This is a genomic window from Agromyces sp. NPDC055658 (genome assembly GCF_053618155.1).
Map to the genome: position 1 here is coordinate 1 of NZ_JBSHHD010000023.1, position 57,671 is coordinate 57,671.

Here is a 57,671-nt window from a genome sequence, read left to right on the forward strand (position 1 = left end):
GTCTCGTCGAGGCATCCGCCGTTCGTGGTCGCGGCACGTGGGCCGGGGCCGGGAGCCGGCCGGACGTCCGGCGGTGTCGGCGGCCGCTTGTAGGCTGGTGCGGTGACGGACGCAGACAAGCCCACCCTCCTCGTCGTCGATGGCCACTCGCTGGCCTTCCGAGCCTTCTACGCCCTTCCGGTCGACAGCTTCACGACGCGCGACGGTCAGCACACGAACGCCATCCACGGCTTCCTCTCGATGCTGCTGCTCCTGCTCCAGAACGAGAAGCCCACGCACCTCGCGGTCGCGTTCGACGTGTCGCGGCACTCCTTCCGCACGCGCGAGTACGCCGAGTACAAGGGCACCCGGGGCGAGACCCCGCCCGAGTTCAAGGGCCAGGTGCCGCTGCTGCAAGAGGCCTTGCAGGCGATGGGGATCCAGGTCCTCGAGAAAGAGGACTTCGAGGCCGATGACATCCTCGCGACCCTGGCGGCGCGCGGGCGCACCGAGGGCTATCGCGTGCTGCTCGTCTCGGGCGACCGCGACACCATCCAGCTGGTGAACGACGACGTCACGCTGCTCTACCCGAACGCCCAGGGCGTCTCGCAGCTCAAGCGGTACGACCCCGAGGCGGTCGTCGAGCGGTACGGCATCCGCCCCGAGCAGTACCCCGACGTCGCGGCACTCGTCGGCGAGACGAGCGACAACCTGACCGGCATCACGAAGGTGGGCGAGAAGACCGCGGTCAAGTGGCTCGGGCTCTACGGCGACCTCGACGGCATCCTCGCCCACGCCGACGAGATCAAGGGCGTCGTCGGGCAGAACCTGCGCGACGAGAAAGAGAACGCGATCCGCAATCGCAAGCTCAACCGTCTCGTCGACGACGTCGAACTCGACGTCGTGATCCCCGAGCTCGCCGCGCGTCCGATCGACATCGAAGCGGTCCGCCCGCTCTTCGAGCGGCTCGAGTTCCGCACGCTCTTCGAGCGCCTGCGCAAGCTCGCGGCGGGCGAGACGAACGGCAACGGCAACGGGGCGGCGCCCGCGGCCGAGCCGGCACCGCTCATCGCCGCGCCGACGATGCCGACCTCGCAGAGCCTCGCCGGCGCCGAACTCGCGGCGTGGCTCGAGCGCGCCGTCGCCGCAGAGCCCGCGGGGCTCGGCCTCAGCCTCGAGGTCATCGACGGCCTCGTGGTGGGTGCCGGCATTGCGACGGCGACCGAGACGGTGCACCTCGCCTGGCGATCCGGCGCGGCCGAAGCAGGGCCGTTCGAAGCGTGGCTCGCCTCCGACTCCCCGAAGATCATGACCGATGCGAAGCCGCAGCTCGAGGCACTCGCGCGATCCGGTCTCGCCCTCGACGGGCTCGTCCTCGACACGCTCGTGGCCGGCTGGCTCGTGCGACCGAACCTGGTCGAGAAGACCCTGCCCGACCTCGTCGACCGCTACCTCGGCGAGACGGTGCCGCAGGCCGATCCCGCGCAGCTCGTCCCCGAAGAGGGCACCGACGCCGGCGCGCCGGAGTACGCGTGGTTCACGGTGCGCGTGGCGCCCGCCGTTCTGCGTGCCCTGCCCGAGCGGTCGCGTCAGCTGCTCGCCGACATCGAGATGCCGCTCGTCCCCGTGCTGGCCGCGATGGAGTTGCGCGGCGTGACCGTCGACCACGCCGAGCTCGCAGCGCTGTCCGCCGAACTCGGCGAGCGGGCCGCCGGCCTCGCCGAGGCCGCGTACGCGGAGATCGGTCGCGAGGTGAACCTCGGCTCGCCGAAGCAGTTGCAGGAGGTGCTGTTCGACCAGCTCGGCATGCCGAAGACGCGCGCCACGAAGACCGGCTACACGACGGATGCGAGTGCGCTGGCCGACCTCCAGGAGTCCAGCCCGCACCCGTTCCTCGGCTACCTGCTCGAGCACCGCGATGCGACTAAGCTGCGCCAGATCGTCGATTCGCTCGACAAGTCGATCGCGGCCGACGGCCGCATCCACACGAACTACGGCCAGATCGGCGCGGCGACCGGGCGCATGTCGTCGAACGATCCGAACCTGCAGAACATCCCGATCCGTACCGAAGACGGGCGACGCATCCGAAAGGCGTTCCGCCACGGTGCCGGGTACGCAGAACTCCTGACGGCCGACTATTCGCAGATCGAGATGCGCATCATGGCGCACCTCTCCGGCGACCCCGGGCTCATCGAGGCGTTCAACGCGGGCGAAGACCTGCACCGGTTCGTGGGTGCGCGCGTGTTCGCGGTCGACCCCGCCAACGTCACGCCGCTCATGCGCACGAAGGTCAAGGCGATGTCGTACGGCCTCGCCTACGGCTTGAGCGCGTTCGGCCTCTCGAAGCAGCTGCGCATCGATCGCGCTGAGGCGCAGCAGCTCATGCGCGAGTACTTCGAGCGCTTCGGAGCGGTGCGCGACTACCTGCGCGGCGTGGTCGAGCAGGCGAAGATCGACGGCTACACGGAGACGATCTTCGGCCGGCGCCGTCCGTTCCCCGACCTCAACAGCCCGAACCGCGTGCACCGCGAGAACGCGGAGCGCGCCGCGCTCAATTCGCCGATCCAGGGTTCGGCCGCCGACATCATGAAGATCGCGATGGTCGGCGTCGAGCGCGAGATCCGCGCGCAGGGGCTCGAGAGCCGCATGCTGCTCACCGTCCACGACGAGCTCATCTTCGAGGTGGCGGGCGGCGAATCCGAGGCGCTCGAGGCGCTCGTGCGAGACAAGATGGCGAACGCGGCCGAACTCAAGGTGCCGCTCGACGTACAGGTCGGGCGGGGCAGCGACTGGGAGGACGCGGCGCACTGATCGAGGGATCCTCGACGTCGACACGGGCGGGTTCGCTGTCCTAGGTTCGGAGGATGGCATCGAGTGAGCGCACCCCGACCGACGTCGACCGCATCGCCGAAGGCTGGGTCGACACGCTGGTCGACCTCGACCCGAGCATCGGCACCTACATCGGCCGGACGAGCCACGACGACCGGCTCGCCGACTACTCGCCGGCCGGGCACGAGCGGCGGGTCGCCGCGATCCGCGAGGCGGCCGCCGCGCTTCGGACCGCCGACCCGGCCGACGACGTCGACCGCATCACGGTCGCGGACCTCGGCTCCGAGCTGGAGCTCGAGCTCGCCCGGCACGACGCCGGGCTCCACCTCCGGGACCTCAACGTGATCGCGAGCCCGACGCAGGAGATCCGCGACGTGTTCGACCTCATGCCGACCGCCGAGGTCGACGACTGGTCGCGCATCGCGAATCGCCTCGGAGCGGTCCCGGGCGCGCTCGACGGCTACATCGAGACCCTGCGCGCGGGCGTCGGGGCGGGCATCGTCCCCGCGGTCCGGCAGGTGCACGAGGTCGCGGCGCAGGCGCGGCGCATCGCGAAGGCCGACGGCTTCTTCGCGACGTTCGCCGCGAGCGCGAAGGCGGGGGAGTCCGAGCTCCCCGACGCGCTTCGGCGCGACCTCGAGGCGGGCGCCGGCACGGCGAGCGAGGCGTACGACCGGCTCGCCGAGTTCCTCGAGTCCGAGCTCGCGCCGGTAGCGGGCGACGCCGATGCCGTCGGCCGCGACATCTACGCCCTCGAGTCGCGGCGCTTCCTCGGCGCCGTGATCGACCTCGACGAGACCTACGAATGGGGCATCGAAGAACTCGCGCGCATGGTCGCCGAGCAGGAGTCGATCGCCAACGAGATCAAGCCCGGGGCATCCGTTGCCGAGGCCATCGCGTTCCTCGACGACGATCCGAGCCGCAAGCTGCACGGCACCGACGCACTCCAACGGTGGATGCAGGAGACCAGCGACCGCGCGGTCGCGGAGCTCGCCGGCACGCAGTTCGACATCCCCGCCGAGATCCGCACCCTCGAGTGCATGATCGCCCCCACCCAGGAGGGCGGCATCTACTACACGGGCCCGAGCGACGACTTCTCACGGCCAGGTCGCATGTGGTGGTCGGTGCCGGAGGGCGTCACCGAGTTCGACACCTGGCGCGAACTCACCACGGTCTACCACGAGGGGGTCCCGGGTCACCACCTCCAGATCGGCCAGGCGGTCGTCAACCGCGGCCAGCTCAACACCTGGCGCCGGCAGCTCGCCGGCACGTCGGGTCACGCCGAGGGATGGGCGCTCTACGCAGAGCGTCTGATGCAGGGGCTCGGCTACCTCGACGATCCGGCCGACCGGCTCGGCATGCTCGACGGCCAGCGCATGCGCGCCGCCCGCGTCGTGCTCGACATCGGCGTGCACCTCGGCAAGCAGCGCCCCGACGGGCAGGGAGTCTGGACGGGCGACTACGCCTTCGAGTTCCTCGGGCAGAACGTCAACATGAACGAGGGCTTCGTGCGCTTCGAGGTGCACCGCTACCTCGGCTGGCCGGGGCAGGCACCCTCGTACAAGGTGGGCCAGCGCATCTGGGAGCAGCTGCGCGACGAGGTCGCCCGCCGGGAGGGCTCCGGCTTCGACATCCGCGACTTCCACCGGCGCGCGCTGGCGCTCGGCGGCGTCGGACTCGACACACTGCGCTCCGCGCTGCTCGGCTGAGTCCCGGGCGCGACGTGGCGCGTATCGTCATCGCAGGCGCGTCCGGGTTCATCGGCGCGCACCTCGTGCACCGCTACCGCGTCGCGGGCGATTCGGTGGCGACGATCGGCCGGTCCGGCGGGGACGCCTCGTGGTCCGATCCTCACGCGATCCGCCGGCTGCTCGACGGCGCCGACGTGCTCGTCAACCTCGCCGGGCGGAGCGTGAACTGCAGGTACACGCCTGCGAACCGTGAGGCGATCATGCAGTCGCGGCTGACGACGACCGCCGAACTGCGCGAGGCGGTCGCCGACGTCGACGAGCCGCCGGCCGTCTGGTTCAACTCCTCGACCGCGACGATCTACCGGCACGCCGACGACCGGCCGATGACCGAGTCGAGCGGTGAGCTCGGCACGGGGTTCTCGGTCGCCGTCGCGAAGGCGTGGGAGCGGGAGTTCTTCGACGGGGAGCTGCCGATGACCCGGCGGGTCGCGCTGCGGATCGCGATCGTGCTCGGCGACGGCAGTGCGCTGCGCCCGCTCGCGATGCTCGCCCGGCTCGGGCTCGGCGGCGCGCACCTCGACGGCCGGTGGCCGTCGTCGCGGGCGCGCCGCGGGGCCGGCACGCAGCACGTGTTCCGCACGCCCCGCGGCCGGCAGGGCTTCAGCTGGGTGCATGTCGAGGATGTCGCGCGCGCGATCGACTTCCTCCGCGACCGCGCCGACCTCAGCGGTCCGGTGAACGTCAGCTCGCCGAACCCGAGCGATGACCGCACCCTCATGCGCACCATCCGTCGACTCGTCGGTGCGCCGGTCGGCCTGCCCACGACGCGATGGATGCTCGAGCTCGGGTCGGCGGTCATCGGCACCGAGACCGAGCTCCTGCTCAAGAGCCGGTGGGTGCTGCCGCAGCGGTTGCTCGACGCCGGCTTCGAGTTCAGGTACCCCGAGCTGGAACCGGCGCTCGCGAGCATCCTCCGACCGACGGAGGGTGCCGTCGCCGCCGGCCCGGCTCGGCTCGGATGAGCCCCGGAGCCGTGCGGTTGCCGCGCACGCAGCGGTTCCGTTAGGATGGAGCGTCACTCGTGTGACATCCCTGTCCGCATGCCCATCGCGGAAACACATAACGCTCTACCGCGCGATGGGCTCGATATTGTCCTTTACGGAGCATTCACTACATGACAACCGCAACGACCAAGGCGCCCAAGCAGGTCGCGATCAACGACATCGGATCTGCTGACGATTTCCTCGCCGCGGTCGAGAAGACTTTGAAGTTCTTCAACGACGGCGACCTCATCGAGGGCACCGTCGTGAAGATCGACCGCGACGAGGTCCTCCTCGACGTCGGCTACAAGACCGAGGGCGTCATCCCCTCGCGCGAGCTTTCCATCAAGCACGACGTCGACCCCAGCGAGGTCGTCGGCGTCGGCGACACCGTCGAGGCCCTCGTTCTCCAGAAGGAGGACAAGGAAGGCCGCCTCATCCTGTCGAAGAAGCGTGCGCAGTACGAGCGCGCGTGGGGCGACGTGGAGAAGATCAAGGAGGCCGACGGCGTCGTGACCGGTTCGGTCATCGAGGTCGTCAAGGGCGGCCTGATCGTCGACATCGGCCTCCGCGGCTTCCTCCCGGCGTCGCTCATCGAGCTCCGCCGCGTGCGCGACCTCACGCCGTACCTCGGCCAGGAGATCGAGGCGAAGATCCTCGAGCTCGACAAGAACCGCAACAACGTGGTGCTCTCGCGCCGCGCGCTGCTCGAGCAGACGCAGTCCGAGTCGCGTTCGACGTTCCTCGCGAACCTGCACCCGGGCCAGATCCGCAAGGGTGTCATCTCGTCGATCGTCAACTTCGGTGCGTTCGTCGACCTCGGCGGCGTGGACGGCCTCGTGCACGTCTCCGAGCTGTCGTGGAAGCACATCGAGCACGCCAGCGAGGTCGTCGAGGTCGGCCAGGAGGTCACCGTCGAGGTGCTCTCCGTCGAGCTCGACCGCGAGCGCGTCTCGCTGTCGCTCAAGGCGACGCAGGAGGACCCGTGGCAGGTCTTCGCCCGGACCCACGCGATCGGCCAGGTCGCTCCGGGCAAGGTCACCAAGCTCGTGCCGTTCGGTGCGTTCGTTCGCGTCGCCGACGGCATCGAGGGCCTCGTGCACATCTCGGAGCTGTCGGGCAAGCACGTCGAGCTCGCCGAGCAGGTCGTGTCGGTCGGCGAAGAGGTCTTCGTCAAGGTCATCGACATCGACCTCGAGCGTCGCCGCATCTCGCTCTCGCTGAAGCAGGCGAACGAGGGCGTCGACCCCGAGGGCACCGAGTTCGACCCGGCGCTCTACGGCATGCTCACCGAGTACGACGAGCAGGGCAACTACAAGTACCCCGAGGGCTTCGACCCCGAGACCAACGAGTGGCGCGAGGGCTTCGAGGCCCAGCGCGAGAAGTGGGAGCAGGACTACGCTGCCGCCCAGGCTCGCTGGGAGGCGCACAAGAAGCAGGTTGCTGCTTCGCTCGCCGCCCAGGCTGCCGACGACTCGTTCTCGGCCGGCGGTGCCTCCTACTCGAGCGACTCGGCCGGCACGGGCACCCTTGCCGACGACGCCTCGCTCGCGGCGCTGCGCGAGAAGCTCTCGAGCAACAACTGATCGCACCTGCGACACGACTGAAGGCCGGTTCCCTCGGGAACCGGCCTTCGGCCGTTTCAGGGCGTCGTCGCGGGATGCCTCGCGGCTGCCTCGCGGCGGGCGCGACGACGCCGCACGACGAACACGAGCGCGATCACGAGCGCCACGATGCCGAAGACCACGAGCACGGGCGCCAGCACTGCGGCGAACGCGAGCGCGAAGCTCCCGGCGTCTTCCGCGGCACTCACGACCGGGCCGCCGAATCCGAGTGTCGCTGTGTTGACGACCGGCCGGGCGGCGGCCTTCGCCACGTGTACGAGCAGCGCGAGGCCGACGCCGATCGCGACGGGAACCCAGGCGTTCGAGCTGAAGAACGACCCGGGATCGGTCACGACGGCGGTCGTCGAGTCGATCCCGGTGCCGAAGACGATTCCGCCGGCGGTCGGCCTGACGACCGTCTGCACGACATCGTTCGCCGAGTCGAGACCCGGCACCTTGTCGGCGATGAACTCGACCGCGAGCAGGAGGACCAGCACGAGCAGGACCCACTCGTTCGAGAGCCACGCCCACGCGGGCGGCAGTTCGACGAGGGTCGTGAAGCGATCGAGCGCACCGAGCACGACGAGCGGGATCCAGGCGTTGAGACCGGCCGCGAGCGCGAGCCCGGTGCCGGTGAGCAGCTCGAGCATCCGCGCCTCCTCGTGGGTCGAGTCGAGTGTCGCACGATTAGAGTGGTGTCGTGTATCTGATCGGGCTCACTGGTGGTATCGCCTCGGGGAAGTCGACCGTCGCGCGCAGGCTGTACGAACACGGGGCGGTTCACATCGATGCCGACGACCTCGCCCGGCGGGTCGTCGCACCGGGCACCCCCGGGCTCGCGGCGGTCATCGCGGAGTTCGGCGAGGGCGTCCTCCGACCCGACGGCTCACTCGACCGCGCGAAGCTCGGCGAGATCGTCTTCAAGGACGACGCCGCGCGGGCCCGCCTGAACTCCATCGTCCACCCCGCGGTGCGGGAGCTGTCGTCGCGGCTCATCGCCCGCGCCGAGGCCGATGACCCCGATGCCGTCGTCGTGTACGACGTGCCGCTCCTCGTCGAGGCATCCGTCGATCACCCGTTCGATCTCGTCGTCGTGACGAACGCGCCGCGCCGCACCCAGGTGAAGCGGCTCGTCGAGGAGCGCGGCCTCGACCTGATGCAGGCCGAGGCGCGAGTCGACGCGCAGGTCGACAACACTCGGCGGCTCGCGATCGCCGACGTGGTCATCGACACCGACGGCTCGCTCGCGCACACGATGAGCCAGACCGACGCCCTGTGGGCGCGGGTCGTGGCCGAGCGCTCCGGACGCGATGTCGGAGGCCGCTCCTAGACTTGGAGCATGCAGGCCACGCGCTCAGTTCGCCCGTTCGAGGTCATCAGCGAGTATCGACCGAGCGGTGACCAGCCGCAGGCGATCGCCGAACTCGCCGGCCGCATCAACGCGGGTGAGACCGACGTCGTGCTGCTCGGAGCGACCGGTACCGGCAAGTCGGCGACGACGGCCTGGCTCATCGAGCAGGTCCAGCGTCCGACCCTCGTGCTGGCCCACAACAAGACCCTCGCCGCGCAGCTCGCGAACGAGTTCCGCGAGCTGCTGCCGAACAACGCGGTCGAGTACTTCGTCTCCTACTACGACTACTACCAGCCAGAGGCCTACGTCCCGCAGACCGATACGTTCATCGAGAAAGACAGTTCGATCAACGCCGAGGTCGAGCGGCTGCGCCACTCGACGACGAACTCCCTGCTCAGCCGGCGCGACGTCGTCGTGGTGTCGACCGTGTCCTGCATCTACGGCCTCGGCACGCCCGAGGAGTACCTCGGGGCGATGATGCCGCTGCAGGTCGGCCAACGGGTCGACCGCGACTGGCTCATCCGCAAGTTCGTCTCGATGCAGTACCAGCGCAACGACGTCGACTTCTCGCGGGGCACGTTCCGCGTGCGCGGCGACACGATCGAGATCATCCCCGTCTACGAAGAGCTGGCGATCCGCATCGAGATGTTCGGTGACGAGATCGAGGCGCTCTACAGCCTGCATCCGCTCACGGGGCAGATCGTCCGCCAGCTCGACGCGGTTCCCGTCTTCCCGGGATCGCACTACGTCGCATCGACCGACGTGATGCAGCGCGCCATCGGAACCATCCGCGACGAGCTCGACGAGCGCCTCGCCGAGCTCGAACGCGAGGGCAAGCTGCTCGAGGCGCAGCGGCTGCGCATGCGCACGACCTTCGACCTGGAGATGATGGAGCAGATCGGGTTCTGCTCGGGCATCGAGAACTACTCGCGGCACATCGACGGGCGCGCGCCCGGCGAAGCGCCGCACTGCCTGCTCGACTACTTCGCCGACGACTTCCTCGTCGTGATCGACGAGTCGCACGTGACGGTGCCGCAGATCGGTGCCATGTACGAGGGCGACTCGTCGCGCAAGCGCACCCTCGTCGAGCACGGGTTCCGGCTGCCGAGCGCCCTCGACAACCGCCCCCTCAAGTGGGACGAGTTCAAGGCGCGCGTCGGCCAGACCGTGTACCTCTCCGCGACGCCGGGCCGATACGAGATGGGCATCGCCGACGGCGTCGTCGAGCAGATCATCCGGCCGACCGGCCTCGTCGATCCGCAGATCGTCGTGAAGCCGTCGAAGGGGCAGATCGACGACCTGCTCGAAGAGATCCGCAAGCGTGCCGAGCGCGACGAGCGGGTCCTCGTCACCACCCTCACGAAGAAGATGGCCGAAGAGCTCACCGACTTCCTCACCGAGGCCGGGGTCAGGGTGCGCTACCTGCACTCCGACGTCGACACGCTCCGGCGGGTCGAACTGCTCACCGAGCTTCGCGCAGGCGTCTACGACGTGCTCGTCGGCATCAACCTGCTGCGCGAGGGTCTCGACCTCCCCGAGGTGTCGCTCGTCGCGATCCTCGACGCCGACAAAGAGGGGTTCCTCCGGTCGTCGACCTCGCTCATCCAGACGATCGGGCGCGCCGCGCGCAACGTCTCGGGCGAGGTGCACATGTACGCCGACGTGCTCACCGACTCGATGAAGCAGGCGATCGACGAGACGACGCGTCGGCGCGACCGGCAGCTCGAGTACAACCGCGTCAACGGCATCGATCCCCAGCCACTGCGCAAGCGCATCGCCGACATCACCGAGGTGCTCGCGCGCGAAGAGGCCGACACCGCTGCGCTGCTCGCGGGCCGCGACGGCCGTAAGAAGTCGCCGGTGCCGAACCTCCGTACCGAAGGCATCGCCGCCGAGGGCGCGAACGACCTCGAAGAGCTCATCCGCGACCTCAACGACCAGATGCTCGAGGCGGCCGGCGAGCTCAAGTTCGAACTCGCCGCGCGACTGCGCGACGAGGTGTCCGAGCTCAAGCGCGAGCTCCGGCAGATGGAGAAGGCGGGGCACCTGGGCTGACGGGTACGGCGGGCGCGCTGCAGTCTCGACGGGGGCGCCCGCCGGTCCGATTCGAACATCTGTTCGCCGACAGCGCATCGGTCGAGGCATCCGTGTCGGTGGGTCTCTCTAGACTCGAAGGGTGCCAGTTTCACGTCTCGATGCCCATTCGCGCCTGAGTGTCCGCGGTGCCCGCGTGCACAACCTGCACAACGTCGACGTCGAGATCCCGCGCGACGCGATGGTCGTGTTCACAGGCCTCTCGGGTTCGGGCAAGTCGTCGCTCGCGTTCGACACGATCTTCGCCGAGGGGCAACGACGCTACGTCGAGTCGCTGTCGGCATACGCCCGGCAGTTCCTCGGGCAGGTCGACCGGCCCGACGTCGACTTCATCGAGGGCCTGAGCCCCGCCGTGTCGATCGACCAGAAGTCGACGAACCGCAACCCCCGCTCGACGGTCGGCACGATCACCGAGATCTACGACTACATGCGACTGCTGTGGGCGCGCATCGGCGTGCCGCACTGCCCGGTCTGCGGCGAGAAGATCCAGCGGCAGACGGTGCAGCAGATCGCCGACCGGCTGATGGAGCTCGAGGAGGGCACCCGGTTCCAGGTGCTGAGCCCCGTGGTGTCGAAGAAGAAGGGCGAGTTCGTCGACCTCTTCCGCGAACTGGCGGCGCAGGGCTATTCGCGTGCCGTCGTCGACGGCGAACTCATCCGCCTCGACGAGCCGCCGAAGCTCAAGAAGCAGATCAAGCACGACATCTCCGTCGTCGTCGACCGGCTCGTCGCCGGGCCCGACGTGCTGGGCCGGCTCACCGACTCGCTCGAGACGGCGCTCCGGCTCACCGACGGCCTGGTGCAGGTCAACTTCATCGACGAGTCGGGTCCCGACGTCTGGCACACCTTCTCCGAGAAGCTCTCGTGCCCGAACCAGCACCCGATCCAGCTCACCGAGATCGAGCCGCGCACCTTCTCGTTCAACGCGCCGTTCGGCGCCTGTCCCGAGTGCTCCGGCCTCGGCACGCGCATGTCGGTCGACGAAGAGCTGCTGCTCGGCGACCCGGCCCTCTCGATCACCGACGGCGTCATCCTCCCGTGGACCTCGCAGGGCAAGAGCCTCTACAACTACTACGAGAAGCTGCTCGACGGGCTCGCCCGCGACCTCGGCTTCTCCCTCGACACGCCGTGGGCCGAGCTCCCCGACGAGGCACGGCAGGCGGTCCTGCGCGGGCAGAACTTCGAGGTCAAGGTGCGCTGGCGCAACCGGTACGGCCGTGAGATGAGCTACACCTCGGGCTTCGAGGGCGTCGTGCCGTACATCGAGCGGCAGTACCTCCAGGCCGAGACCGACGTGCAGCGGGCGCGGTGGGCCGAGTACCTGCGCGAGGTGCCCTGCCCCGTGTGCGACGGCAAGCGGCTGAAGCCCGAGGTGCTGTCCGTGCTGATCCACGATCACAGCATCGCCGACGTCGGCCTGCTGAGCCTCACCGATGCGCGCGCATTCATGGACCGCCTCGAGCTCACCGATCGCGAGCAGGCCATCGGCGCCCAGGTGCTGCGCGAGATCAAGGTCCGCCTCGACTTCCTCATCCGGGTCGGCCTCAGCTACCTCGACCTCGCGCGCGCCGCCGGCACCCTCTCCGGCGGCGAGGCGCAGCGCATCCGCCTCGCCACGCAGATCGGCTCGGGCCTCACGGGCGTGCTGTACGTGCTCGACGAGCCGAGCATCGGCCTGCACCAGCGCGACAACCGGCGTCTCATCGACACCCTCGTCGCGTTGCGCGACCTGGGCAACACGCTCATCGTCGTCGAACACGACGAAGACACCATTCGCACGGCCGACTGGATCGTCGACATCGGCCCCGGGGCCGGTGTCAACGGCGGTACCGTCGTGCACTCCGGCAGCTACGACGACCTGCTGAAGAACACGCGCTCGCTCACTGGCGACTACCTGTCCGGCCGCAAAGAGATCGCGACCCCGGCGCGACGCCGGCCGATCGACCGCGACCGCATGATCTCGGTGCAGGGCGCCGCGGCGAACAACCTCCGCGGCATCGACGTCGAGTTCCCGCTCGGAACGTTCACGGCGGTGACCGGCGTGAGCGGCTCGGGCAAGTCGTCGCTCGTCAACGACATCCTCTACCGCGTTCTCGCGAACAAGCTCAACGGCGCACGCAAGGTCCCGGGCAAGCACCGCCGGGTGACCGGCCTCGAGCAGCTCGACAAGGTCGTGCACGTCGACCAGGCGCCGATCGGGCGCACACCGCGATCGAACCCCGCGACCTACACGGGCGTGTTCGACCGCATCCGCACGCTCTTCTCCGAGACGACCGAGGCCAAGGCCCGAGGCTACCTCCCGGGGCGGTTCAGCTTCAACGTCAAGGGCGGGCGCTGCGAGGCGTGCTCGGGCGACGGCACGATCAAGATCGAGATGAACTTCCTGCCCGACGTCTACGTCGCGTGCGAGGTGTGCGGCGGCAAGCGATACAACCGCGAGACGCTGCAGGTGCACTACAAGGGCAAGAACATCGCCGAGGTGCTCGAGATGCCGATCTCCGAGGCGGCCGAGTTCTTCGAGCCGATCTCGGCGATCCACCGCTATCTCAAGACGCTCGTCGACGTCGGACTCGGCTACGTGCAGCTCGGACAGAGCGCGACGACGCTCTCGGGCGGCGAGGCGCAGCGCGTGAAGCTGGCGACCGAGCTGCAGCGACGGTCGAACGGCCGCAGCGTCTACGTGCTCGACGAGCCGACGACCGGCCTGCACTTCGAAGACGTGCAGAAGCTCCTCCGGGTGCTCGGCAAGCTCGTCGAGAAGGGCAACACCGTGATCGTCATCGAGCACTCGCTCGACGTCATCAAGTCGGCCGACTGGATCATCGACCTCGGGCCGGAGGGCGGCTCGGGCGGCGGCCAGGTCGTCGCCACCGGCACTCCCGAGCATGTCGCGACGGTCGCCGAGAGCCACACGGGCTACTTCCTCCGCGAGATCTTCGACGCCGCCGCCGAGCGCGCCGACGTCGCCAGCTGAGCCGATGGTGAGCGCGCGACCGAGCTCCGACACGGTTCCGTACCGCCCGAAGCCGGGCGAGATCCCGACGAGTCCCGGCGTGTACCGCTTCCGCGACGCCGACAGGCGGGTGCTCTACGTCGGCAAGGCGAAGAACCTGCGGGCGAGGCTCTCGAACTACTTCGCTCCGCTGAGGAGCCTCCACGAGCGCACCCGGCGCATGGTCACGAGCGCCTCGTCGGTCGAGTGGACGGTCGTCGGCAGCGAGGTCGAGGCGCTCCAGCTCGAGATCACGTGGATCAACGAGTTCCATCCCCCGTTCAATGTCCGCTTCAAGGACGACAAGTCGTACCCGTACCTCGCCGTGACGATGGCCGACGAGGCGCCGCGAGCCTTCGTCACGCGCAATCGCAAGATCCGCGGCGCCCGCTACTTCGGGCCGTACCCGAAGGTGTGGGCGATCAACGAGACGCTCGAGATCCTGCTGAAGCTCTTCCCGATCCGCACGTGCAAAGACAGCGACTACCGGCGGGCGATGGCGAGCGGCAAGCCGTGCTTCGCCGGTCAGATCGGTCGCTGCTTCGGGCCGTGCTCAGGGCTCGTCACCATCGAGGAGCACCGCGAGAACGTCGACCGCTTCGTCGGGTTCATGCAGAATCAGGACCGGCGCATCGTCGGCGAGCTGACCGATCGCATGCAGGCCGCCGCCGCCGCGCAGGAGTACGAGGCAGCCGCCCGCTACCGCGACCGCCTGCAGGCGGCGAACGCCTTCTTCGAGAAGAGCGCGGTCGTGCTCGGCGACAAGGTCGACCTCGACGTCTTCGGCGTCGACCACGACGAGCTCGCCGCCGCCGTCCAGCTGTTCATCGTCCGGGGCGGTCGAGTGCGCGGCGTGCACTCGTGGACCGTCGACAAGGAGCTCGACGTGCCGCTCGGCGACCTCGTCGACTCGATCGTGCAGAACGCCTACGCCGATGGGCTGACTCCGCCGGCCGAGGTCGTCGTTCCCGAGCTCCCCGACGACGCTGCGGCGCTCGAGGACTGGCTGGGCGCGACCGCCGGACGGAAGGTGCGCCTGCGGGTGGCGCAGCGCGGCGACAAGGCCTCGCTCCTGCAGACCGCGACGCAGAACGCACGCCAGACGCTCATGCTCTACAAGACCCGTCGTAGCGCCGACTTCACGACGCGCTCGCGTGCCCTCGAAGACATCCAGGAGGCGCTCGGCATGGCCGATGCGCCGCTCCGGATCGAGTGCTACGACGTCTCGCACCTGAGCGGCACCAACATCGTGGCATCCATGGTGGTCTTCGAAGACGGCCTGCCGCGCAAAGACGAGTACCGCCGGTTCACGATCCCGCAGTCGAGCGACGACACCGACTCGATCCATCAGGTGCTCACCCGACGGTTGGCGTACCTCGCGAACGCGTACGAGGCTGCGGCCGAGCGCAAGGGAGACGCCGGCGACGCTCCCGAGCGGCGCAAGAAGTTCGCCTACCCGCCGAACCTGCTCGTCGTCGACGGCGGGCAGCCGCAGGTCGCGGCCGCGGAGCGCGCCCTGCGGGAGTCGGGAGTCCAGGGCATCTACCTCTGCGGCATCGCGAAGCGTCTCGAGGAGATCTGGACGCCCGAGAGCGACTTCCCGGTCATCCTGCCGCGCAACAGCGACGCGCTCTTCCTGTTCCAGCGGGTGCGCGACGAGGCCCATCGGTTCGCGATCACGCACCAGCGGCAGCGTCGCAAGCGCGACATCGGGTCGGTGCTCGCCGAGATCCCGGGCCTGGGCCCCGCCCGGGTGAAGGAGTTGCTGCGCCACTTCGGCTCGGTCGCGCGGTTGCGTGCGGCCGACGAGCACGCCATCGCCGAAGTGAAGGGCATCGGCCCGACGCTCGCGGCGACCGTCCACGCGCAGCTGCACGCCGATCCCGCGCCCGCACCCCGCTAGGCTGGTGTGTCGGTACGAGAAGGGGGCTGGCATGGCGGCGGGGGAGCCCGAGCGGCAGGAGATGCTCATCGTCACGGGGATGTCCGGTGCCGGACGATCGACCGTGGGCAATGCGCTCGAGGACCTCGGCTGGTACGTCGTCGACAACCTGCCGCCGCAGATGCTGCGCCCGCTCGTCGAGCTCGTCGAACGAGCCGGCACGTCGCTGCCGCGCATCGCGGCGGTCGTCGACATCCGCGGCCGTGACTTCTTCGCCGAGCTCCAGGACATCATCCAGGCGCTGCGCACCGGCGTGAACGTCCGCGTCGTCTTCCTCGACGCGAACGACGCGGTGCTCGTGCGGCGTTTCGAGGCGGTCCGCAGGCCGCACCCCCTGCAGGGCAACGGCACCCTCCTCGACGGGATCGGCGCCGAACGTGCTCGCCTCGCGACCCTTCGCGAGGCGAGCGACTTCGTCGTCGACACCTCCGACCTCAACATCCACCAACTCGCCAACCTCATCACCGAGACGTTCGCCGACGCCGACCATGCGGGCCTCCGGGTGACGATGCAGAGCTTCGGCTTCAAGTACGGTGCTCCGACCGACGCCGACCTCATCGCCGACGCCAGGTTCCTGCCCAATCCGTTCTGGAATCCCGAACTGCGACACCTCACGGGCGAAGACGCCCCGGTGCGCGACTTCGTGCTCGGCCAGCCGGGCGCCATGGAGTTCATCGACGCCTACGCCAAGGCGCTCGAACCCGTCCTCGCCGGCTACCAGCGAGAGAACAAGCGGCACGCGACGATCGCGATCGGCTGCACGGGCGGCAAGCACCGCTCGGTGGCGATGGTCCGAGAGCTGAGCGAGCGCGTCGCGAACATGCCCGGCGTCGTCGTGAGCGTGAAGCATCGCGACCTCGGTCGCGAATGACGCCGGGCCCGCAACACAGATTGGAACACAGGTGCCATTGACCGCTGATGTGAAAGAGGAGCTCGCCCGCGTCGAGGTCTCCAAGACGAGCGTACGAGTCGCGGAACTCGCGTCCGTGCTGCGCTTCGCCGGCGGACTCCACATCATCCAGAACCGCATCGCGATCGAAGCGGAGCTCGACTCGAAGACGGTCGCCAAGCGCGTCACCCGCGATCTCGGCGAGATCTACGGTGTTCGTCCCGACGTCTCGGTGATCTCGCCGTCCGGTGTCCGCCGCACCAACCAGTACCTCATCCGCGTGCTCGACGGCGGCGAGACTCTCGCCCGTCAGACGGGGCTGCTCGATGCGCGTCGCCGGCAGGTGCGCGGCCTCCCGAACAAGCTGACGACGGGTTCGCGCGACGAGATCGCCGCGGTCTGGCGCGGCGCCTTCCTCGCGCAGGGGAGCCTCACCGATCCCGGCCGCTCGGCCGCGCTCGAGATCACCTGCCCCGGCAACGAGACGGCGATGGCGCTCGTCGGGGCGGCCGGGAGACTCGGCATCTCCGCCAAGGCGCGCGAGGTGCGGGGCGTGCACCGCGTCGTCATCCGCGACGGAGAGGCGATCAGCGCGATGCTCTCGGCCATGGGGGCGACCGGCACCGTCCGCAACTGGGAGGAGCTCCGCCAGCGCCGCGAGGTGCGGGCGACGGCCAACCGGCTGGTCAACTTCGACGACGCGAACCTGCGCCGGTCGGCCCAAGCCGCAGTCGCCGCGTGCGCGCGGGTCGAGCGGGCGATGGAACTGCTCGGCGACGACATCCCCGACCACCTGCGCTACGCCGGCGAGCTCCGGCTCGCGCACCGCGATGCGAGCCTCGACGAGCTCGGCCACCACGCCGACCCGCCGATGACGAAGGACGCCGTCGCCGGACGGATCCGGCGACTGCTCGCGATGGCCGACAAGCGTGCCGCCGACCTCGGCGTCCCGGGCACCGAGGCGAGCCTGCCTGCTGATCTCGACGAGGTCTGAGCCCCAGTCGTCCTTCCTGCCGTTGCCCCGCGTGACGAGCCCCGATGGCGGCGTCGGGGTCGGGCATAGACTCGGGAGAGCGGCCGTGGAGACCCGGGTGAGACGCCCGGGTGCCCCGGCGCGTCTGACAAGGAGAAGCAATGGCTGACTACACCCTCCCCGATCTCGCCTACGACTATTCGGCGCTCGAGCCGGCGATCAGCGGCACGATCATGGAGCTGCACCACTCGAAGCACCACCAGGCGTACGTGACCGGCGCGAACACCGCGCTCGCCCAGCTCGCCGAGGCGCGCGACTCGGGCAACCTCGCGAACGTCAACAAGCTCGAGAAGGACCTCGCGTTCAACCTCGGCGGCCACGTCAACCACTCGATCTTCTGGACGAACCTGTCGCCGAACGGCGGCGACAAGCCGACCGGAGAGCTCGCCGCCGCGATCGACGACCAGTTCGGCTCGTTCGACAAGTTCCAGGCCCACTTCACCGCGACGGCGCTCGGCGTGCAGGGCTCGGGCTGGGCCGTGCTGGCGTGGGACTCGCTCGGTCAGCGCCTGATCATCGTGCAGTTCTTCGACCAGCAGGGCAACCTGCCGGCCGGGATCGTTCCGCTCCTCATGCTCGACGTCTGGGAGCACGCGTACTACCTCGACTACAAGAACGTACGCGCCGACTACGTCAAGGCGTTCTGGACGATCGTCGACTGGGAGAACGTCCAGCAGCGCTTCACCGCAGCTGGTGAGAAGACCTCAGGGCTGCTGCTACTGTCGTAAATCGGATGGTGTCCCCGGCATCGTCCGGGGACGCCGTCGTCCGATCCGTCCATCCGTGAAACGGCGCGATCCGCGCCACGTCAGGAGACATCCGTGTCTGTAAAGATCGGCATCAACGGCTTCGGCCGTATCGGCCGCAACTACTTCCGCGCGGCACTCGCCCAGGGCGCCGACCTCGAGATCGTCGCGGTGAACGACCTCACCGACAACAAGACGCTCGCCCACCTCCTGAAGTTCGACTCGGTCACGGGCCAGCTCGACGCCACCGTCGAGTACGACGACGAGCACATCATCGTCGACGGCACGCCGATCCGCGCCTTCGCGGAGCGCGACCCCGCGAACCTCCCGTGGGGCGACCTCGGCGTCGACATCGTCATCGAGTCGACGGGCTTCTTCACGAAGGCCGCCGACGCGCGCAAGCACCTCGAGGCCGGGGCGAAGAAGGTGCTGATCTCCGCACCCGCGACCGACGAGGACGCGACGTTCGTCATGGGCGTGAACGAAGACACGTACGTGCCCGAGCGCCACCACATCATCTCGAACGCCTCCTGCACCACGAACTGCCTTGCGCCGCTCGCCAAGGTGTTCAACGACGCGTTCGGCATCGAGCGCGGTCTCATGACCACGGTGCACGCCTACACCGCCGACCAGAACCTGCAGGACGGCCCGCACAAGGACCTGCGTCGCGCACGCGCCGCGGCGATCAACATCGTGCCGACCTCGACCGGCGCCGCCAAGGCGATCGGGCTCGTGCTGCCCGAGCTCGTCGGCAAGCTCGACGGCTTCGCCCTCCGCGTGCCCGTGCCGACCGGCTCGATCACCGACCTCACCGTGACGGCCTCGCGCCCCGTGACGGTCGACGAGATCAAGGCCGCCTACAGGGCCGCCGCCGAGGGGCCGCTGAAGGGCATCCTCAAGTACTCGGAGGACGAGCTCGTCTCCTCCGACATCGTCTCCGACCCGCACTCGTCGATCTTCGACGCCGGACTCGTGCGCGTGATCGGCGACCAGGTGAAGCTGTCCGCCTGGTACGACAACGAGTGGGGCTATTCCAACCGCCTCGTCGACCTGACCGAGTACGTGGCCGACCGGCTCTGAAAGCGAGAAACGTGACCCTGCGAACCATCTCCTCACTCGGCGACCTCGCGGGCAAGCGCGTCGTCGTCCGCTGCGACCTCAACGTTCCGTTGAACGACGGGGTCATCACGGACGACGGCCGCGTGCGCGCGTCCGTCCCGACGATCGACGCCCTGCGCTCGCAGGGCGCCCGTGTGATCGTCATCTCCCACCTCGGTCGCCCCGACGGCGCGCCCGACCCCAAGTACAGCCTGGCGCCCGTCGCCTCGCGGCTCGGCGAACTGCTCGGCGCCCCCGTGGCGTTCGCGACCGACACGGTCGGCGAGGATGCCTCGGCGAAGGCGGCGGCGCTCGGCGACGGCGACGTGCTCGTGCTCGAGAACCTGCGCTTCAACCCGGGGGAGACCTCGAAGAACGAGGCCGAGCGCACCGCGTTCGCCGGTGAGCTCGCGGCCTTCGCCGACGCGGTCGTCTCCGACGGCTTCGGCGTCGTGCATCGCAAGCAGGCGAGCGTGTACGAGCTCGCCGAGCTGCGCCCGAGCGCCGCGGGACTGCTGATCGCCGCCGAGCTCGACGTGCTCGACCGGCTCACCGAGAACCCCGAGCGCCCGTACACGGTCGTGCTCGGCGGTTCGAAGGTCTCCGACAAGCTCGGGGTCATCGCCCACCTGCTGCCCCGTGTCGATCGCCTCCTCATCGGTGGCGGCATGCTGTTCACGTTCCTCGCCGCCCAGGGGCACAAGGTCGCGTCGAGCCTGCTCGAGGCCGACCAGATCGACACCGTCAACGGCTACCTCGCCGAGGCCGCCGAGCGCGGGGTCGAACTCGTGCTGCCGACCGACGTCGTGGTCGCGGCATCGTTCTCGGCCGATGCGGAGCACGTCGTCACCCCGGCCGACGCGATCGAGGAGACGCCGTTCGGAGCCTCCGGGCTCGGCCTCGACATCGGTCCCGAGACGGCGGCGCGGTTCGCCGAGCTCGTGCGCGACTCGAAGACGGTGTTCTGGAACGGCCCGATGGGCGTCTTCGAACTCGCCCCGTTCGCCGCCGGCACCCGTGCGGTGGCCGAGGCGCTCACCGAGGTCGACGGCCTCAGCGTGGTCGGCGGAGGCGACTCGGCCGCTGCCGTGCGCGTGCTCGGCTTCGACGACGAACGATTCGGACACATCTCGACGGGCGGGGGCGCGAGCCTCGAATTCCTCGAGGGTAAGAAGCTCCCCGGACTGGAGGTCCTCGGATGGCAGTGAAGCGCACCCCGTTCATCGCAGGCAACTGGAAGATGAACCTCGACCACCTGCAGTCGATCGCGTTCGTGCAGAAGCTCGCGTGGGCGCTCGGCGACGCGAAGCACGACTTCGCCGACGCGGAGGTCGCGGTCTTCCCGCCGTTCACCGACCTGCGCAGCGTGCAGACGCTCGTCGCAGCCGACTCGCTGTCGATCGGCTATGGCGCGCAGGACCTGTCGAAGCACGACTCCGGCGCCTACACGGGTGAGATCTCGGGCGCGTTCCTGAAGCAGCTCGACTGCGGGTACGTCATCATCGGCCACTCCGAGCGGCGCACGCTGCACGGCGAGACCGACGACGACGTGAACGCGAAGGTCATCGCCGCCCACCGCCACGGCCTCGTGCCAGTGCTCTGCGTCGGTGAGACCGCGGACGACCTCGAGGCGCACGGTGCCAGCGCGGTGCCGGTCGCACAGCTGCGCGCGGCGCTCGAGGGCGTCGATGCGGCCAAGGGCCTCGTCATCGCCTACGAGCCGGTCTGGGCGATCGGATCGGGTCAGGCGGCGACGCCCGCCCAGGCCGAACAGGTCGCCGCCGCCCTGCGCGCGGTGCTCGCCGAGATCGCCGGCGACGAGATCGCCGCGTCGACCCGCATCCTCTACGGCGGATCGGTCAAGGCGGCCAACATCGCCGCGTTCCTGCGCGAGCCGAACGTCGACGGTGCGCTCGTGGGCGGTGCGAGCCTCGACATCGACGAGTTCTCGAGCATCGTCCGCTTCAAGAAGCACGTCGGCGCCTGACCCGCGTCGGGGGTCGGCGCGAGTCTCCGACCTCCGACGCCGCGCCCGGCTATACTCGATTGTCGGCATCGACCCCCTGCGTCGTGCCCGGAAAGGTTCACCGTGGAGATTCTCCAAGTCGTGCTCGAGGTGCTGCTCGGCCTCACGAGCCTGCTGCTGACGCTGCTCATCCTGCTGCACAAGGGTCGCGGCGGCGGTCTGTCCGACATGTTCGGCGGTGGCGTCACCTCGAGCCTGGGTGCGTCGGGCGTCGCCGAGCGCAACCTGAACCGCATCACGGTGGTGCTGGGCCTCGTCTGGATCACGTGCATCGTGATCCTCGGGCTCATCACGAAGTTCCAGACCGGCGCCTGACGAGGAGGAGACATGGCATCAGGCAACAGCGCCATCCGCGGCTCCCGCGTGGGAGCCGGACCGATGGGCGAGCAGGACCGCGGCTTCCACGCCGATCGCGTCGCGATCAGCTACTGGGACGCCCAGGGCAACGAGACCGTCCGGTACTTCGCGGCGAACCTGCCCGAAGAGGAGATCCCCGACGTCATCGACAGCCCGTCCACGGGGCTGCCGGCTGGTCGTGACCGTGAGAATCCTCCCGCGGTGACCAAGCTCGAACCGTACAAGACCCACCTCGCGTACGTGAAGGAGCGTCGTACCGAAGACGAGGCGGCCGCGCTGCTCGACGAGGCGCTCACCCAGCTCCGCACCCGGCGCGGGCAGCTTCCCAAAGACTGATTTCGCTCCCTGGGCGACGAGAACGGGGCGGGCCATCGGCCCGCCCCGTTCGTCGTGCGTGGGGTGATCCGCGTCAGTACTCCCGGGCGATGAGCGCCTCGGGCACCTCGGCCGCGGCGTCGCGGTCGACGAAGAACACGGTGCGCCGGCGTCCCTTGATGCCGGCGACCGGCACCTCGTCGCGGCTCGCGCCGGCGAGTGCGAGCCCGAGGGCGGAGGCCTTGTCGGCACCCGCGAGCACCATCCATACGCGCTGAGACGCGTTGAGCACCGGGCGGGTGAGGCTGAGGCGCTCGGGCGGCGGCTTCGGCGAATCGCGCACGGGGATGACCGTCTGGTCGGCGACCTCGATGCCCGACCGGTGCGGGAAGAGCGAGGCGATGTGTCCATCGGGTCCGACGCCGAGGAACGTGATGTCGAAGATCGGGTGCTCGGCGCCCTCGGCGGCATGGTCGGCCAGCTCGGCCGCGTACTCGACGGCGGCCTCGTCGAGCGTCAGTCCGGAGTCGGAAGCCGGGAACGGATGCACGTTCTCGTCGGGGAGGTCGAGATCGTCGAGGAGGGCGTCGCGCGACTGGCGATCGTTGCGATCGGCATCGCCGTGCGGAACCCACCGTTCGTCGCCCCACCAGAAGTGCACGCGCGACCAGTCGATCGACATGCGAGCGGGGGAGGCGGCCACGGCCTCGAGCACGGCCGAGCCCATCGACCCGCCCGTGAGCACGACGTGCACGACGGGCTGCGCGTCGAGCAGGTCGAGCGTCTTCGTGATGAATCGCGCGGCCACCGCGCCGGCGAGCGTCGCCTTGTCGGGGTGCACGAGCACCCGGCGTTCGTTCGTCACTCGATCTCCTCCGCACCGTCGTCGGCGAGGAGCCGGAGCCCCTTCGCGATGACTTCACCGTACAGCTCGTCGGGGTCGAGTCGGCGCAGCTCATCGGCGAGGCAGTCGCGAAGGCTGCGTCGGGGGAGCGCGACGTCGTGCAGCGGCTGGTCGGGCTGACGCAGCGTCGCAACTCCCGGCACGTCGCGCACGAGCTCGATGGGGCCGCTCGGGCGATCGAGCCGCACACCGTGGATGCCGTGCGACCCCTCGTCGACGCCGGTGAGCTCGACCTCGGTCGAGCAGCCGAGCTGCAGCCGCAGCCAGGCGCCGAGCAGGGTCGTCGACGGCGAGTCGATCGCGCCCGACACGTGCACCGCGGTGATCGGCTCGTAGGGCGGCTGGTCGAGCACGGCGGCGAGCTGGGCCCGCCAGAGCGTGAGCCTCGTCCACGAGAAGTCGGCGTCACCGGGGGTGTAGCTCGCCGCGAGCGCATGCAGGGCCGCCTGCGGATCGGGCTGGGTCGAGGCATCCGTGATGCGTCGCTGCGCGATGCGCCCGAGCGGTGAGCGCCCGGGCACCGCGGGCGCGGCGCCGGGCCACCACGTGACCACCGGGGCGTCGGGCAGCAGCAGGGCCATCACGAGGCTCTCCTCGTAGCGCGCGGCGTCGCCGTGCGCGCGGAGGATGATGACCTCGCTCGCACCCGCGTCGCCGCCCACCCGGATCTCGGCGTCGAGTCGGGCTTCGATCGCATCGGATTCGGTACCGGGCTCGATCGAGACCACGATGACGCGCATCGGATGCTCGCGCGAGGCGTCGTTGGCCGCCTCGATGGCCTCCTCCTCGGCGTCGGGCGTGGTGGCGATGACGAGCGTGAGCACCCGGCCGAGGGCGACGACGCCGCCGTCCTCCCGGATCTTCACGAGCGTCTTCGAGACCTGGCTCGTGGTCGTGTCGGGCAGTTCGACGATCATGGGCGTCTCCAAGTGCGTCCGTCGCGGGCGAGCAGCTCGTCGGCCGAGCTCGGCCCCCAGGTGCCGGGCCGGTACTGTTCGGGCTGACCCTGGGTCGCCCAGAACTCCTCGATCGGGTCGAGGATCTTCCAGCTGAGCTCGACCTCCTCCTGGCGGGGGAAGAGCGGCGGGTCGCCGAGCAGCACGTCGAGGATGAGCCGCTCGTACGCCTCGGGGCTCGCCTCGGTGAACGCGTGGCCGTATCCGAAGTCCATCGTGACGTCGCGCACCTGCATGCCGGCGCCCGGAACCTTCGAGCCGAACCGGATGGTGACGCCCTCGTCGGGCTGCACGCGGATGACGAGCGCGTTCTGGCCCAGCTCGGAGGTCTGGCTGTCGGCGAAGAGCTGCTGCGGCGCCCGCTTGAACACGACGGCGATCTCCGTGACGCGACGCCCGAGGCGCTTGCCGGCACGCAGGTAGAACGGTACGCCGGCCCAGCGCCGGGTTCCGATCGTGAGCTTCATCGCCGCGTAGGTCTCGGTCGTCGAGGCGGGGTTCATGCCGTCCTCCTCGAGGAAGCCGACGACGTGCTCGCCACCCTGCCAGCCGCCCGAGTACTGACCGCGCGCGGTGCCCGTCGCGAGGTCCTCGGGGATGCGCACGGCGGCAAGGATCTTCTCCTTCTCAGCGCGCAGGTCGGCGGCGTCGAACGAGATCGGCTCCTCCATCGCGGTGAGCGCGAGCAGCTGCAGCAGGTGGTTCTGGATGACGTCGCGGGCCGCGCCGATGCCGTCGTAGTAGCCGGCACGACCGCCGACCCCGATGTCCTCGGCCATCGTGATCTGCACGTGGTCGACGTAGTTGGTGTTCCAGATCGGCTCGTACAGCTGGTTGGCGAAGCGCAGGGCGAGGATGTTCTGGACCGTCTCCTTGCCGAGGTAGTGGTCGATGCGGAAGACCGAGTCGGGCGGGAACACGCTCGCCACGACGTCGTTGAGCTCGCGCGCCGACGCCAGGTCGCTGCCGAACGGCTTCTCGATCACGACCCGCCGCCACTGGCCGTCGCGCTGCTCGGTGAGGCCCGAGCGCTTGAGCTGCTCGGTGACGAGCGGGAACGACTTCGGCGGGATGGACAGGTAGAACGCGTGGTTGCCCATCGTGCCGCGTTCGCGGTCGAGCGTCGCGACGACGTCACGCAGGCGGTCGAACGCCGCGTCGTCGTCGAACGTCCCGGTGACGAACCGGATGCCTCGCGCGAGTTGCTGCCAGACGTCCTCGCGGAACTCGGTGCGGGCGTACTCCTTCACGGAGTCGTGCACGATCTGTGCGAAGTCCTCGTCCTCCCAGTCGCGGCGGGCGAACCCGACGAGCGCGAAGCCCGGGGGCAGGAGCCCGCGGTTCGCGAGGTCGTAGACCGCCGGCATCAGCTTCTTGCGCGAGAGGTCGCCCGTCACGCCGAAGATGATGAGGCTCGACGGCCCCGCGATGCGGTTGAGCCGGTAGTCCTTGGGAGATCGGAGGGGGTTGTGGTGCGCCGAGATCTCTGCCGAAACCACGTGCCGGTCCTTTCGTTCGGTCACCCGATGGCGTCGATGAGCGGGCCGAGGTTCGCGGCCGGGTCGGTGAGCGTCAGTGTGAGCACCGGGCGCCCGTGCTCGGCGAGCACGCTCGCGTCGCCGGAGGCCTGGGCTGCGATGAGCTGCCCGAAGGTGAACGGGCGCTCGGGGATGGCGAGGTCGTCGACCGGCGTCTGCGTGATCTGCAGGAACACGCCGACCGCGGGGCCGCCCTTGTGGAACTGGCCCGTCGAGTGGAGGAACCGCGGGCCCCATCCGAAGGTGACGGGGCGACCGGCTCGCGCCGCGATGAGGTCGCGCAGCTTCGCGACCTCGGGGTGGGCGACCCGGTCGACGTAGGCCTGGATCGACACGTAGCCGTTCGCCGGCAGCTCCTCCAGCAGGACGTCGACGGCCGAGACGAGGTCGCTCGCGGCGCCGATCACCTCAGGGGTGCCGCGCACCTCGATGCCGTCGGCGACGAACGCGGCGGGCTCGGGTGCCGGACGCGCGTCGAGGAGGCCGCGCGCGGCGACCTTCGCCGATTCGACGTCGGGCTGGTCGAACGGGTTGATGCCGAGGAGACGCCCCGCCACGGCGGTCGCGTACTCCCACACGAGCAACTGGGCGCCGAGCGTGCCCGACACGCGGATGTCGCCCGACCGGTCGTGGGTGAAGATCGAGTCTCCTGCGTCGTCGACGAGGCGCACGACCTGCAGGTCGGGGAGCGACTCGCCGAGCTCGGGGGCATCGGCGTCGAGCACGACGGGCAGGATGCCGGTGCCCTCCTTGCCCGTGGACTCGGCGATCAGCTGCTCGGCCCAGTCGGCGAACCCGACGATGTGGGTGCCGTCGGCGACGATCGCGAGCTTGTCGCGCAGCGGCGCGGTCGCGGCGATCGCGGCGCCGAGCACGAGTCCGGGGTTGTCGGGCGTATCGATCGCGAGCGAGAGCTCGATGGTCTCGGCCTCGTCGAGGATCTCCGCGATGTCGACGCCCGCGAGGCCCGAGGGCACGAGGCCGAAGGCCGTGAGCGCCGAGTAGCGGCCGCCGACGTTCGGGTCGGCGTTGAAGACGCGGTATCCGGCCGCGCGGGCCGACTCGTCGAGCGGCGAACCCGGGTCGGTCACGACGATGATGCGGTCGGTCGGATCGATGCCGGCGTCGCGGAACGCCTGCTCGTAGGCCCGGCGTTGGCTGTCGGTCTCGACGGTCGAGCCCGACTTCGACGAGACGACGAGGGCGGATGCCTCGAGCCGGTCGCCGAGCGCGGCGCGGACCTGCCCCGGCTCGGTGGAGTCGAGGACCGTGAGATCGACGCGTGCGGTGCGCGTGATCACCTCGGGTGCGAGCGATGAGCCGCCCATGCCGGCGAGCACGATGTGACGCACGCCGGCGGCCTCGAGTTCGTCGCGCAGGGCTTCGATCTCGGCAACGAGCGGGCGCGAGACCGCGACGGCCTCCGTCCAGCCGAGGCGCTTGCCGGCCTCGTCTTCGGCCGCGGGGCCCCAGAGCGCGGGGTCCTGCGCGGTGATGCCGCTCGCCACGAGGTCGGCGACGAGTGCCGGGACCGTGCGGCGCACCGCATCGGCGGCCGCGCCCGAGACGGAGATGCGGAAGCTCATCGGGCGGCCTCCAGCGCGGTGCGCACGGAGTCGAGCAGCTCGCCCCAGGAGACGTTGAACTTCTCGACGCCCTCGCGCTCGAGAAGTGCGGTGACGTCGTCGTAGTCGACGCCCACGGTCGCGAGCGCGTCGAGCACCTCGCCGGCGCCGGCGTAGTTGCCGGTGACGGTGTCGCCCTCGACGACGCCGTGGTCGAACGTCGCCTCGAGCGTCTTCTCGGGCATCGTGTTGACGACGCCGCGGGCGACGAGCTCGGTCACGTAGAGCGTGTCGGGCAGCGTCGGGTCCTTGACACCGGTCGAGGCCCAGAGCGGACGCTGGAGGTTCGCGCCGGCGGCGATCAGCGCCTGGGCGCGCTCGGTCGCGAACTGCTCCTCGAACAGCTCGTACGCGAGCCGGGCGTTCGCGACGCCCGCCTTGCTCTTGAGGGCCAGCGCCTCGGGCGTGCCGATGGCGACGAGCCGCTTGTCGATCTCGGTGTCGACGCGGGAGACGAAGAACGAGGCGACCGAGTGGATCTGCGACAGGTCGTGGCCCGCCGCCTTCGCCTGCTCGAGGCCGGAGAGGTAGGCCTCGATGACCTCGCGGTGGCGGTCGAGGCTGAAGATGAGCGTGACGTTGACGCTGATGCCGGCGCCGATCGTCTCGCGGATCGCGTCGAGGCCCTCGACGGTCGCGGGGATCTTGATCATCGCGTTCGGCCGGTCGACCTTCGCCCACAGGGCCTTCGCCTGGGCGACGGTGCCCTCGGTGTCGTGGGCGAGACCGGGCTCGACCTCGATCGAGACGCGGCCGTCGACGCCGCCGGTGCGGTCGTAGACGGGCCGCAGCACGTCGGCCGCCGCGCGCACGTCGTCGGTCGTGATGTCGAACACCGCGGTGTTGACGTCGGCGCCCGCGACGGCGAGCTCGTGCAGGTGCTCGGTGTAGCCGTTGCCCGCGGTGAGCGCGTTCGCGAAGATCGTGGGGTTCGTGGTGACGCCGACGACGTTGCGCTCGGCGATGAGGCGGGCGAGGTCGCCCGTCACGAGGCGCTCGCGCGAGAGGTCGTCGAGCCAGATGCTGACGCCGGCCTCCGAGAGGGCGGCGGTGGGGGAGCTGGTCATGGGGTGTCTCCTCTTCTGGCTCGCGTCAGGCCGACGCGAGCGATTCCTTCGCGGCGGCGACGACGGCCTCGGCCGTGATGCCGAACTCGCGGAACAGGGTCTTGTAGTCGGCGGACGCGCCGAAGTGCTCGATCGACACCGACCGGCCGCGGTCGCCGACGTACCGGTGCCAGGTGAGCGCGATGCCGGCCTCGACCGACACCCGTGCCGTCACCGACGCAGGCAGCACCGACTCGCGGTACGCGGCATCCTGCTCGTCGAACCACTCGAGGCTGGGGGCGGAGACGACGCGGGCGCCGATGCCCTCAGCGGCCAGCGTCTCGCGGGCGGCGAGTGCGAGCTGCACCTCGGAGCCCGTCGCGATGATGATCACGTCGGGTTCGCCCGACGCGGCGTCGGCCAGCACGTAGGCGCCCTTCGCGGTGTTCGCGGCGCTCGCGAGCACGTCGCCGGATGCCTCGCCGTCGCCCCGCTCGAACACCGGGATGTTCTGGCGGGTGAGGGCGATGCCGGCCGGTCCGCTGCGTCGCTTCAGGATCTCGAGCCACGCGTGGGCGACCTCGTTGGCGTCGGCGGGACGCACGACGTCGAGGCCCGGGATCGCGCGGAGCGTCGCGAGCTGCTCGATCGGCTGATGGGTCGGTCCGTCCTCGCCGAGGGCGACCGAGTCGTGGGTCCAGACGAAGATCGAGGGGACCTGCATGAGCGCGGCGAGCCGGACCGACGGCCGCATGTAGTCGCTGAAGATGAGGAACGTGCCGCCGAACGCACGGGTCGGGCCGTGCAGCACGATGCCGTTCACGATCGCGGCCATCGCGTGCTCGCGGATTCCGAAGTGCAGCACGCGGCCGTAGGGGTTGCCCGCCCACTCGTGCGTCGAGTGCTCCGTCGGCACGAACGAGCCGCCGCCGTTGATGGTCGTGAGGTTCGACTCGGCGAGGTCGGCCGAACCGCCCCAGAGCTCGGGCAGCTCCGCGGCGAGGGCGTTGATGACCTTGCCGGAAGCGGCACGCGTCGACACCTCGGTGCCGCCTTCGAAGACGGGCAGCGCGTCGGCGATGCCCTCGGGAAGCTCGCCCGCCTCGAGGCGATCGAGCAGCGCCTTGCGCTCGGGATTCGCCGCGGCCCACGCGTCGAACGCCTGCTGCCACTCGGCGTGCGCGGCAGCACCGCGCTCGCGCGCGGCGCGGGTGTGTGCGATCACATCCTCGGCGACGACGAAGCTCTCCTCGGGGTCGAAGCCGAGCACCTCCTTCGTCGCCGCGAGCTCGGCGCCGCCGAGGGCGGAACCGTGGATCTTGCCGGAGTTCTGCTTGCCGGGCGAGGGCCAGCCGATGATCGTCTTCAGAATGATGATCGAGGGCTTCGCCTGCTCGGCCTTCGCGGCATCGATCGCGCGGTGGAGCTCGTGGACGTCTTCGACGTACTCGCCGGTCTTCTTCCAGTCGACCGTCTGCACGTGCCAGCCGTACGACTCGTAGCGCTTCGCGACGTCCTCGGTGAAGGCGATGTTGGTGTCGTCCTCGATGGAGATCTGGTTCGAGTCGTAGATGACGACGAGGTTGCCGAGCTGCTGGTGGCCGGCGAGGCTCGACGCCTCCGAGGTGACGCCCTCCTGCAGGTCGCCGTCGCCTGCGATCACGTAGACGAAGTGGTCGAAGGGGCTCTCGCCGGCCGGGGCGTCGGGGTCGAAGAGGCCGCGCTCGTAGCGGGCGGCGTACGCGAAGCCGACGGCGGAGGCGAGGCCCTGGCCGAGCGGGCCGGTCGTGATCTCGACGCCGGCGGTGTGGCCGTACTCGGGGTGGCCGGGGGTCTTCGAGCCCCAGGTGCGGAGCGCCTTCAGGTCGTCGAGCTCGAGGCCGTCGCCGGCGAAGTAGAGCTGCACGTACTGGGTGAGCGACGAATGCCCCGCCGAGAGGATGAACCGGTCTCGGCCCAGCCAGGCGTGGTCGGCCGGGTCGCGGCGCATGACCTTCTGGAAGAGGAGGTAGGCGGCGGGGGCCAGGCTCATCGCGGTGCCGGGGTGGCCGTTGCCGACCTTCTCGACGGCGTCAGCCGCGAGCACCCGGGCGGTGTCCACCGCGCGATCGTCGATGGATTCCCAGTGCAGAGTTGCCACGAGGTGCAGTTCCTTCCGTTCGTGACGGCGACGGGGAACTCGTCCCCGACCCGCCGAGGACGTTGCGGCGCGGTACCGCCGGGCGCGTGAACCGGTTGGGATGCCTTGGGGGGAATCGTGGATCACGGCGCCAAGCGCGCATTCCTCAGTATATGGACTTCGTGACGCGCGATGACGGGGTATGACTCACACCGCGCAGTGTCTCGTGTGAGGGTTGCGGTGGCGCCGAACCGGGCCCGGCCGGCCGGATGGCCTAGAATCGTCGGGAGGCGGCGCGGCGCCCGGCACGAGCCTGCGCGCGCGCCTCGGAAGAGGAACGATGCAGGCAGCCGTAGACACCCGTGAAGCCCGACCGGCGATGACCGTTCGGCGCAAGCTCGCCGCCTATCTCGCGCTCACGAAGCCGCGCGTCATCGAGCTGCTGCTCGTCGTCACGGCGCCGACCATGATCCTCGCGCAGCAGGGGCTGCCGAGCCTGTGGCTGATGCTCGCGACCCTCATCGGCGGTGCCATGAGCGCCGGTTCCGCAGGGGCGTTCAACTGCTACATCGATCGCGACATCGACCGGGTCATGAAGCGCACCCAGGGGCGCCCGCTCGTCACCGGTGAACTCAGCGACCGCGAGGCGCTCGTCTTCGCGTACGCGCTGGGCGCGGCATCCATCGTCTGGCTGTGGGTCTTCACGAACTGGCTCGCCGCACTGCTCTCGCTCGCGGCGATCCTGCTCTACGTCGTCTTCTACAGCCTGATCCTCAAGCGCCGCACCGCGCAGAACATCGTCTGGGGCGGCATCGCGGGCTGCATGCCCGTGCTCATCGGCTGGGCGGCCGTCACCGGCAGCCTCGACTGGGCACCGTTCATCCTGTTCCTGATCATCTTCCTGTGGACCCCGCCGCACTACTGGCCGCTGTCGATGAAGTACAAGGACGACTACGCGGCGGCCGGTGTTCCGATGCTCGCCGTCGTGCGCGGTCGGGCGCAGGTCGGACTCCAGGTCATCCTCTACGCGTGGGCGACGGTCGCCTGCTCGCTCCTGCTGATCCCCATTGCCGACATGGGGCTGGTGTACTCGACCGTCGCGATCGTCACGGGCGTCTGGTTCATCTACGAGACGCACCGCCTGTACAACCTCGCGATCCGGCACGTCCAGGTCTCGCCGATGCGCGTGTTCCACGGCTCGATCGCGTACCTGTCGCTGCTGTTCCTCGCGGTCGGCGTCGACCCGCTGCTGCCCTTCTGAGTCGGGGTCTCACCTCCCTTCCGGGCGCAATTTGCGCCCGTCGCCTCTTCGGAGATCGCCACCGACTCGGAAGGGTGTCAGCCCGTGGCTCCGAAAGCTGGATTATCTCCGATCGGGCGGCGTCGGGCGTCGGGCGTCGGGCTTGGCATGCTCGATCTCGAACACACCATGCGCCGCAGCGACGGTGTCGCCCGGATGGCCAACCTCCAAGCCGCCGGACACAGCCGCCACCATCTTCGACGTGCGCTCGAGGCGGGGCGGATCGTGCGCGTGCGACGAGGGTGGGTGGCACTGCCGAACGCAGATGCGCATCTCGTCGCTGCTGCGCGCGCCGGAGTGGTAATCACCTGCGTCACCCGCGCGAGGCAGCTGGGACTCTGGGTACTCGAGGACGACGGCGCGCACGTCGCGAAGGACGCGCACGGCGCCGTGCCGCCGCTCGCCGCACGAGTCCACTGGTCGAGACCGCTTGTGCCGCGGCATCCCGACGCGCTCGTCGACCCGATCGAGAACGTCCTTGCGCTCGTGGCTCGTTCTGCTCGGCTACCACGTCATCAGGGTGGGCTCTCACCACGTCGTCCACGACTGGCCGGGAGTGCAGGACCGCATCGCGCGGGCGGTCGCGCAGGGCCTGCACCGGCGCTGACTGCTGTCTTTGTCATGGCACCCGGATCGGGAGTGCGACAGAGATCGGGGATCGCCGTGAACGCGGAGCGATCGGGCTCCAGGTGCCCGAACCTGCGCTGATCTCCGAAATGGTGGCGCGGGTCAGGCGGATGCCGCGACCGGGGTACGCGACACCTCGGCAGCGATCGGGCGCTTCAGGTGCAGGATGACGAGGGTCATCGCGGCGGCCGAGAGGGCGGCGAGCACCATGTGCACCCCGACGGCGAGCGGCGGCAGGCCGTTGCGCGCCTGGTAGAGGCCGACCGCGATCTGCACGAGTTCGACGACGAGCAGCGCGGTCGCCCAGCGGCGGGTCGGCAGGCCGTCGCGCCATGCGGCGATGACGAGCACGAGGGTGAGTACGAACAGCAGGTAGCCGGGCCACGCGTGCACGTGCTCGAGGACCTCGGAGTCGAAGCCGGTGCGACCGGCTGCCGCGTCGCCCGAGTGGGGACCCGACCCGGTCGTGAGGACGCCGAAGACGATCGAGATCGCGAGCACCGCGCTCGTCGCATGCGTGAGTCCCGCGTACCAGGCGGGAACGGCCCGCTCACGAGGGCCTGCGGGTTCGTCGAGACGGGCGAGGAAAGCTGCGGTGACGCAGACGAGCACGAGCGAGGAGACGTAGTGGAAGCCGACGATGAACGGGTTGAGGCCTGTCCAGACGGTGATGCCGCCGACGATCGCCTGCGCGACGATGCCGATGCCGACGATCAGCGAGAGCACGAACAGGTCGCGCCGCTCGCGCCGGATGCGCCAGACGAGCAGGAACACGATGAGGGCGAGGACGCCCACGACTCCGGTCATCGTCCGATTGCCGAACTCGATCAGCGAGTGGTAGCTCAGCTCCTCGGTGGGCACGAGCGACTCCGGCGTGCACGTCGGCCAGGTCGGGCATCCGAGGCCCGAACCGGTGAGGCGCACCGCGCCGCCGGTCGCGATGATCGTCACCTGCGCGACGAAGGAGGCCCAGGCGAAGAAGCGGAGTGAACGGGGCACGCGGGTCGTTCCTGATCCGGGTCGCGCTGTGACGGGGCTGGGAGTCCCAGGACCCACACGGCGGCGACCCTATAGACTTGAGTGGTTGGCGCAACTGTTGCGACGCGCGCAAGAGCGCGGCACGCAGGCACCAGCCATCTTAGGTTCGCACTGGAGCCACCCGCACATCATCACCCGCTCACCGAGTGCCTCGACTGGCGAGGGGGATGAGCCGGACTGATAGCCGGTCGCACGGGAGGAGAAGAGGGAGAGCATGACGGACGTACTGATCGACCGCCCCGAGCTCGAAGGGCTCGGCAATTACGAGTTCGGCTGGGCCGACTCCGACGCCGCGGGGGCCTCGGCCCGTCGCGGAATCTCGCCGGAGGTGGTCGCCGATATCTCGCGGTTGAAGGACGAGCCGGAGTGGATGCTCCAGCGCCGCCAGCGCGGCCTGCAGCTCTTCGAGCGCAAGCCCATGCCGACCTGGGGCGCCGACCTGTCGGAGATCGACTTCGACAACATCAAGTACTTCGTGCGCTCGACCGAGAAGCAGGCCCAGACCTGGGAGGACCTGCCCGACGACATCAAGAACACCTACGAGCGACTCGGCATCCCCGAGGCCGAGCGCCAGCGCCTCGTCGCGGGCGTCGCGGCCCAGTACGAGTCCGAGGTCGTCTACCACCAGATCAACGAAGAGCTCGAGCGCCAGGGCGTCATCTTCATGGACACCGACACGGCGCTGCGCGAGCACCCCGAGTTCTTCGAGGAGTACTTCGGCACCGTCATCCCCGCCGGCGACAACAAGTTCGCCGCGCTGAACACGGCGGTCTGGTCGGGCGGCTCGTTCGTCTACGTGCCGAAGGGCGTGCACGTCGAGATCCCGCTGCAGGCCTACTTCCGCATCAACACCGAGAACATGGGCCAGTTCGAGCGCACGCTCATCATCGCCGACGAAGGCTCGTACGTGCACTACATCGAGGGCTGCACCGCCCCGATCTACAAGAGCGACTCGCTGCACTCGGCCGTCGTCGAGATCATCGTGAAGAAGAACGCCCGCGTTCGCTACACGACGATCCAGAACTGGTCGAACAACGTCTACAACCTCGTCACGAAGCGCGCCACGGCTGCCGAGGGCGCCACCATGGAATGGGTCGACGGCAACATCGGCTCGAAGGTGACGATGAAGTACCCGTCGATCTTCCTCATGGGGGAGCACGCCAAGGGCGAGACCCTCTCGGTCGCCTTCGCCGGCCCGGGCCAGCACCAGGACGCGGGCGCGAAGATGATCCACATGGCGCCGTACACGCAGTCGTCGATCGTCTCGAAGTCGATCGCACGCGGCGGCGGCCGCGCCGGCTACCGCGGCGAGGTCCGCGTCGACGCGAACGCCCACCACGCGGCCAACACCGTGCGCTGCGACGCGCTGCTCGTCGACACGATCTCGCGCAGCGACACGTACCCGGCGATCGACATCCGGGTCGACGACGTGCAGCTCGGACACGAGGCCACGGTCTCGAAGGTCTCGGAGGAGCAGCTGTTCTACCTGATGGCCCGCGGCATCCCCGAGGACGAGGCCATGGCGATGATCGTGCGCGGCTTCATCGAGCCGATCGCGCGCGAGCTGCCGATGGAATACGCGATGGAACTCAACAAGCTCATCGAGATGGGCATGGAAGGATCGGTCGGCTAAGCGATGACCACCGCAATGCAGAGCACCGCTATGCCCACCGCAGAGCAGCACGGGCTCGTCGCGCACTCCGACGGCGCGTTCGTCCCGGTCCAGACCCGTTCCGAGCGCTTCCGCTCCGTGAACGTCGAGGACTTCGAGCCGGTCAACGGCCGCGAGCACGAGTGGAAGCTGTCGCCCGTCGCGGCGTTCGCCGACCTGACCTCGGGTGCGCTCGACGGCTCTCGTCCCGACGTCGAGGCCGATGAGGTCGACGGCGTCGCCGTCTCGTGGATCGCCCGCGACGACGCCCGCATCGGCACGGCCGGCACGCCGGAGGAGCGCGCGAGCGCCAACGCCTGGTCGAGCTTCGACGAGGCGCTCCTCATCTCCGTGACCGGTGAGGACGACAAGGTCGCGACCGTCACCCGCTCGGGTTTCGGCGCCACGCCTCGCGCGGCCCACACGATCATCGAGATCGCGCCGAACAGCCGCGGCCTCGTCGTCCTCCGAGGCACCGGCGACGCCCGCCTGTCCGAGAACCTCGAGATCCTCGTGGGCGAGGGCGCTCAGCTCACCGTCGTCTCGCTGCAGGAGTGGAGCGACGACTCGGTGCACCTCGCGAGCCAGTTCGCGAAGGTCGGCCGCGACGCCTTCCTCAAGCACATCGTCGTCTCCCTCGGGGGCAAGGTCGTGCGGGTGAACCCCTCGACCCACCTCGCCGAGCAGGGCGCCGACGTCGAGGCGCTCGGCCTCTACTTCGCCGACGCCGGACAGCACCTCGAGCAGCAGGTCTACGTGCACCACGACGCGCCGCACACCAAGAGCCGCGTGACCTACAAGGGTGCCCTGCAGGGCGAGGGCGCGCGCACCGTCTGGATCGGCGACGTGCTCATCGGCCAGAAGGCGACCGGCACCGACAGCTACGAGCAGAACCGCAACCTCGTGCTCACCGAGGGCACGCGCGCCGACTCGGTGCCGAACCTCGAGATCGAGACCGGCGACATCGAGGGCGCCGGCCACGCGTCGGCGACCGGCCGGTTCGACGACGAGCAGCTCTTCTACCTGATGGCCCGCGGCATCCGCGAAGAGGAGGCGCGTCGCCTCGTCGTGCGCGGCTTCCTCACCGAGGTCGTGCAGAAGATCGGCTCGCCCGAGCTCGAATCGCGGCTCACCGCCGCCATCGAAGCCGAACTGCAGGGGAACTGACGTGGCATCCGTTCGTGTCTGCGCCGTCGACGAGCTCGTCGAGAACCAGGCGTCGCGATTCGTTCTGGACGGCGTGCCGATCGCGGTCGTGAAGGACTCCGCGGGCGATGTCTTCGCGATCGGCGACACGTGCACCCACGGCGACATCTCGCTCGCCGAGGGCTTCGTCGAGGACGACACGCTCGAATGCTGGGCCCACGGCTCGAAGTTCTCGCTGAAGACCGGCAAGCCCCTCACCCTCCCGGCCTACGAGCCGGTTCCCGTCTACCGGGTCGAGATCGAGGGCGGCGACGTCCACATCGACCCCTCGGTCACGCTGACCGTCTGACCCACGCTGCTCCGGCCGCGGCCGGCTACCGAAAGAGAATTCCCAAGAACATGTCTGTGCTCGAGATCAAGAACCTGCACGTCAACGTCGAGACCGACCAGGGCACCCGCGAGATCCTCCGCGGCGTCGACCTCGTCATCAACGAGGGCGAGATCCACGCCATCATGGGCCCGAACGGATCGGGCAAGTCGACGCTCGCCTACACCATCGCCGGCCACCCCAAGTACACGGTCGTCGAGGGCGAGATCCTCCTCGACGGCGAGAACGTCCTCGAGATGTCGGTCGACGAGCGTGCTCGCGCGGGTCTCTTCCTCGCGATGCAGTACCCGGTCGAGATTCCCGGCGTCACCGTCACGAACTTCCTCCGCACGGCGAAGACGGCGATCGACGGCGAGGCGCCGAGCGTCCGCACGTGGGTGAAGGACGTCCGCGAGTCGATGTCGAACCTGAAGATGGACTCGGCCTTCGCCGAGCGCAACGTCAACGAGGGCTTCTCGGGCGGCGAGAAGAAGCGCAACGAGATCCTCCAGCTCGAGCTGCTGAAGCCGCGGTTCGCGGTCCTCGACGAGACCGACTCGGGCCTCGACGTCGATGCGCTCAAGATCGTCTCGGAGGGCGTCAACCGGGCCAAGGCGAACACGGGCCTCGGCATCCTGCTCATCACGCACTACACGCGCATCCTCCGCTACATCAAGCCCGACTTCGTGCACGTGTTCGTCGCCGGTCGCATCGCCGAGCAGGGTGGCCCCGAGCTCGCCGACCGCCTCGAGGACGAGGGCTACGACCGCTACCAGGTCGCCGAGCCGGCGTCCGCGGCCGCCGCCGAATAGTCCACGGGTAGAATCGCACCATGGTCACCTCACTCGCGCCCGAGCGCTACGACGAGGTCTCCGAGGCCCTGAAAGACGTCATGGACCCGGAGCTCGGGGTCAACATCGTCGACCTCGGCCTCATCTACGACCTGGGCTGGGACGACGAGAACGACGCGCTCGTCATCCACATGACGCTCACGAGCGCCGGCTGCCCGCTGACCGACGTCATCGAGGAGCAGACGGCCGAGGCCCTCGACGGGGTCGTCGAGGCGTTCCGCATCAACTGGGTGTGGATGCCGCCGTGGGGCCCCGAACGCATCACCGACGACGGCCGCGACATGATGCGGGCGCTCGGCTTCGCGATCTGACCCGGTCGCCCGAACCACGAGCACGGATGCCTCGTGCAGCAGTCGCTGCACGAGGCATCCGTCGTTTCAGGTCAGGCCGCGGCGAGCGAGCAGCGCGTCGATCCGCGGCTCGCGGCCGAGGAAGGCGCGCACGGACTCGCGCGGATCGCGCGAGCCGCCCGGGCCGAGGATCTCCGCCCGGAACCGGCCGCCGTTCTCGCGCGTCGCGCCGCCGTGCTCCTCGAACCAGGCCATGATGTCGGCGCCCGGCACCTCGCTCCAGACGTACGAGTAGTAGCCCGCGTCGTAGCCGCCCGCGAAGACGTGGGCGAAGTAGCCGCTCGAGTACCGCGGCGGCAGCAGCGGGTCGGCGAGCCCGGCGGCGTCGAGCGCCGCGCGCTCGAATTCCGCGACGTCGGCGGGCGCCAGTGCTGCGGCGGTCCCTGCGTCGAGCCGGTGCCAGGCCTGGTCGAGGATCGCAGCCGCGAGGTACTCGGTCGTCGAGAATCCCTCGCCGAACGTGCGCGACGCGAGGAGGCGCTCGACGAACTCGGGGGCGAGCCGTTCTCCCGTCTCGTGGTGCACCGCGTAGTTCCCGAGGACCTCGGGCCGCAGCATCCAGAGCTCGTTCACCTGGCTCGGCAGCTCGACGAAGTCGCGGAAGACGTTCGTGCCCGCGGCGCTCGGGAACCGCACGCGCGCGAGCAGCCCGTGCAGGGCGTGGCCGAACTCGTGGAAGAGCGTCTCGGCCTCGTCGAAGGTGAGGAGCGTCGGGTCGCCGTCGGCGGGCTTCTGCACGTTGAGGTGGTTGACGACGACGGGCAGGTCGCCCGTGAGCTCCGACTGCTCGACGAGGGAGCTCATCCAGGCGCCGCCGCGCTTCGAGGAGCGCGCATAGAGGTCGAGCACGTACAGCCCGACGGCGGCGCCGTCCGCCTCGCTCACCTCGAACACCCGCGCGTCGGGGTGGTGGCCGACGAGGTCGGGCCGTTCGGCGAACCGGAGCCCGTAGAGCAGGGTCGCCGCGTGGAACACGCCGTCTCGGAGCACCCGGTCGGCCTCCAGGTACGGGCGCATCGCCGCGAGGTCGACGTCGTGGCGTTCGGCCCGTTCGCGCTGGGCGAGGTAGATCCAGTCGGATGCCTCGAACGGGCGCAGTCCGTCCCGCTCGGCCCGTCTGGCGAGGGCGGTCGCCTCTCGCTGCGCGTTCGCCATGGCGGTCGGCGCGAGCCTCCCGAGCAGTTCGGCGACGGCCTCGGCCGTCCCGGCGGTCTCGTCGGCGGTGACCGCGCTCGCGTGGTCGGCGAAGCCCAGCAGCTTCGCCCGCTCGGCGCGGAGCGCGACGAGCGCGAGCAGGATCTGGCGGGTGTCGTGGTCGCCGCCCGAGATGCCGCGACCCCGCGACGCGGCGAACAGCCGGTCGCGCGACGCTGGGGAGTCGAGCTCGGCGAGTGCGGGCTGCTGCGTCGACAGGACGAGGGGGAGGAGCCAGCCGTCGAGCCCGCGGGCCACCGCCGCCGCACGAGCCGTCGCGCGGCGCCGGTCGTCGAGCCCAGCAAGGTCGTGTTCATCGGTGAGATGGAGCGCCCGCTCGTTGGTGTCGGCGAGGAGCGTCTGCTGGAAGGCGGTCGTGAGTCCGGCGATGCGTTCGTTGAGGCGTTCGAGCGCGGCGCGCCCGTCGGGGTCGAGGCGGGCGCCGGCGAGCACGGCGACGCGATGCCGGCGGCGCAGCAGGTATGCCTCGTCGTCGGCGAGCTCCAGCCCGCCGGCGTCGAGTCGCGCGACGAGCGCGTCGATTCGCGCGAACAGGCGGGGTTCGAGAAGCAGCGCGTCGCGGTGCGCGGCGAGCCTCGGCGCGAGTTCGGCCTCGATCGCGTCGACGGCCTCGTCGGCGTCGGCCGAGCTGCGGTTCTCGAAGACCGGGAGCACCCGGCGGAGCGTCGCGCCGGAGCGCTCGAGGGCGACGATCGTGTTCTCGAACGTCGGCAGGTCGGCGTCGCCGGCGATGCGGTCGAGCTCTTCGCGCTGCTCGCCCATGCCGAGTTCGAGCGCCTCCCGGAAGTCGGCGGGGGTGATGAGCTCGAACAGGGGCAACCGGTACGGGAGCGGACTCGGGTCGAGCAGCGGGTTGCGATGGGCGTCGTCCATCCGTCAACACTACGGGCGCGGCCGATCGGGGCGGCGGCGCGTGGATCCGTGTCGCCGCGCGGCGCCGGGCTTCTCATCCGCGCGTCGCGCGCGCCATGATCGATCCATGACCGTTCGCATCAGCACCGTGCTCGTCCCGTTCGGCCCGGCGACCGCCCTCGAGCTGACCGATGCCCAGGTCGACGCGCTCGGCGGCGGAAAGCGCGCCGCGGTCGTCGTCGGCATCGCCGGCCGCACCGCGCGGGTGCGCCTGGCCGTGATGGACGGCCGCAACGTCATCGGGCTGTCGAAGGCGGTGCGCGCCGAGCTCGGCGTCGACATCGGTGATGCGGTCGAGGCGACCGTCGACCTCGACACCGCCGAGCGCGCGGTCGACGTGCCGGCCGACCTCGCGGCAGCCCTCGACGCCGAGCCGCCCGCGAGGAGGGCCTTCGAGGCGCTGTCGTACTCGCGGCGGAAGGAACTCGCACGCGGCGTCGCCGAGGCGAAGCGCCCCGAGACGCGCGAGCGCCGGATCGCGGCCGCCGTCGAAACGCTGCGCGCGTAGGCTCGGGTCATGGAGAGCGAATCGCCGTCGACCCGCGACGCGTACACCCACGGCCATCACGCGAGCGTCCTGCGCATCCACGCGTGGCGCACCGTCGAGAACTCGGCGGCGTACCTCGCCCCGCATCTCGATGCCGGCGCCCGCATCCTCGACGTCGGCTGCGGCCCGGGCACGATCACCGTCGACCTCGCGCGCCGCGTGCGCCCGGGAAGGGTCGTCGGCATCGACGCGTCTGAAGACGTCGTGGCGCAGGCCGCCGGCCTCGCAGCGAGCGAGGGGGTCGGCAACGTCGAGTTCCGCACGGGTGATGCCTACGAGCTCGACGTCGACGACGACGCCTTCGACGTCGTGCACGCCCACCAGGTGCTGCAGCATCTCGCCCGGCCCGTCGACGCGCTGCGCGAGTTCCGGCGCGTGCTCAGGCCCGGGGGACTGCTCGCCGTACGCGACGTCGACTACGGCGGGATCATCTGGAGCCCGGCCTCGGCGGGCCTCGATCGCTGGCTCGCGCTGTACCACGACGTGCACGACTGGAACGGCGGCGACGCTCACGCCGGCCGCCACCTCAAGCGGTGGGCGCGCGAGGCGGGATTCGCCGACGTGACCGCGTCGGGCTCCGTCTGGGTGTTCGCGAGCGACCTCGAGCGCGAGTGGTGGGGCGGTTCGTGGGCCGAGCGGGCGACCGAGTCGAGCTTCGCCGCACACGCGATCGAGTCGGGACACTCCAACCCCGACGAGCTCCGGCGGGTCGCGCAGGCGTGGCGCGACTGGGCGGCCGATCGTGACGGGTGGCTGCTCATGCCGCACGGCGAGGTGCTCGCCCGGGCCTGAGCGGGTACCGCCGGTCGAGGAGCGCTACCAGTCCTCGTCGGCGTCGAGCGCGTCGGCGATGACCTCGCGAACGACGGTGCCGTCGTCGAGCTCGGCGATCGGGCGTCCCTCGAGCCAGGTGAGGGTCCAGTGGCGACCAGCGGGATCGCCCTCGAACGCGGCCTCGGCTGCGGCGATGCGCGGACGGAGGTCGCCCGGCACCGAGGCCGGAGGCTCGTCGCCGAACGCCCACCTCGTGCCGAGTCGCATCAGGCCTCCATCTCGTAGGTCACCCAGCTCGTGCGCTTCGCGAGGCGGTCGTAGAGCTGCTGCGCGGTCTCGTTGTCGGCGGCCGTGATCCACGCCACGCCCCCGTGGCCGACCTCGGCTGCGCGAGCGTGCACGAACTCGATGAGCGCACGGCCAGTGCCCGTGCCGCGCTGCGACTCGGCCACGTAGAGGTCGTCGAGGTACATGCCGTAGGTGGCGCTCAGCGACTCGGGGACCTGGCGGAAGTGCGCGAGCCCGACGGGCGTGCCCTCCTCGTCGACGGCGAGCGCGGCCTGCAGCGGATTGTGCTCGTCGCGCAGCCAGTTCCAGACGATGAGCGCCTTCTGGTCGTCGAGCTCGGTCTCGTAGAACGTGCAGTACGCCTCGAAGAGCGGCAGCCAGCCGAAGAAGTCGTCGTCTCCGGCCATCCGGATCTCGTTGGTCATGGTTCCCCCTATTCGGACGGCGCCTCGAAGACGACGTCGCGGACGTCGAACTCGTCGGCCTCGGTGAAGGCGAGCTCGGCGATGCGCCCGACCGCGCGCAGGTCGGATGCCACGTGCTCGAGCAGCGCGGTCGTCGCGGCGGGCGCGGCGATCGTCGCGTGGGCGACGGGCGTCTTCTGCGAGGCCTTGACGTCGGTCTTCGCGCGCCGGATACCGGTGAGCGCGAGGCTCGCGAGCTCGAGCAGCTCGCCGCTCGCCTCGCCGCGGGCCGAGAGCTCGTCGGCGGTCGGCCAGGCGGCCCGGTGCACCGAGCCGTCGTGCGACCAGCTCCACGCCTCCTCGGTGGCGAACGGGATGACCGGGGCGAAGAGCCGCAGCAGCACGCCGAGCGCCGTCTTCAGCGCGGCGACGGCCGAGGCCTGCTCGGGGCTGGGCTCGCCGTACGCGCGCTCCTTGACGAGCTCGAGGTAGTCGTCGCAGAAGGTCCAGAAGAAGGTCTCCGCGACCTCGAGCGCACGAGCGTGGTCGTACGACTCGAGCGCGCGGGTGGCGCGGTCCACGACCGTGGCGAGCTCGGCGAGCATGCTGCGGTCGACGGGCACCGTCACCGGGGCGTCCGCCGAGCCCTCGAAGCCGAGGATGAACTTCGCGGCGTTGAGGACCTTGATCGCGAGCCGGCGCCCGATCTTCACCTGGGTCGGGTTCTGCGGGTCGAACGCGGCGTCGGTGCCGAGTCGGCTCGACGCGGCCCAGTAGCGCACGGCGTCGGAGCCGTGCTGCTCGAGCAGTCCGGCGGGCGTCACGACGTTGCCCTTCGACTTCGACATCTTCTTGCGGTCGGGATCGACGATGAAGCCCGAGATCGCCGCGTTCGCCCACGGCGCGACCCCGTGCTCGAGCTCGGCGCGCAGCGTCGTCGAGAAGAGCCAGGTGCGGATGATGTCCTGGCCCTGCGGGCGCAGCGAGTAGGGGAAGACGAGGCTCCAGAGCTCGGGATCGCGCTCCCAGCCGCCCGCGAGCTGCGGGGTGAGCGACGAGGTCGCCCACGTGTCCATCACGTCGTGCTCGCCGATGAAGCCGCCGGGCGCTCCGCGCTGCGCCTCGTCGTAGCCGGGCGCGGGTGCGGACGACGGGTCGACGGGCAGCAGGTCCTGGGTGGCGACGATCGGTTCGTCGAACACGGGGTCGCCCTGCGCGTCGAGCGGGTACCAGACGGGGATGGGCACGCCGAAGAAGCGCTGGCGCGAAACGAGCCAGTCGCCCGAGAGGCCGCCGACCCAGTTGTCGTAGCGCACGCGCATGAAGTCGGGGTGCCAGTCCATCTCGCGGCCGTGCGCGAGGAGTCGCTCGCGCAGCGCCTCGTCGCGCGCGCCGTTCTTGATGTACCACTGGCGCGTCGACACGATCTCGAGCGGCTTGTCGCCCTTCTCGAAGAACTTCACCGGATGGGTGATCGACTTCGGGTCGGCGAGCAGGTCGCCCGAGTCGCGCAACTGCTGCACGACCGCCTGCTTCGCGCTGAACGTGGTCTTGCCGGCGAGCTCGGCGTACGCCGAGCGCCCCGCCTCGGAGGTGATCGCCTCGGGCGCCTCGGCGATGACCCGGCCGTCGAATCCGATGATCGCGCGGTTGGGCAGGTCGAGCTCGCGCCACCAGACGACGTCGGTCACGTCGCCGAAGGTGCAGATCATGGCGATGCCGGTGCCCTTGTCCTTCTGGGCGAGGTGGTGCGCGACGACCGGCACCTCGACGCCGAACACCGGCGTCGTCACCGTCGTGCCGAAGAGGGGCTGGTAGCGCTCGTCGTCGGGATGTGCCACGAGCGCGACGCACGCGGGGATGAGCTCGGGCCGGCTCGTCTCGATCTCGACGATGCCGCCGTCGGGGCGGTGGAACGACACCCGGTGGTAGTGCCCAGGCTGCTCGCGGTCTTCGAGCTCGGCCTGGGCGACGGCGGTGCGGAAGGTCACGTCCCACAGCGTCGGCGCGAGCGCCTGGTAGGCCTCGCCGCGCTCGACGTTGCGGACGAACGCGAGCTGCGAGGTGAACAGCGCCTCGTCGGCGATGGTGCGGTACGTCTGGGTCCAGTCGACCGAGAGGCCGAGCATGCGCCAGAGCGCCTCGAACTGCTGCTCGTCCTCGACGGTCAGTCGCTCGCAGAGCTCGATGAAGTTGCGGCGCGAGATCGGCACCTGGTCGGCGGCCTTCGTGGACTTGCCGTCGCCGCCCTCGAACGGCGGCACGAAGTCCTCGACGTAGGGGAGAGTCGGGTCGCAGCGCACGCCGTAGTAGTTCTGCACGCGGCGCTCGGTCGGCAGGCCGTTGTCGTCCCACCCCATCGGGTAGAACACGTGCTTGCCGCGCATGCGCTGGAAGCGCGCGACGACGTCGGTGTGGGTGTACGAGAAGACGTGGCCGATGTGCAGCGAACCCGAGGCCGTCGGCGGGGGAGTGTCGATCGAGTAGATGCACTCGCGCGTGGCCGATCCGCGGTCGAACCGGTAGGTGCCCTCACGCTCCCACGCGCCTCCCCAGACCGATTCGAGGCCTTCGAGAGCGGGCTTGTCGGGGATGCGCGAGGTGTCGGTCATGATGCTCCGGTTCGATATCTGCGGCACCGAGTCCGTGATGAGGTGCCTGAATGTGACGCTCAAGCCTAGCGGAGCGCACCGGGGAACGCCCCGTGAGGCGGGGTTGCGGCGCGGCGCGGTCAGTGCGCGAGGCGCGGTGCGTCGGCCAGCAGCCGCGCGGTGTAGGGATGCTCGGGCGCGACGAGCACCCGGTCGGCCGGCCCCTGTTCGACGATGGTGCCGGCCCGCATCACGGCGACGCGGTCGGCCATGTGGCCGACGACGCCGAGGTCGTGCGAGATGAAGAGCATCGCGAGCCCCTGTTCGCGTTGGAGCTCGTCGAGCAGGTCGAGGATCTGCGCCTGGATGGTCACGTCGAGTGCGGAGACCGGCTCGTCGCAGACGAGCAGATCGGGGCGAGCCGCGATCGCGCGAGCGATCGCCACGCGCTGCCGCTGGCCGCCCGAGAGCGTGAGCGGCTCGCGATGGGCGACACCGGAGGTGAGGCCGACCCGGTCGAGGAGCTCGGCGATGCGTCGGGCTCGGCCGGTGCGGACGGCGGTGCGGTCGGCGGTCGGGGATGCCGCGACGCCGTGCTGATCGGCATCGGAAGGCGCTTCCGCGTCGGCGTCGGCGTCGGCGAGGATGCGGCCGACGGTCCATCGAGGGTCGAACGAGCTCAGCGCGTCCTGGTAGATCGCCCCGACCCGCCGTCGCCGTGGTCGTCGTGCGCGCTCGTCGAGGGCCGACCACGGTTCGCCGTCGAAGGTGATCGTGCCGGTGTCGGGCGAAGTCAGCGCGAGCACCAGGCGCGCCAGCGTGGTCTTGCCCGATCCGGACTCGCCCACGAGCCCGACCGTCTCGCCCCGTGAGACGACGAGCGACACGTCGTCGACGGCGGCGAACCGCACTCGGCCGGGAAGGGTGAACGACTTGCCCACGCGATCGACGACGAGGAGCGGTGCGGCGCTCAGCGCCGCACCGCGGTGGTCGTCGCTCGGGGCGGCACCGACGACCGACGATCCGCGTGCCGGCTCGGTCGGACCGGTCGGCACGGCCGAGGTTCTCGGCTCGGTCGGATCGGATGCGGGCTTCGGGCCCGGTCCGCTGAGCGCGACACCGCGCGGCACGTCGGCGGGCACGGCGGCGATGAGCTGCCGCGTGTACGGGTCGCTCGGCGCACCGAGCACCGCGGCCGTCGCGCCCTGCTCGAGCACGCGCCCCTCGCGTATGACGAGCACGCGATCGGCGAGCCGCGACACCACCGCCAGGTCGTGGCTGATGAGCAGCAGCCCGGTGCCGCGATCGCGGATCGCAGCCAGCAGGTCGAGCACGCGCGCCTGCACCGTCGCGTCGAGCGCCGTCGTCGGCTCGTCGGCGATGAGCAGCGGTGGGTCGAGCGCCAGGGCCGAGGCGATGAGCGCGCGCTGGCGGAGTCCGCCCGAGAGCTCACCGGAGCGCCGGCGGGCGGCCGTGGCCGGGTCGGGCATGCCGACGGCGTCGAGGACCTCGCCCGCCCGGGCGCGGCGTTCGGCACGAGGCATCCGGTCGTGGATGCGCAGGGCGTCCTCGACCTCGCGGCCGACGGGGCGCAGCGGGTCCAGCGCGACGAGCGCATCCTGCAGCACGAGGCCCGCGGTGCGGCCGCGCACCGTGCGCCAGTCGCGTTCGGTCGCTCCGCGCAGGTCGCGGCCGTCGATGCGCAGGACGTCGGCGCGGACGCGGGCGCCGTCGCCGGCCATGCCGAGCAGGCTCCTGGCGGTGACCGACTTTCCCGAACCGGACTCGCCGACGAGGGCGACGCACTCGCCCGGCGCGATCGAGAGGCCGACGCCGTCGACGACGCGGGCGTCGCCGAAGTCGACCGAGAGGCCGTCGAGCTCGAGCACGGGACGGCGGGTCGTCGTGTTCATCGGACGCCCCGTTCCCGCCTGGCGAGCGCGCGGCCCAGCACCGTCGTCGCGATCGTCGTGCCGACGATCATGAGGCCGGGGAACACGGTCATCCACCACGCGGTGGCGAGGTAGGTGCGGCCGGCCGAGAGCATCGCGCCCCATTCGGCGGCCGGCGGTTCGGCGCCGAGTCCGAGGTAGCTGAGCGCCGCGGCCCAGACGATCGCCTGCCCGATGCCGAGCGTCGCGAGGACGACGAGCGGCAGGAGGGCGTTGGGCAGGATGTGCGCACCGAGGATGCGGGGCCTGGTGCGTCCGAGCACCGTGGCCGCCTCGACGTACGGCGCGGAGCGGATCGAGATCAGCTGACCGCGGATGATGCGTGCGTACCCGGGCGCCGTCGACAGGCCGACGGCGATCGTGGCGGTGACGGGCCCCGGCCCGGCGACGACGATGACGAGGAGGGCGAGGAGCAAGCCGGGGAACGCGAACAGCACCTCGACGAGCCGACCGACCCCGAAGTCGACGGCACGGCCGCCGAAGCTCGCCGCGACGCCCAGCACGAGCCCCAGCGCGAGCCCGATCGCAGTTGCGGCGACGCCGATCGCGAGCGAGGTCGCCGTACCCGCGATCACGCGGCTGTAGAGGTCGCGTCCAGATTCGTCGGTTCCGAACCAGTGCGCTGCCGACGGCGGCTGGAACGCGTCGGCCGGCGCGATCGCGTTCGGATCGTACGTCTCGAGCAGCCACGGGAAGCACGTGGCCACCAGCAGGAAGGCGACGAACGCCCCCGCGATGATCGTGCCGACTCGCGGGCGCCCGGTGGGCCGGGCCTCGGCCGCAGCAGCATCGACGGTCGCCTGCTGGAGTTCGAGATCGCTCATCGCGCCTCCCCGGCGAGGCGCGGATCCGCGACGCGCATCGCGAGATCCGTCACGACGGTCATGACGACGTAGACGAGCGCGACGAGCAGTACGACGCCGGTCACGACCGGGATGTCGCGGAGCGTCACCGCCTGCAGGAGGGTTCGGCCGAGCCCGGGCATCGCGAAGATCGTCTCCACGACGACGGCGCCCGAGAGCAGCCATCCGAGCGCCCAGCCCGACAGGCTGATGCCGGGCAGTGCGGCGTGGCGCAGCGTGTGCCGGAACCGCACGCCGAGCGCGCTCTCGCCGCGGGCGCGGGCCGAGACGACGAACGGCTGCCGCATCGCGTCGAGGAGGCTCTCGCGCATGACCTGGGCGAGGAAGCCGGCGAGGGGCACGGCGAGGGTCACGACCGGGAGGATCAGGCCGACCGGCGTGCCGGTCGCGACGGGGGGCAGCCAGCCGAGTCCGGAGCTGAAGACCGCGATGAGCACGGCGGCGAGGAAGAAGTGCGGCAAGGCCGCGGCGAAGAGCTCGATGCCCTGTCCGACGGCCGTGGCGATGCGCCCCCGGCCGGTCGACCAGAGCGACAGCGCCAGCGCGAGCACCCACGCGAGCGCGAGCGAGCAGACGGCGAGCAGCATCGTGCCGCCGACCTGGGCACCGAGAAGCTCGGCGACCGGCACCTTGAGCGCGTACGAGGTGCCGAGGTCGCCGGTGACGAGGCGGCCCAGCATCGCGAGGTACTGCGCCAGGAGCGGCTGGTCGAGCCCGTAGTCGCGGCGCACCTGGTCGAGGGCCTCCTGCGAGGCCTGCGAACCGGGCCCGCCGAGGATCGCCTGCGCCGGATCGCCCGGGATCAGGCGGATGGCGAAGAAGGTGAGGGTCGCGACCGCCCACATGACGAACACCGCCCCGCCGACGAGCAGCGCGACGTGGCGCACGGCCGGTCCGCTGCCGCGGGCGGCCGGGGGGCCGGTCGACGACGGGGATGACCCGCCGTCGACCGGCATCGTGTCAGTCGGCGATCCAGGCGTCATAGAAGGTGGGCGTCGACACGGTCGGCAGTGCACGCGCTCCGTGCACCGAGTTCGCCACGAGGAAGCTGTTCTGCTGGTCGTAGAGCGGCAGCAGGTAGTGCCCGCCGAGGATGAGCGCCTGGGCCCGTTCGTACAGGTCGGCCCGCTCGGCGGCGTCGCTCGTGGACGCGGCGTCCGTCAGCAGGGCATCGATCTCGGGGTCGTTCACCTGCGCCAGGTTCGCGAAGTAGCCGCTCGGCGCCGGCGTGATGCTGTCGGAGTGGTACAGGATGCGCAGCACGTCGGGGCCGACCTTCGTGTACGGCGCGCTCACGATCTCGTACTCGTGGGCGAAGAGCGCCCCGTACCAGCTCGACAGGTCGAGCAGGGAGATCTGCACGTCGAACCCGGCCTCCTTCGCCGTCGCCTGCACCTGCTCGAAGAGCGACTGCTCCGCGGGCACGGACTGGTTCGTGCTCACGGGGAACCGGACCACGAGGCGCTCGCCCTCCTTCACGCGGGTGCCGTCGTCGTCGCGCTCGGCCCAGCCGGCCTCGTCGAGCAGCGCGTTCGCGCGGTCGAGGTCGGTCTCGAACAGGTCGGGGTCGGAATAGGCGAGCGCCTCCGCCGAGGAGAGCGGCGAGTACGACCGCTCGGCGGTGCCGAAGTAGAGCGAGTCGATGCCGTCGTTGACGTCGACGGCGGCGATGAACGCCTCGCGGACCCGCTCGTCGTCGAAGGGCGCCTGGCCGGAGTTGAGCTCGATGCGGTTCGATGCGCCGGGGCGGGGCGCGTCGATCCATGTCGGGTCGCCCGACTTCTCCGCAGCCGCCGCCGTGTCGGGCTGCGGGTTGTCGATGACGTCGACCTGGCCGGCCTGCAGCGCGGCGTAGCGCGAGGCGGCGTCGGGGATGAACCGCCAGTCGATCGCCTCGAGGTACGCGGCCCCCTCGTGCCGGGCGTCGGCGGGAGGCGAGACGTAGTCGTCGTTGCGCACGAGCGAGATGCGCTCCTGCTTCTCCCAGCCGTCGACCACGAACGGGCCGGTGCCGATGGGCGCTTGGCAGTTCTCCTCCATGCCCCGGGCGAGGCCGGCCGGCGACTCGATCGCGAGCCAGGGCTGCGAGAGCGATTCGAGCAGGGCGCTGTCGGGCGCCGTCAGCACGAATCGGGCGACCTCGGGGGAGACGACCTCGACCCGGTCGACCTTGCCGAGCGCGAGGTAGCCGGTCGACGACTGGGTCGCCGGGTCCTTCAGGTGCTCGACGTTCGCCTTCACGGCTTCGGCGTCGAACGGCGTGCCGTCGGTGAACTCCACGTCGTCGCGGAGCGTGAACTCCCAGGTCAGCCCGTCGTCGGAGGCCTGCCACGACTCGGCGAGCCAGGGGATGATCTCGCCCGACTCGTCGAGCGAGACGAGCGACTCGAGGAACTGGGTCGCGACGAGGGCCTGCGGGTAGTTGCCGCCGACGTGCGGGTCGAGGCACGTCGGTTCGGCGTCGCCGGAGGCGTACCGCAGCGTGCCGCCGGCGACCGGCTCGTCGGAGGCGTCGGGTTCGGCCGCCTGGCAGCCGGCGAGCGCGACGGCGCCGACGAGTGCCGCGACGGCCAGGCCGAATGTGCGGGGGCGGCGGAGGGGGTGGAGTGCAGCGTGCATCGAGTCCTCGAAGGGGAGATGGGATGTGAGCGGGACGACGCCGGCCCTGGGCCATCCTGACACCGCGTTTCGGCCACGACAAGCAACTTGTTCGCATTGCAATAGAACAATTAGGATGTTTCGGTGCTGATCAGACTCGACGCCGCATCACCGACCCCACTGGCCGATCAGCTCGCGTCCGCGCTCAGGTCGTCGATCATCGACGGTCGGCTCACCGGCGGCGAGCGTCTGCCGGCGGCGCGCACGCTCGCGTCGGAGCTCGGGCTCAACGTGCACACGGTGCTGCGCGCCTACCACCGGCTCCGCGACGAGCAGCTCATCGAGGTGCACCGCGGACGGGGCGCGGTCGTCGCGGTGCGCATCGGCGGGCACGCGGCGCTCGCGGGCGCCGTGCACGACCTCGTCGAGGAGGCCCGCGAGCACGGGCTGCCCGAGGCGGCGCTGCTCGAACTCGTCCGCGCGGCCTACCGCTCGGCCCCGCAGATCGGCGTCGTGCGCCCGATGCGTCCCGCGGGCCCGCCGTCGACACGGTATTCTTGAGGCCAACGACGTCGATCCGGCCATCACCGGGGAGTCTTCGGAAGAACGCGGTCGTCGTTCGCTGAGCCTGTCGAAGCGAGCGCCGAGCGTCAGTAGAACCGAACGGGGCGGCCCGTCACAGCCGGCAATGAGGGGTGAATCGGTGCCCGAGCCTGTCGAAGGGCCGATTCGCAAACGAGGTGGTACCGCGGTGGCGGCTCGATCGAGCGGCCGGCGTCCTCGTGAAGCATCCGTCCCACAAGGAGCGAGCGTGTACCCCCGCACCCCAGACGACCACGGTGTCGCCCCCTCACCCGACTTCCCCGCCGTCGAGCGCGAGGTGCTCGCCTTCTGGAAGGCCGACGGCACCTTCCAGGCCTCCATCGCCCAGCGCGAAGGCGCCCCCGAGTGGGTCTTCTACGACGGCCCCCCGTTCGCGAACGGCCTGCCGCACTACGGCCACCTCCTGACCGGCTACGCGAAGGACCTCTTCCCGCGCTTCCAGACGATGCGCGGCCACCAGGTGCACCGCCGCTTCGGCTGGGACACGCACGGCCTGCCCGCCGAGCTCGAGGCGGAGCGCCAGCTCGGCATCACCGACAAGAGCGAGATCGAGGAGATGGGCATCGCGGCGTTCAACCGCGCGGCCCGCGAGTCGGTGCTGCGCTACACGAAGGAGTGGGAGGAGTACGTCACCCGCCAGGCCCGCTGGGTCGACTTCGAGCACGACTACAAGACCCTCGATGTCACGTTCATGGAGAGCGTGATCTGGGCGTTCAAGACCCTCTACGACAAGGGTCTCGCGTACGAGGGATACCGGGTGCTGCCCTACTGCTGGCGCGACCAGACCCCGCTGTCGAATCACGAGCTGCGCATGGACGACGACGTCTACAAGATGCGCCAGGACCAGACGGTGACGGTCACCTTCCCGCTCACCGGCGCGAAGGCCGAGTCGCTCGGGCTCACCGCGGTCCGGGCGCTCGCGTGGACGACCACGCCCTGGACGCTGCCGACGAACTTCGCGCTCGCCGTCGGGCCCGACATCGAGTACGCGGTCGTGCCCGCCGGCCCCAACGGCACGCCCGACGCGACCGTTCTCCGCGAGCAGGCCGAGGGAACCGAGGCCCCCGAGGTGCTCGGCGGCGAGTACCTGCTCGCCGTCGACCTCGTCGGCGGCTACGCGAAGGAGCTCGGCTACGATTCCGCCGACGACGCCCGTGCGGCCGTTTCGCGCACGGTGCGCGGCGCCGACCTCGATGGTGTCACGTACGACCGCCTCTTCGACTACTACGCCGACGTCGAGGCGTACGGGCTGCAGAATGCCTGGCGCATCCTCGTCGCCGACTACGTCACGACGGAAGACGGCACGGGCATCGTGCACCAGGCACCTGCCTACGGTGAGGAGGACCAGAAGATCGGCGAAGCCGCAGGCATCCCGGTCGTCATCTCGCTCGACGAGGGCGGCAAGTTCCTGCCCGCCGTCACCGACGTCGCCGGGATGCTCTGGAGCGACGCGAACAAGCCGCTCACGCAGCTCCTGAAGGCCGAGGGGCGTCTGCTCCGCCAGGCGAGCTACGAACACTCGTACCCGCACTGCTGGCGGTGCCGCAACCCGCTCATCTACAAGGCCGTCTCGAGCTGGTTCATCAAGGTGCCCGAGTTCAAGGGCCGCATGGGCGAGCTCAACCAGGACATCAACTGGGTTCCCGACAACGTGAAGGACGGCCAGTTCGGCAAGTGGGTCGCGGGCGCTCGCGACTGGTCGATCAGCCGCAACCGCTACTGGGGCTCACCGATCCCGGTGTGGAAGAGCGACGACCCCGAGCACCCGCGCATCGACGTCTACGGCTCGCTCGAAGAGCTCGAGCGCGACTTCGGGCGGCTTCCGGTCGGTCCCGACGGCAAGCCCGACCTGCACCGTCCCTACATCGACGAGCTCACCCGGCCGAACCCCGACGACCCGACCGGGCGGTCGACGATGCGACGCATCACCGACATCTTCGACGTCTGGTTCGACTCGGGCTCGATGCCGTTCGCGCAGGTGCACTACCCGTTCGAGAACCGGGAGTGGTTCGACACGCACAACCCGGCCGACTTCATCGTCGAGTACATCGGGCAGACGCGCGGCTGGTTCTACGTCATGCACGTGCTCTCGACCGCGCTCTTCGACCGCCGGGCGTTCTCGAACGTCGTGAGCCACGGCATCGTGCTCGGCAGCGACGGGCAGAAGATGTCGAAGTCGCTGCGCAACTACCCCGACGTCTCGGAGGTGTTCGATCGCGACGGCTCCGACGCCATGCGCTGGTTCCTCATGTCGAGCTCGGTGCTGCGCGGCGGCAACCTCATCGTCACCGAGGAGGGCATCCGCGAGGGCGTCCGCCAGCTGATGCTGCCGCTCTGGAGCACCTGGTACTTCTTCTCCCTCTACGCCAACACGGCGAAGGACGGCGGGTACGAGGCATCCCGATCGACGACGTCCACCGACGTGCTCGACCGGTACCTGCTCGCGAAGCTGCGCGACCTCGTCGAAGCGGTCACGGCCGACCTCGACGACTTCGACTCGCCGCTCGCCGCGCAGAAGCTGCGCGACTTCGGCGACGTGCTCACGAACTGGTACGTGCGCCGCTCGCGCGACCGGTTCTGGCAGGGCGTGGCCGACGACGGCTCGGGCCGTGAGGCGTTCGACACCCTCCACACCGTGCTCGAGACGCTCACGCGCCTCGCAGCGCCGTTGCTGCCGCTCGTGAGCGAGAAGATCTGGCGCGGCCTCACCGGCGGACGCAGCGTGCACCTGACCGACTGGCCAGAGGCGAGCGAGTTCCCGGCCGACCCGGCGCTCGTCGCCGCGATGGACGCGGTGCGCGAGATCAGCTCCACCTCGCTCGCGCTGCGCAAGCAGGCCGGGCGCCGGGTGCGGCTTCCGCTCGCCCGGCTCACGGTCGTCGGTGCGGATGCCTCGGCCCTCTCGCCGTTCGAGGCCATCCTGCGCGACGAACTCAACGTGAAGAACGTCGACCTGGTGCAGCTCGACGAACGGAGTGCCGAGACGTACGGCGTGACCAAGCGCCTCACGGTGAACGCACGCGCCGCGGGTCCCCGCCTCGGCAAGCAGGTGCAGCAGGCGATCCAGGCCGCGCGGTCGGGCGACTGGTCGCTCGACGGCGAGACCGTCGTCGCAGCCGGCATCGCCCTCGAGCCGCACGAGTACGACCTCGTGCTCGAAGCCGGATCGGGCGACGGCGAGCGCGCCCTCGGCCTGCTCGCCGACGGGGGCTTCGTGATCCTCGACACCACCACGACGCCCGAGCTCGAGGCCGAGGGCCTCGCGCGCGACGTCGTGCGAGCCGTGCAGGAGGCCCGCAAGGCCGCCGGCCTCGAGGTCGGCGACCGGATCGCCCTCACCCTCACGCTCGACCCCGTCGGCGCGCGCGCCGCCGAGACCCACCGCGAGCTCATCGCGGGCGAGACCCTCGCGACCTCGCTCGAGGTGCTCGCCTCGGCCGACCTCGACGGCGAGGCCAAGGCCGTCGGCGACGACTCGCGACTGACCATCGGATTGGAGCCCGCATGACCGGCCCCGACGACCTCGAGGCGCGCGACGCCGCCGACGCGGTGTACGCGTCGCTCATCGCGCGCGTCGGCGAGGGCGCACCGCGCCCCCGGCTCGAGCCCACCCGGCGCACCGTCGAGCTGCTCGGCGACCCGCACCGGTCGGCGCCCGTGATCCACATCACCGGGACCAACGGCAAGACGTCGACGAGTCGCATGATCGAGAGCCTGCTGCGCGCATCCGGCCTGCGCACGGGCCTGCTCACGAGCCCGCACCTCGTGCGGTTCACCGAGCGCATCCGCATCGACGGCGAGTCGATCACCGACGAGGCGGTCGCCCGCAACTGGGAGGAGATCCTCCCGTTCATCGCGATCGTCGACGCGGAGCTCGAACAGGCGGGGGAGCAGCCGCTCACCTACTTCGAGGCGCTCACGGTGCTCGCGTTCGCATGCTTCGCCGACGCGCCCGTCGATGTCGTGGTGCTCGAGGTGGGCATGGGCGGCGAGTGGGACTCCACGAACGTCGCCGACGGCCAGGTCGCGGTCTTCACCCCGATCGCGCTCGACCACCAGGCACGGCTCGGCTCGACCGTCGAGGCGATCGCGCGCACCAAGTCGGGCATCATCAAGCCTGCCGCGTCGGTCGTGACCGCGCGACAGTCCGACGAGGCGCTGCGCGTGCTCGAGGACGCCGCCGAGCTCACCGAGTCGACCCTCGCGGTCGAGGACGACGCCTTCGCGGTGCTCTCGACCGCGGTCGCGATCGGCGGCCAGCTCGTGTCGATCCGCGGGCTCGCGGGGGAGTACCGCGATGTGGTGCTGCCCATGTTCGGAGCCCACCAGGCCGAGAACGCGGCCGTCGCGGTCGCCGCGGTCGAGGCTTTCATCGGCGGCGGTTCGATGCGGCTCGCCGACGAGGTCGTCGAGCGAGGCCTCGGCGAGGCGACCTCGCCCGGGCGCCTGCAGGTCGTCGGCACCGAGCCCACGATCATCGTGGATGCCGCGCACAACCCGCACGGCGCCCGCTCGCTCGTCACCGCCCTCGACGAGGTCTTCGACTTCGACGAGATCGCGGTCGTGTTCGGTGTCGTCGACGACAAGGACGCCGCCGGGATCGCCGGTGAACTCGCCGCGATCTCGGGGCCGTTCATCGTGACCTCACCCGATTCGGAGCGGGCGCTGCCGGCCGACGTGCTCGGCCCGATCGTCGCCGCTCGCGCAGGCGACCGGGTGGTCGTCGTCGACCGGCTCGAGGACGCGCTGGAGCAGGCCCGCGGCTGGGCGGCGGCCGGGCCGAAGCGCGCCGTGCTCGTCACCGGGTCGATCGTGCTCGTCGGCGAGGCGATGGCGTACGCCGAGGACCACGAGTGGGGGAGCGCATGAGCGGCGACGACGTGCAGGGCTTCGACGAGGTGGAGGGCTCCGAGCCCGACGCCTCGGCCGCGCCCGCCCGGCCGCCGCGCTCGATCCGCCAGAGCCTCGCCGCGATCGTGCTCGGCTTCGAGACGATCGTGGTCTTCCTCGCCGCGCTCGTCGTCTGGGGCCTCGCACAGGGCGATGCCGCACTGGGCGTCGAGTCGGCCCTGCCGCCGTGGGTGGCCCTCGTCGCGGGCGGCGTCATCATTCTCGGCCTGATCGCGACGATCGGACTGCTCCGCTTCGACTGGGCGTACACGCTCGGCTGGGTGCTGCAGGTGCTCATCGTCGCCTCGGGCTTCATCAACCCGGCGATGTTCGTCGTCGGGGCGCTCTTCGGCGGCATGTGGTGGTACTGCATGGTCGCCGGGAGCCGGATCGACCGACAGCGCGCGGAATTCACCGCGCCGGGGAAGGAACAGCAATGACCACTGCGATCGAAGAGACCCTCGTGCTCGTGAAGCCCGACGGCGTCGCGCGCAACCTGACCGGCGAGATCCTGCGCCGCATCGAGGCGAAGGGCTACTCGCTCGTCGACATCCGTCTCGTGCAGGCCGACCGCGAACTGCTCGCGAAGCACTACGCCGAGCACGAGGGCAAGCCGTTCTACGAGCCGCTCGTCGAGTTCATGGAGTCGGGTCCGGTCGTCGCGATCCGCGTCGCGGGCAACCGGGTCATCGAGGGCTTCCGCGTGCTCGCGGGTACGACCGACCCGACGACCGCCGCGCCAGGCACGATCCGCGGGGACTTCGGCCGCGACTGGGGGCTCAAGGTGCAGCAGAACCTCGTGCACGGTTCCGACTCGCCCGAGTCGGCCGAGCGCGAGCTCGCGCTCTGGTTCGCCTGACGTTTCGTCGTTCGAGGAGCGGGCGACGCCGGAGCACGCGTATCGAGACCGCCACGCGTGGTCTCGATACGCTCCTTCGTCGCTCCTCGACCGGCCGGATGCTCAGAGATTCTGCAGGTCGATCATGACGCGGGGGATCGCGTTCATCTGAGCCTGAGCGAGCACGATCACGATGGCGTAGCAGACCACCGTGATGAGCGGTACCCACTTCAGCCACGCCCCGGCGAGCCGGCGAACGCGTGCCGAGCCCGGAATATGCCCTTCGCGCAGGTTGTACAGCGTGACCGCCCAGAAGGTCGGGATGGTGACCGCCCACGTGAGCATGCACCAGGGGCAGAGCACGTCGAGCACGTAGATGCTCTGGTAGATGAGCCAGCCGACGAACGCGAGCGCGCCGGCCACGCCGACGTTGAAGCCCACCCAGAACCAGCGGGCGAACGTCGCGCCGGCGAGGATCGCGACGGCGATCGTGATGACGACCGGCCACGCCATGAGCCCGACGAACGGGTTGGGGAAGCCGAACACGGAGCCCTGCCACGACGCGAGGTTCGTGCTGCATCCCACGAGCACGCCCACGTTGCAGTTCGGTACATGACTCGGATCCTCGAGGGTGAGCACCTTCTCGACCGAGAGTTCGAACGCGGCGAGCAGCCCGAGGGCGCCGGCGATGAGCAGGAAGATCGCGAGGGCGAGCGGCCGACGGCGCTCGAGGGTGTCGGGCATGCTCGGATTATGGCACGCCGATTCCCCACGTCGCTGTCAGAGCATGCGATAATCGAGGGAGTCGTCCGGGCCGCGCCCGGCACGGCGCCAATGAAGGCTTTGAGGGTGCGATGCATCCGAGTGGGCGGGAGAAACCCGCAAGACGTGGCGATCACGGCAACCGCCGATCGCAGAATTGATGGTTCAGCGGCACTGCGCGAAGCGCGGGGCCGCTCCAGAGGAGTACGGATCCACGGCGCGGCCGAGGCATCCGGTGTAGGAGTGCACCAGAGATGGTGGAAGGCAACGAGAAGAACAGCAACGAACCCGATTCGCGCGGTGGCGCCCCGAAGCGGCGAGGCGGCCTGTTCGGCGCCCGGCGGTCGCGTCGGGTCACGACGGAGCCGGTCGCCGAGCAGGTGACGGCCGAGGCCGCCCCCGACATCGACGGCGCGACCGAGGCGGCGTCGAGCACGGTTGCGTCGACCGAGTCCGCGGTCCCCGCCGAGGCCGAGCAGACGGCCGGCCTCGAGGCGACCGACGCCGCGGCACCGGTCGTCGAGGAGCCCGCGGCCGAGGCGTCCCCGTCCGAGCCCGCAGCGTCGCCGATCCCCGCGACGCTCACGACGACGTCGCTCATCTTCCACGCGCCGCCCGTGTTCGAGGTGCCCGAACGCGACGAGCCGCAGACGGAGGACGGCTCGAGCGTCCGCCGTCGTACCCGTCGCCGTTCGGGCGAAGAGGGCCGGCCGACCGGCGACGAGCCCGCGAACACCGTCGTCAAGGTGCGCAAGCCCCGCGAGCCCGAACTCATCACCGAGCCCCAGAAGGTCAAGGGCTCCACCCGGCTCGAGGCGAAGAAGCAGCGTCGCCGCGACGGCCGCGACGCCGGCCGCCGTCGCGCGGTCATCACCGAGGCCGAGTTCCTCGCCCGCCGCGAGTCGGTCGACCGCTCGATGGTCGTCCGCG

Annotated in this window: 48 protein-coding genes (1 of these 48 running past the window's edge); 31 read left to right on the plus strand and 17 right to left on the minus strand. The window is 70.3% G+C overall.

What is annotated here, in order from left to right; genetic code table 11:
• The first annotated feature begins 102 nt into the window (after positions 1–102).
• From polA to rpsA, 4 genes are all read left to right on the plus strand, one after another.
• Entirely contained in the window at positions 103–2,790 is a 2,688-nt protein-coding gene (gene polA / locus ACWGPE_RS12020; RefSeq protein ID WP_452048776.1) for a DNA polymerase I, read from the plus strand.
• A 53-nt stretch (positions 2,791–2,843) separates the two neighbouring features.
• Positions 2,844–4,517 (plus strand): DUF885 domain-containing protein, encoded by a 1,674-nt coding sequence (locus tag ACWGPE_RS12025; RefSeq protein ID WP_452048777.1) that lies wholly within the window; start codon positions 2,844–2,846, stop codon positions 4,515–4,517.
• 14 nt (positions 4,518–4,531) lie between these two features.
• Positions 4,532–5,521 carry an epimerase gene (locus ACWGPE_RS12030; RefSeq protein WP_452048778.1) on the plus strand — a complete coding sequence of 330 codons (990 nt, stop codon included), beginning with the start codon at positions 4,532–4,534 and terminating at the stop codon, positions 5,519–5,521.
• Between the two features lie 152 nt (positions 5,522–5,673).
• Positions 5,674–7,125 (plus strand): 30S ribosomal protein S1, encoded by a 1,452-nt coding sequence (gene rpsA / locus ACWGPE_RS12035; protein ID WP_231430925.1) that lies wholly within the window; start codon positions 5,674–5,676, stop codon positions 7,123–7,125.
• Between the two features lie 56 nt (positions 7,126–7,181).
• Here the strand turns inward: rpsA and ACWGPE_RS12040 are convergent, their stop codons facing one another.
• Entirely contained in the window at positions 7,182–7,793 is a 612-nt protein-coding gene (locus ACWGPE_RS12040; protein ID WP_376930235.1) for a DUF4126 domain-containing protein, read from the minus strand.
• A gap of 50 nt (positions 7,794–7,843) precedes the next feature.
• Here ACWGPE_RS12040 and coaE point away from each other — a divergent pair, with 50 nt between their 5' ends.
• From coaE to ACWGPE_RS12100, 12 genes are all read left to right on the plus strand, one after another.
• Positions 7,844–8,473, plus strand: coding sequence for a dephospho-CoA kinase (gene coaE, locus ACWGPE_RS12045; protein WP_231430927.1), 630 nt, complete (start codon positions 7,844–7,846; stop codon positions 8,471–8,473).
• 9 nt (positions 8,474–8,482) lie between these two features.
• Positions 8,483–10,549 (plus strand): excinuclease ABC subunit UvrB, encoded by a 2,067-nt coding sequence (gene uvrB / locus ACWGPE_RS12050; RefSeq protein WP_231430928.1) that lies wholly within the window; start codon positions 8,483–8,485, stop codon positions 10,547–10,549.
• Between the two features lie 121 nt (positions 10,550–10,670).
• The gene (uvrA, locus tag ACWGPE_RS12055) at positions 10,671–13,562 is read left to right on the plus strand and encodes an excinuclease ABC subunit UvrA (RefSeq protein WP_452048779.1); all 2,892 of its coding nucleotides are present in this window, start codon (positions 10,671–10,673) and stop codon (positions 13,560–13,562) included.
• A gap of 7 nt (positions 13,563–13,569) precedes the next feature.
• Positions 13,570–15,483: an excinuclease ABC subunit UvrC gene (gene uvrC, locus ACWGPE_RS12060; protein WP_231430930.1), complete on the plus strand. Its 1,914-nt coding sequence runs from the start codon at positions 13,570–13,572 to the stop codon at positions 15,481–15,483.
• 31 nt (positions 15,484–15,514) lie between these two features.
• A complete protein-coding gene (gene rapZ, locus ACWGPE_RS12065; protein ID WP_231430931.1) occupies positions 15,515–16,393 on the plus strand; it encodes an RNase adapter RapZ in 879 nt (292 codons plus the stop codon).
• 31 nt (positions 16,394–16,424) lie between these two features.
• The gene (gene whiA / locus ACWGPE_RS12070; protein ID WP_231430932.1) at positions 16,425–17,405 is read left to right on the plus strand and encodes a DNA-binding protein WhiA; all 981 of its coding nucleotides are present in this window, start codon (positions 16,425–16,427) and stop codon (positions 17,403–17,405) included.
• A 140-nt stretch (positions 17,406–17,545) separates the two neighbouring features.
• A complete protein-coding gene (locus ACWGPE_RS12075) occupies positions 17,546–18,172 on the plus strand; it encodes a superoxide dismutase (protein ID WP_275506932.1) in 627 nt (208 codons plus the stop codon).
• A 93-nt stretch (positions 18,173–18,265) separates the two neighbouring features.
• Positions 18,266–19,270: a type I glyceraldehyde-3-phosphate dehydrogenase gene (gene gap, locus ACWGPE_RS12080; protein ID WP_275506933.1), complete on the plus strand. Its 1,005-nt coding sequence runs from the start codon at positions 18,266–18,268 to the stop codon at positions 19,268–19,270.
• Between the two features lie 11 nt (positions 19,271–19,281).
• Positions 19,282–20,496, plus strand: coding sequence for a phosphoglycerate kinase (locus tag ACWGPE_RS12085; RefSeq protein WP_231430935.1), 1,215 nt, complete (start codon positions 19,282–19,284; stop codon positions 20,494–20,496).
• Positions 20,487–21,275 carry a triose-phosphate isomerase gene (gene tpiA / locus ACWGPE_RS12090; protein ID WP_231430936.1) on the plus strand — a complete coding sequence of 263 codons (789 nt, stop codon included), beginning with the start codon at positions 20,487–20,489 and terminating at the stop codon, positions 21,273–21,275. The genes ACWGPE_RS12085 and tpiA overlap by 10 nt, the downstream gene beginning before the upstream one ends.
• Positions 21,276–21,377: 102 nt before the next feature.
• A complete protein-coding gene (secG, locus tag ACWGPE_RS12095; RefSeq protein WP_231430937.1) occupies positions 21,378–21,629 on the plus strand; it encodes a preprotein translocase subunit SecG in 252 nt (83 codons plus the stop codon).
• Between the two features lie 12 nt (positions 21,630–21,641).
• Positions 21,642–22,007 carry an RNA polymerase-binding protein RbpA gene (locus ACWGPE_RS12100; RefSeq protein ID WP_231430938.1) on the plus strand — a complete coding sequence of 122 codons (366 nt, stop codon included), beginning with the start codon at positions 21,642–21,644 and terminating at the stop codon, positions 22,005–22,007.
• 73 nt (positions 22,008–22,080) lie between these two features.
• Here ACWGPE_RS12100 and pgl read toward each other — a convergent pair whose 3' ends face one another.
• Genes pgl through tkt form a run of 6 tightly spaced genes read right to left on the minus strand, consistent with a single transcriptional unit; the run spans position 22,081 to position 30,195 of the window.
• On the minus strand, positions 22,081–22,851 hold the full coding sequence (gene pgl / locus ACWGPE_RS12105; RefSeq protein ID WP_231430939.1) for a 6-phosphogluconolactonase: 771 nt from the start codon (positions 22,849–22,851) through the stop codon (positions 22,081–22,083).
• Positions 22,848–23,807, minus strand: coding sequence for a glucose-6-phosphate dehydrogenase assembly protein OpcA (locus tag ACWGPE_RS12110; protein WP_275506935.1), 960 nt, complete (start codon positions 23,805–23,807; stop codon positions 22,848–22,850). Before ACWGPE_RS12110 ends, pgl begins: the two co-directional genes overlap by 4 nt.
• Positions 23,804–25,345, minus strand: a complete 1,542-nt coding sequence (gene zwf / locus ACWGPE_RS12115) for a glucose-6-phosphate dehydrogenase (protein WP_231430941.1) — start codon at positions 25,343–25,345, stop codon at positions 23,804–23,806. The genes ACWGPE_RS12110 and zwf overlap by 4 nt, the downstream gene beginning before the upstream one ends.
• 20 nt (positions 25,346–25,365) lie before the next feature.
• Positions 25,366–26,970: a glucose-6-phosphate isomerase gene (locus tag ACWGPE_RS12120; RefSeq protein ID WP_275506936.1), complete on the minus strand. Its 1,605-nt coding sequence runs from the start codon at positions 26,968–26,970 to the stop codon at positions 25,366–25,368.
• Positions 26,967–28,076 (minus strand): transaldolase, encoded by a 1,110-nt coding sequence (gene tal / locus ACWGPE_RS12125; RefSeq protein ID WP_231430943.1) that lies wholly within the window; start codon positions 28,074–28,076, stop codon positions 26,967–26,969. Before tal ends, ACWGPE_RS12120 begins: the two co-directional genes overlap by 4 nt.
• Positions 28,077–28,101: 25 nt before the next feature.
• On the minus strand, positions 28,102–30,195 hold the full coding sequence (gene tkt / locus ACWGPE_RS12130) for a transketolase (protein ID WP_452048780.1): 2,094 nt from the start codon (positions 30,193–30,195) through the stop codon (positions 28,102–28,104).
• Between the two features lie 319 nt (positions 30,196–30,514).
• Between tkt and ACWGPE_RS12135 the strand changes: the two genes are divergently transcribed.
• Together ACWGPE_RS12135 and ACWGPE_RS12140 are read left to right on the plus strand one after the other, a co-directional pair.
• Positions 30,515–31,435 carry a heme o synthase gene (locus tag ACWGPE_RS12135; protein ID WP_452048781.1) on the plus strand — a complete coding sequence of 307 codons (921 nt, stop codon included), beginning with the start codon at positions 30,515–30,517 and terminating at the stop codon, positions 31,433–31,435.
• 168 nt (positions 31,436–31,603) lie between these two features.
• Positions 31,604–32,182: a type IV toxin-antitoxin system AbiEi family antitoxin domain-containing protein gene (locus ACWGPE_RS12140; protein ID WP_452048795.1), complete on the plus strand. Its 579-nt coding sequence runs from the start codon at positions 31,604–31,606 to the stop codon at positions 32,180–32,182.
• Positions 32,183–32,203: 21 nt separating this feature from the next.
• Here the strand turns inward: ACWGPE_RS12140 and ACWGPE_RS12145 are convergent, their stop codons facing one another.
• Complete coding sequence (locus tag ACWGPE_RS12145) at positions 32,204–33,100, minus strand: COX15/CtaA family protein (protein ID WP_231430946.1); 897 nt, start codon at positions 33,098–33,100, stop codon at positions 32,204–32,206.
• A gap of 253 nt (positions 33,101–33,353) precedes the next feature.
• Here ACWGPE_RS12145 and sufB point away from each other — a divergent pair, with 253 nt between their 5' ends.
• From sufB to ACWGPE_RS12170, 5 genes are read left to right on the plus strand one after another with little or no spacing between them, the layout of a single operon-like run.
• On the plus strand, positions 33,354–34,772 hold the full coding sequence (gene sufB, locus ACWGPE_RS12150) for a Fe-S cluster assembly protein SufB (RefSeq protein ID WP_231430947.1): 1,419 nt from the start codon (positions 33,354–33,356) through the stop codon (positions 34,770–34,772).
• 30 nt (positions 34,773–34,802) lie between these two features.
• On the plus strand, positions 34,803–35,957 hold the full coding sequence (gene sufD / locus ACWGPE_RS12155) for a Fe-S cluster assembly protein SufD (protein WP_452048782.1): 1,155 nt from the start codon (positions 34,803–34,805) through the stop codon (positions 35,955–35,957).
• A gap of 1 nt (position 35,958) precedes the next feature.
• On the plus strand, positions 35,959–36,285 hold the full coding sequence (locus ACWGPE_RS12160) for a non-heme iron oxygenase ferredoxin subunit (RefSeq protein WP_231430949.1): 327 nt from the start codon (positions 35,959–35,961) through the stop codon (positions 36,283–36,285).
• Positions 36,286–36,335: 50 nt separating this feature from the next.
• Positions 36,336–37,115: a Fe-S cluster assembly ATPase SufC gene (gene sufC, locus ACWGPE_RS12165; RefSeq protein WP_231430950.1), complete on the plus strand. Its 780-nt coding sequence runs from the start codon at positions 36,336–36,338 to the stop codon at positions 37,113–37,115.
• 20 nt (positions 37,116–37,135) lie between these two features.
• The gene (locus ACWGPE_RS12170; protein ID WP_231430951.1) at positions 37,136–37,465 is read left to right on the plus strand and encodes a metal-sulfur cluster assembly factor; all 330 of its coding nucleotides are present in this window, start codon (positions 37,136–37,138) and stop codon (positions 37,463–37,465) included.
• Between the two features lie 66 nt (positions 37,466–37,531).
• On the opposite strand, the gene ACWGPE_RS12175 is transcribed toward ACWGPE_RS12170, so the two are convergent.
• On the minus strand, positions 37,532–39,592 hold the full coding sequence (locus ACWGPE_RS12175) for a M3 family metallopeptidase (RefSeq protein WP_452048783.1): 2,061 nt from the start codon (positions 39,590–39,592) through the stop codon (positions 37,532–37,534).
• A 106-nt stretch (positions 39,593–39,698) separates the two neighbouring features.
• On the opposite strand from ACWGPE_RS12175, the gene ACWGPE_RS12180 reads away from it, so the two are divergent.
• Positions 39,699–40,139: a YdeI/OmpD-associated family protein gene (locus ACWGPE_RS12180; RefSeq protein WP_231430953.1), complete on the plus strand. Its 441-nt coding sequence runs from the start codon at positions 39,699–39,701 to the stop codon at positions 40,137–40,139.
• A 9-nt stretch (positions 40,140–40,148) separates the two neighbouring features.
• A complete protein-coding gene (locus ACWGPE_RS12185) occupies positions 40,149–40,970 on the plus strand; it encodes a methyltransferase domain-containing protein (protein ID WP_376930228.1) in 822 nt (273 codons plus the stop codon).
• Between the two features lie 24 nt (positions 40,971–40,994).
• Here ACWGPE_RS12185 and ACWGPE_RS12190 read toward each other — a convergent pair whose 3' ends face one another.
• From ACWGPE_RS12190 to ACWGPE_RS12220, 7 genes are all read right to left on the minus strand, one after another.
• Complete coding sequence (locus ACWGPE_RS12190; protein ID WP_231430955.1) at positions 40,995–41,219, minus strand: hypothetical protein; 225 nt, start codon at positions 41,217–41,219, stop codon at positions 40,995–40,997.
• Complete coding sequence (locus ACWGPE_RS12195) at positions 41,219–41,665, minus strand: GNAT family N-acetyltransferase (protein WP_231430956.1); 447 nt, start codon at positions 41,663–41,665, stop codon at positions 41,219–41,221. Before ACWGPE_RS12195 ends, ACWGPE_RS12190 begins: the two co-directional genes overlap by 1 nt.
• Positions 41,666–41,673: 8 nt before the next feature.
• The gene (gene valS / locus ACWGPE_RS12200; RefSeq protein ID WP_452048784.1) at positions 41,674–44,256 is read right to left on the minus strand and encodes a valine--tRNA ligase; all 2,583 of its coding nucleotides are present in this window, start codon (positions 44,254–44,256) and stop codon (positions 41,674–41,676) included.
• A 119-nt stretch (positions 44,257–44,375) separates the two neighbouring features.
• Positions 44,376–46,148 (minus strand): nickel ABC transporter ATP-binding protein NikE, encoded by a 1,773-nt coding sequence (nikE, locus tag ACWGPE_RS12205; RefSeq protein ID WP_231430958.1) that lies wholly within the window; start codon positions 46,146–46,148, stop codon positions 44,376–44,378.
• On the minus strand, positions 46,145–47,011 hold the full coding sequence (locus ACWGPE_RS12210; RefSeq protein WP_231430959.1) for an ABC transporter permease: 867 nt from the start codon (positions 47,009–47,011) through the stop codon (positions 46,145–46,147). Before ACWGPE_RS12210 ends, nikE begins: the two co-directional genes overlap by 4 nt.
• A complete protein-coding gene (locus ACWGPE_RS12215) occupies positions 47,008–48,006 on the minus strand; it encodes an ABC transporter permease (RefSeq protein ID WP_452048785.1) in 999 nt (332 codons plus the stop codon). Before ACWGPE_RS12215 ends, ACWGPE_RS12210 begins: the two co-directional genes overlap by 4 nt.
• Before the next feature lie 4 nt (positions 48,007–48,010).
• Positions 48,011–49,669 (minus strand): ABC transporter substrate-binding protein, encoded by a 1,659-nt coding sequence (locus ACWGPE_RS12220; RefSeq protein ID WP_452048786.1) that lies wholly within the window; start codon positions 49,667–49,669, stop codon positions 48,011–48,013.
• A gap of 123 nt (positions 49,670–49,792) precedes the next feature.
• Here ACWGPE_RS12220 and ACWGPE_RS12225 point away from each other — a divergent pair, with 123 nt between their 5' ends.
• The 5 genes from ACWGPE_RS12225 (at position 49,793) to ndk (ending at position 56,000) form a co-directional block, all read left to right on the plus strand.
• Positions 49,793–50,209 carry a GntR family transcriptional regulator gene (locus ACWGPE_RS12225; RefSeq protein WP_231430961.1) on the plus strand — a complete coding sequence of 139 codons (417 nt, stop codon included), beginning with the start codon at positions 49,793–49,795 and terminating at the stop codon, positions 50,207–50,209.
• Positions 50,210–50,459: 250 nt separating this feature from the next.
• Positions 50,460–53,759 carry an isoleucine--tRNA ligase gene (ileS, locus tag ACWGPE_RS12230; protein WP_231430962.1) on the plus strand — a complete coding sequence of 1,100 codons (3,300 nt, stop codon included), beginning with the start codon at positions 50,460–50,462 and terminating at the stop codon, positions 53,757–53,759.
• Positions 53,756–55,120: a bifunctional folylpolyglutamate synthase/dihydrofolate synthase gene (locus ACWGPE_RS12235; RefSeq protein ID WP_376930221.1), complete on the plus strand. Its 1,365-nt coding sequence runs from the start codon at positions 53,756–53,758 to the stop codon at positions 55,118–55,120. Before ileS ends, ACWGPE_RS12235 begins: the two co-directional genes overlap by 4 nt.
• On the plus strand, positions 55,117–55,581 hold the full coding sequence (locus ACWGPE_RS12240) for a DUF4233 domain-containing protein (RefSeq protein ID WP_275506947.1): 465 nt from the start codon (positions 55,117–55,119) through the stop codon (positions 55,579–55,581). Before ACWGPE_RS12235 ends, ACWGPE_RS12240 begins: the two co-directional genes overlap by 4 nt.
• On the plus strand, positions 55,578–56,000 hold the full coding sequence (gene ndk / locus ACWGPE_RS12245) for a nucleoside-diphosphate kinase (protein WP_231430965.1): 423 nt from the start codon (positions 55,578–55,580) through the stop codon (positions 55,998–56,000). The genes ACWGPE_RS12240 and ndk overlap by 4 nt, the downstream gene beginning before the upstream one ends.
• Before the next feature lie 102 nt (positions 56,001–56,102).
• Here ndk and ACWGPE_RS12250 read toward each other — a convergent pair whose 3' ends face one another.
• Positions 56,103–56,723 (minus strand): vitamin K epoxide reductase family protein, encoded by a 621-nt coding sequence (locus tag ACWGPE_RS12250; protein WP_231430966.1) that lies wholly within the window; start codon positions 56,721–56,723, stop codon positions 56,103–56,105.
• 272 nt (positions 56,724–56,995) lie between these two features.
• Between ACWGPE_RS12250 and ACWGPE_RS12255 the strand changes: the two genes are divergently transcribed.
• Positions 56,996–57,671: the 5' portion of an Rne/Rng family ribonuclease gene (locus tag ACWGPE_RS12255; RefSeq protein ID WP_275506948.1), read on the plus strand. Its footprint extends 1,847 nt past the window's final position; 676 of the gene's 2,523 nt are visible here — the first part of the coding sequence; its start codon is at positions 56,996–56,998; its stop codon lies beyond the right edge, outside the window.

Excerpts from the sequence above, each read along its gene's own strand:
- ACWGPE_RS12120 (WP_275506936.1), bottom strand. The coding sequence starts at position 26,970 with ATGAGCTTCCGCATCTCCGTCTCGGGCGCGGCCGCCGATGCGGTGCGC.
- ACWGPE_RS12075 (WP_275506932.1), top strand. The coding sequence starts at position 17,546 with ATGGCTGACTACACCCTCCCCGATCTCGCCTACGACTATTCGGCGCTC.
- ACWGPE_RS12140 (WP_452048795.1), top strand. The coding sequence starts at position 31,604 with ATGCGCCGCAGCGACGGTGTCGCCCGGATGGCCAACCTCCAAGCCGCC.
- rapZ (WP_231430931.1), top strand. The coding sequence starts at position 15,515 with ATGGCGGCGGGGGAGCCCGAGCGGCAGGAGATGCTCATCGTCACGGGG.
- sufD (WP_452048782.1), top strand. The coding sequence starts at position 34,803 with ATGCCCACCGCAGAGCAGCACGGGCTCGTCGCGCACTCCGACGGCGCG.
- ACWGPE_RS12250 (WP_231430966.1), bottom strand. The coding sequence starts at position 56,723 with ATGCCCGACACCCTCGAGCGCCGTCGGCCGCTCGCCCTCGCGATCTTC.
- valS (WP_452048784.1), bottom strand. The coding sequence starts at position 44,256 with ATGACCGACACCTCGCGCATCCCCGACAAGCCCGCTCTCGAAGGCCTC.
- ACWGPE_RS12180 (WP_231430953.1), top strand. The coding sequence starts at position 39,699 with ATGACCGTTCGCATCAGCACCGTGCTCGTCCCGTTCGGCCCGGCGACC.
- nikE (WP_231430958.1), bottom strand. The coding sequence starts at position 46,148 with ATGAACACGACGACCCGCCGTCCCGTGCTCGAGCTCGACGGCCTCTCG.
- ACWGPE_RS12100 (WP_231430938.1), top strand. The coding sequence starts at position 21,642 with ATGGCATCAGGCAACAGCGCCATCCGCGGCTCCCGCGTGGGAGCCGGA.
- ACWGPE_RS12175 (WP_452048783.1), bottom strand. The coding sequence starts at position 39,592 with ATGGACGACGCCCATCGCAACCCGCTGCTCGACCCGAGTCCGCTCCCG.
- ndk (WP_231430965.1), top strand. The coding sequence starts at position 55,578 with ATGACCACTGCGATCGAAGAGACCCTCGTGCTCGTGAAGCCCGACGGC.
- tal (WP_231430943.1), bottom strand. The coding sequence starts at position 28,076 with ATGACCAGCTCCCCCACCGCCGCCCTCTCGGAGGCCGGCGTCAGCATC.
- ACWGPE_RS12235 (WP_376930221.1), top strand. The coding sequence starts at position 53,756 with ATGACCGGCCCCGACGACCTCGAGGCGCGCGACGCCGCCGACGCGGTG.
- sufB (WP_231430947.1), top strand. The coding sequence starts at position 33,354 with ATGACGGACGTACTGATCGACCGCCCCGAGCTCGAAGGGCTCGGCAAT.
- rpsA (WP_231430925.1), top strand. The coding sequence starts at position 5,674 with ATGACAACCGCAACGACCAAGGCGCCCAAGCAGGTCGCGATCAACGAC.
- uvrB (WP_231430928.1), top strand. The coding sequence starts at position 8,483 with ATGCAGGCCACGCGCTCAGTTCGCCCGTTCGAGGTCATCAGCGAGTAT.
- ACWGPE_RS12240 (WP_275506947.1), top strand. The coding sequence starts at position 55,117 with ATGAGCGGCGACGACGTGCAGGGCTTCGACGAGGTGGAGGGCTCCGAG.
- ACWGPE_RS12025 (WP_452048777.1), top strand. The coding sequence starts at position 2,844 with ATGGCATCGAGTGAGCGCACCCCGACCGACGTCGACCGCATCGCCGAA.
- ACWGPE_RS12215 (WP_452048785.1), bottom strand. The coding sequence starts at position 48,006 with ATGCCGGTCGACGGCGGGTCATCCCCGTCGTCGACCGGCCCCCCGGCC.
- ACWGPE_RS12220 (WP_452048786.1), bottom strand. The coding sequence starts at position 49,669 with ATGCACGCTGCACTCCACCCCCTCCGCCGCCCCCGCACATTCGGCCTG.
- ACWGPE_RS12210 (WP_231430959.1), bottom strand. The coding sequence starts at position 47,011 with ATGAGCGATCTCGAACTCCAGCAGGCGACCGTCGATGCTGCTGCGGCC.
- tpiA (WP_231430936.1), top strand. The coding sequence starts at position 20,487 with ATGGCAGTGAAGCGCACCCCGTTCATCGCAGGCAACTGGAAGATGAAC.
- sufC (WP_231430950.1), top strand. The coding sequence starts at position 36,336 with ATGTCTGTGCTCGAGATCAAGAACCTGCACGTCAACGTCGAGACCGAC.
- ACWGPE_RS12110 (WP_275506935.1), bottom strand. The coding sequence starts at position 23,807 with ATGATCGTCGAACTGCCCGACACGACCACGAGCCAGGTCTCGAAGACG.
- ACWGPE_RS12185 (WP_376930228.1), top strand. The coding sequence starts at position 40,149 with ATGGAGAGCGAATCGCCGTCGACCCGCGACGCGTACACCCACGGCCAT.
- ACWGPE_RS12135 (WP_452048781.1), top strand. The coding sequence starts at position 30,515 with ATGCAGGCAGCCGTAGACACCCGTGAAGCCCGACCGGCGATGACCGTT.
- ACWGPE_RS12195 (WP_231430956.1), bottom strand. The coding sequence starts at position 41,665 with ATGACCAACGAGATCCGGATGGCCGGAGACGACGACTTCTTCGGCTGG.
- ACWGPE_RS12190 (WP_231430955.1), bottom strand. The coding sequence starts at position 41,219 with ATGCGACTCGGCACGAGGTGGGCGTTCGGCGACGAGCCTCCGGCCTCG.
- ACWGPE_RS12040 (WP_376930235.1), bottom strand. The coding sequence starts at position 7,793 with ATGCTCGAGCTGCTCACCGGCACCGGGCTCGCGCTCGCGGCCGGTCTC.
- ACWGPE_RS12170 (WP_231430951.1), top strand. The coding sequence starts at position 37,136 with ATGGTCACCTCACTCGCGCCCGAGCGCTACGACGAGGTCTCCGAGGCC.